General features: G+C 72.2%; 53 protein-coding genes, 1 pseudogene and 1 riboswitch (1 of these 55 only partly in view). Of the genes and pseudogenes, 32 read left to right on the plus strand and 22 right to left on the minus strand.

The window, feature by feature from the left end; all coding sequences use genetic code 11:
• Both F1721_RS21925 and F1721_RS21930 read left to right on the plus strand, forming a co-directional pair.
• Nucleotides 1-1,282: the end of an ATP-binding protein gene (locus F1721_RS21925; protein ID WP_246155237.1), read on the plus strand. 1,946 nt of this gene lie to the left of the window's left edge; 1,282 of the gene's 3,228 nt are visible here — the last part of the coding sequence; the start codon falls outside the window, past its left edge; its stop codon occupies nucleotides 1,280-1,282.
• Between the two features lie 146 nt (nucleotides 1,283-1,428).
• Nucleotides 1,429-2,235 (plus strand): SAM-dependent methyltransferase, encoded by an 807-nt coding sequence (locus tag F1721_RS21930; protein WP_246155238.1) that lies wholly within the window; start codon nucleotides 1,429-1,431, stop codon nucleotides 2,233-2,235.
• A gap of 28 nt (nucleotides 2,236-2,263) precedes the next feature.
• On the opposite strand, the gene F1721_RS21935 is transcribed toward F1721_RS21930, so the two are convergent.
• The gene (locus F1721_RS21935; protein WP_150068633.1) at nucleotides 2,264-2,872 is read right to left on the minus strand and encodes a malonic semialdehyde reductase; all 609 of its coding nucleotides are present in this window, start codon (nucleotides 2,870-2,872) and stop codon (nucleotides 2,264-2,266) included.
• Between the two features lie 76 nt (nucleotides 2,873-2,948).
• A complete protein-coding gene (locus F1721_RS21940) occupies nucleotides 2,949-3,257 on the minus strand; it encodes a hypothetical protein (RefSeq protein WP_150068634.1) in 309 nt (102 codons plus the stop codon).
• Nucleotides 3,258-3,516: 259 nt separating this feature from the next.
• Here F1721_RS21940 and menD point away from each other — a divergent pair, with 259 nt between their 5' ends.
• From menD to F1721_RS21965, 5 genes are all read left to right on the plus strand, one after another.
• The gene (menD, locus tag F1721_RS21945) at nucleotides 3,517-5,202 is read left to right on the plus strand and encodes a 2-succinyl-5-enolpyruvyl-6-hydroxy-3-cyclohexene-1-carboxylic-acid synthase (protein ID WP_150068635.1); all 1,686 of its coding nucleotides are present in this window, start codon (nucleotides 3,517-3,519) and stop codon (nucleotides 5,200-5,202) included.
• 27 nt (nucleotides 5,203-5,229) lie between these two features.
• Nucleotides 5,230-6,378 (plus strand): acyl-CoA dehydrogenase family protein, encoded by a 1,149-nt coding sequence (locus F1721_RS21950; RefSeq protein ID WP_150068636.1) that lies wholly within the window; start codon nucleotides 5,230-5,232, stop codon nucleotides 6,376-6,378.
• 13 nt (nucleotides 6,379-6,391) lie between these two features.
• Nucleotides 6,392-7,555, plus strand: a complete 1,164-nt coding sequence (locus F1721_RS21955) for an isochorismate synthase (protein WP_150068637.1) — start codon at nucleotides 6,392-6,394, stop codon at nucleotides 7,553-7,555.
• Nucleotides 7,556-7,557: 2 nt separating this feature from the next.
• Nucleotides 7,558-8,568, plus strand: coding sequence for a methyltransferase (locus tag F1721_RS21960; protein ID WP_170301567.1), 1,011 nt, complete (start codon nucleotides 7,558-7,560; stop codon nucleotides 8,566-8,568).
• 62 nt (nucleotides 8,569-8,630) lie between these two features.
• Nucleotides 8,631-9,041 carry a DoxX family protein gene (locus F1721_RS21965; RefSeq protein ID WP_150068639.1) on the plus strand — a complete coding sequence of 137 codons (411 nt, stop codon included), beginning with the start codon at nucleotides 8,631-8,633 and terminating at the stop codon, nucleotides 9,039-9,041.
• 6 nt (nucleotides 9,042-9,047) lie between these two features.
• On the opposite strand, the gene folE is transcribed toward F1721_RS21965, so the two are convergent.
• Nucleotides 9,048-9,647 (minus strand): GTP cyclohydrolase I FolE, encoded by a 600-nt coding sequence (gene folE, locus F1721_RS21970; protein ID WP_150068640.1) that lies wholly within the window; start codon nucleotides 9,645-9,647, stop codon nucleotides 9,048-9,050.
• Between the two features lie 181 nt (nucleotides 9,648-9,828).
• Between folE and F1721_RS21975 the strand changes: the two genes are divergently transcribed.
• The 4 genes from F1721_RS21975 (at nucleotide 9,829) to pqqE (ending at nucleotide 12,271) form a co-directional block, all read left to right on the plus strand.
• Nucleotides 9,829-10,521 carry a helix-turn-helix transcriptional regulator gene (locus F1721_RS21975; RefSeq protein WP_150068641.1) on the plus strand — a complete coding sequence of 231 codons (693 nt, stop codon included), beginning with the start codon at nucleotides 9,829-9,831 and terminating at the stop codon, nucleotides 10,519-10,521.
• A 200-nt stretch (nucleotides 10,522-10,721) separates the two neighbouring features.
• A complete protein-coding gene (gene pqqA / locus F1721_RS21980) occupies nucleotides 10,722-10,859 on the plus strand; it encodes a pyrroloquinoline quinone precursor peptide PqqA (RefSeq protein WP_150068642.1) in 138 nt (45 codons plus the stop codon).
• 55 nt (nucleotides 10,860-10,914) lie between these two features.
• Nucleotides 10,915-11,196: a pyrroloquinoline quinone biosynthesis peptide chaperone PqqD gene (gene pqqD / locus F1721_RS21985; protein WP_150068643.1), complete on the plus strand. Its 282-nt coding sequence runs from the start codon at nucleotides 10,915-10,917 to the stop codon at nucleotides 11,194-11,196.
• A complete protein-coding gene (pqqE, locus tag F1721_RS21990; RefSeq protein WP_150068644.1) occupies nucleotides 11,189-12,271 on the plus strand; it encodes a pyrroloquinoline quinone biosynthesis protein PqqE in 1,083 nt (360 codons plus the stop codon). The genes pqqD and pqqE overlap by 8 nt, the downstream gene beginning before the upstream one ends.
• On the opposite strand, the gene F1721_RS21995 is transcribed toward pqqE, so the two are convergent.
• A complete protein-coding gene (locus tag F1721_RS21995) occupies nucleotides 12,268-13,581 on the minus strand; it encodes a sodium:proton exchanger (protein ID WP_246155239.1) in 1,314 nt (437 codons plus the stop codon). The genes pqqE and F1721_RS21995 overlap by 4 nt on opposite strands.
• A gap of 558 nt (nucleotides 13,582-14,139) precedes the next feature.
• Between F1721_RS21995 and F1721_RS22000 the strand changes: the two genes are divergently transcribed.
• The 4 genes from F1721_RS22000 (at nucleotide 14,140) to F1721_RS34520 (ending at nucleotide 17,317) form a co-directional block, all read left to right on the plus strand.
• Nucleotides 14,140-14,310 (plus strand): MBL fold metallo-hydrolase, encoded by a 171-nt coding sequence (locus F1721_RS22000; protein WP_211840563.1) that lies wholly within the window; start codon nucleotides 14,140-14,142, stop codon nucleotides 14,308-14,310.
• A gap of 171 nt (nucleotides 14,311-14,481) precedes the next feature.
• Nucleotides 14,482-14,594, plus strand: a riboswitch (TPP riboswitch).
• On the plus strand, nucleotides 14,587-15,183 hold the full coding sequence (locus F1721_RS22005; RefSeq protein WP_211840564.1) for an ECF transporter S component: 597 nt from the start codon (nucleotides 14,587-14,589) through the stop codon (nucleotides 15,181-15,183). It overlaps the preceding riboswitch by 8 nt.
• Complete coding sequence (locus tag F1721_RS22010; RefSeq protein WP_211840565.1) at nucleotides 15,180-16,619, plus strand: ABC transporter ATP-binding protein; 1,440 nt, start codon at nucleotides 15,180-15,182, stop codon at nucleotides 16,617-16,619. The genes F1721_RS22005 and F1721_RS22010 overlap by 4 nt, the downstream gene beginning before the upstream one ends.
• Nucleotides 16,616-17,317 (plus strand): energy-coupling factor transporter transmembrane component T, encoded by a 702-nt coding sequence (locus F1721_RS34520; protein WP_170301568.1) that lies wholly within the window; start codon nucleotides 16,616-16,618, stop codon nucleotides 17,315-17,317. Before F1721_RS22010 ends, F1721_RS34520 begins: the two co-directional genes overlap by 4 nt.
• Nucleotide 17,318: 1 nt before the next feature.
• On the opposite strand, the gene F1721_RS22020 is transcribed toward F1721_RS34520, so the two are convergent.
• A complete protein-coding gene (locus F1721_RS22020; RefSeq protein WP_150068647.1) occupies nucleotides 17,319-18,110 on the minus strand; it encodes an alpha/beta fold hydrolase in 792 nt (263 codons plus the stop codon).
• 160 nt (nucleotides 18,111-18,270) lie between these two features.
• Here F1721_RS22020 and F1721_RS22025 point away from each other — a divergent pair, with 160 nt between their 5' ends.
• Entirely contained in the window at nucleotides 18,271-18,891 is a 621-nt protein-coding gene (locus tag F1721_RS22025) for a transglycosylase SLT domain-containing protein (protein WP_150068648.1), read from the plus strand.
• 53 nt (nucleotides 18,892-18,944) lie between these two features.
• Here the strand turns inward: F1721_RS22025 and F1721_RS22030 are convergent, their stop codons facing one another.
• A complete protein-coding gene (locus F1721_RS22030) occupies nucleotides 18,945-21,077 on the minus strand; it encodes an ATP-binding cassette domain-containing protein (protein ID WP_342782940.1) in 2,133 nt (710 codons plus the stop codon).
• Nucleotides 21,078-21,233: 156 nt separating this feature from the next.
• On the opposite strand from F1721_RS22030, the gene F1721_RS22035 reads away from it, so the two are divergent.
• On the plus strand, nucleotides 21,234-22,205 hold the full coding sequence (locus tag F1721_RS22035) for a helix-turn-helix transcriptional regulator (protein WP_211840566.1): 972 nt from the start codon (nucleotides 21,234-21,236) through the stop codon (nucleotides 22,203-22,205).
• On the opposite strand, the gene F1721_RS22040 is transcribed toward F1721_RS22035, so the two are convergent.
• From F1721_RS22040 to F1721_RS22070, 7 genes are all read right to left on the minus strand, one after another.
• On the minus strand, nucleotides 22,206-23,090 hold the full coding sequence (locus F1721_RS22040; protein ID WP_150068649.1) for an alpha/beta fold hydrolase: 885 nt from the start codon (nucleotides 23,088-23,090) through the stop codon (nucleotides 22,206-22,208).
• A gap of 23 nt (nucleotides 23,091-23,113) precedes the next feature.
• Nucleotides 23,114-24,175: a tartrate dehydrogenase gene (locus F1721_RS22045; RefSeq protein ID WP_150068650.1), complete on the minus strand. Its 1,062-nt coding sequence runs from the start codon at nucleotides 24,173-24,175 to the stop codon at nucleotides 23,114-23,116.
• Nucleotides 24,176-24,245: 70 nt separating this feature from the next.
• The gene (locus F1721_RS22050; RefSeq protein WP_150068651.1) at nucleotides 24,246-25,112 is read right to left on the minus strand and encodes a LysR family transcriptional regulator; all 867 of its coding nucleotides are present in this window, start codon (nucleotides 25,110-25,112) and stop codon (nucleotides 24,246-24,248) included.
• Between the two features lie 44 nt (nucleotides 25,113-25,156).
• Nucleotides 25,157-26,500: a class-II fumarase/aspartase family protein gene (locus F1721_RS22055; protein ID WP_211840567.1), complete on the minus strand. Its 1,344-nt coding sequence runs from the start codon at nucleotides 26,498-26,500 to the stop codon at nucleotides 25,157-25,159.
• Entirely contained in the window at nucleotides 26,497-27,867 is a 1,371-nt protein-coding gene (locus F1721_RS22060) for a cation:dicarboxylate symporter family transporter (RefSeq protein ID WP_150068652.1), read from the minus strand. The genes F1721_RS22055 and F1721_RS22060 overlap by 4 nt, the downstream gene beginning before the upstream one ends.
• 92 nt (nucleotides 27,868-27,959) lie before the next feature.
• The gene (locus tag F1721_RS22065) at nucleotides 27,960-28,712 is read right to left on the minus strand and encodes a GntR family transcriptional regulator (protein ID WP_150068653.1); all 753 of its coding nucleotides are present in this window, start codon (nucleotides 28,710-28,712) and stop codon (nucleotides 27,960-27,962) included.
• A gap of 48 nt (nucleotides 28,713-28,760) precedes the next feature.
• Nucleotides 28,761-29,564, minus strand: a complete 804-nt coding sequence (locus tag F1721_RS22070) for a sulfite exporter TauE/SafE family protein (protein WP_150068654.1) — start codon at nucleotides 29,562-29,564, stop codon at nucleotides 28,761-28,763.
• Nucleotides 29,565-29,656: 92 nt separating this feature from the next.
• Between F1721_RS22070 and F1721_RS22075 the strand changes: the two genes are divergently transcribed.
• The gene (locus F1721_RS22075) at nucleotides 29,657-30,421 is read left to right on the plus strand and encodes an AraC family transcriptional regulator (RefSeq protein WP_150068655.1); all 765 of its coding nucleotides are present in this window, start codon (nucleotides 29,657-29,659) and stop codon (nucleotides 30,419-30,421) included.
• Nucleotides 30,422-30,493: 72 nt separating this feature from the next.
• On the opposite strand, the gene F1721_RS22080 is transcribed toward F1721_RS22075, so the two are convergent.
• On the minus strand, nucleotides 30,494-30,826 hold the full coding sequence (locus tag F1721_RS22080; RefSeq protein WP_150068656.1) for a putative quinol monooxygenase: 333 nt from the start codon (nucleotides 30,824-30,826) through the stop codon (nucleotides 30,494-30,496).
• A 377-nt stretch (nucleotides 30,827-31,203) separates the two neighbouring features.
• On the opposite strand from F1721_RS22080, the gene F1721_RS22085 reads away from it, so the two are divergent.
• The 6 genes and pseudogenes from F1721_RS22085 (at nucleotide 31,204) to F1721_RS22110 (ending at nucleotide 37,812) form a co-directional block, all read left to right on the plus strand.
• Nucleotides 31,204-31,746, plus strand: coding sequence for a GNAT family N-acetyltransferase (locus F1721_RS22085; protein ID WP_150068657.1), 543 nt, complete (start codon nucleotides 31,204-31,206; stop codon nucleotides 31,744-31,746).
• 519 nt (nucleotides 31,747-32,265) lie between these two features.
• Nucleotides 32,266-33,658: pseudogene (locus F1721_RS35665) on the plus strand (family 2B encapsulin nanocompartment shell protein).
• On the plus strand, nucleotides 33,658-34,722 hold the full coding sequence (locus F1721_RS22095; RefSeq protein ID WP_150068658.1) for a family 2 encapsulin nanocompartment cargo protein terpene cyclase: 1,065 nt from the start codon (nucleotides 33,658-33,660) through the stop codon (nucleotides 34,720-34,722). The pseudogene F1721_RS35665 and the gene F1721_RS22095 overlap by 1 nt, the downstream one beginning before the upstream one ends.
• A gap of 13 nt (nucleotides 34,723-34,735) precedes the next feature.
• Complete coding sequence (locus F1721_RS22100; protein ID WP_150068659.1) at nucleotides 34,736-35,593, plus strand: geranyl diphosphate 2-C-methyltransferase; 858 nt, start codon at nucleotides 34,736-34,738, stop codon at nucleotides 35,591-35,593.
• Nucleotides 35,594-35,818: 225 nt separating this feature from the next.
• Nucleotides 35,819-36,877, plus strand: coding sequence for a polyprenyl synthetase family protein (locus F1721_RS22105; protein WP_150068660.1), 1,059 nt, complete (start codon nucleotides 35,819-35,821; stop codon nucleotides 36,875-36,877).
• Nucleotides 36,874-37,812 carry a 4-hydroxy-3-methylbut-2-enyl diphosphate reductase gene (locus F1721_RS22110; protein WP_150068661.1) on the plus strand — a complete coding sequence of 313 codons (939 nt, stop codon included), beginning with the start codon at nucleotides 36,874-36,876 and terminating at the stop codon, nucleotides 37,810-37,812. The genes F1721_RS22105 and F1721_RS22110 overlap by 4 nt, the downstream gene beginning before the upstream one ends.
• A gap of 52 nt (nucleotides 37,813-37,864) precedes the next feature.
• Here the strand turns inward: F1721_RS22110 and F1721_RS22115 are convergent, their stop codons facing one another.
• Nucleotides 37,865-38,530: a nitroreductase gene (locus tag F1721_RS22115; protein WP_150068812.1), complete on the minus strand. Its 666-nt coding sequence runs from the start codon at nucleotides 38,528-38,530 to the stop codon at nucleotides 37,865-37,867.
• Between the two features lie 105 nt (nucleotides 38,531-38,635).
• On the opposite strand from F1721_RS22115, the gene F1721_RS22120 reads away from it, so the two are divergent.
• The 8 genes from F1721_RS22120 to F1721_RS22155 all read left to right on the plus strand — a co-directional run bounded on the left by F1721_RS22120 (nucleotide 38,636) and on the right by F1721_RS22155 (nucleotide 47,871).
• Nucleotides 38,636-39,220 (plus strand): TetR/AcrR family transcriptional regulator, encoded by a 585-nt coding sequence (locus tag F1721_RS22120; RefSeq protein WP_150068662.1) that lies wholly within the window; start codon nucleotides 38,636-38,638, stop codon nucleotides 39,218-39,220.
• 184 nt (nucleotides 39,221-39,404) lie between these two features.
• Nucleotides 39,405-40,676, plus strand: coding sequence for an HNH endonuclease signature motif containing protein (locus tag F1721_RS22125; RefSeq protein ID WP_246155240.1), 1,272 nt, complete (start codon nucleotides 39,405-39,407; stop codon nucleotides 40,674-40,676).
• Between the two features lie 290 nt (nucleotides 40,677-40,966).
• A complete protein-coding gene (gene eccB / locus F1721_RS22130; protein WP_150068663.1) occupies nucleotides 40,967-42,337 on the plus strand; it encodes a type VII secretion protein EccB in 1,371 nt (456 codons plus the stop codon).
• Nucleotides 42,337-44,598 (plus strand): sensor histidine kinase, encoded by a 2,262-nt coding sequence (locus F1721_RS22135; protein ID WP_150068664.1) that lies wholly within the window; start codon nucleotides 42,337-42,339, stop codon nucleotides 44,596-44,598. Before eccB ends, F1721_RS22135 begins: the two co-directional genes overlap by 1 nt.
• Nucleotides 44,595-45,236, plus strand: a complete 642-nt coding sequence (locus tag F1721_RS22140; protein ID WP_425474413.1) for a DNA-binding response regulator — start codon at nucleotides 44,595-44,597, stop codon at nucleotides 45,234-45,236. Before F1721_RS22135 ends, F1721_RS22140 begins: the two co-directional genes overlap by 4 nt.
• 136 nt (nucleotides 45,237-45,372) lie before the next feature.
• Entirely contained in the window at nucleotides 45,373-46,035 is a 663-nt protein-coding gene (locus tag F1721_RS22145; RefSeq protein ID WP_150068665.1) for a response regulator, read from the plus strand.
• Between the two features lie 19 nt (nucleotides 46,036-46,054).
• Entirely contained in the window at nucleotides 46,055-46,711 is a 657-nt protein-coding gene (locus tag F1721_RS22150; RefSeq protein WP_246155255.1) for a sensor histidine kinase, read from the plus strand.
• Nucleotides 46,693-47,871 (plus strand): S8 family serine peptidase, encoded by a 1,179-nt coding sequence (locus F1721_RS22155; protein WP_246155241.1) that lies wholly within the window; start codon nucleotides 46,693-46,695, stop codon nucleotides 47,869-47,871. Before F1721_RS22150 ends, F1721_RS22155 begins: the two co-directional genes overlap by 19 nt.
• 52 nt (nucleotides 47,872-47,923) lie before the next feature.
• Here the strand turns inward: F1721_RS22155 and F1721_RS22160 are convergent, their stop codons facing one another.
• The 7 genes from F1721_RS22160 to eccCa form a co-directional block, all read right to left on the minus strand.
• Entirely contained in the window at nucleotides 47,924-49,171 is a 1,248-nt protein-coding gene (locus F1721_RS22160; protein WP_150068667.1) for an alpha/beta fold hydrolase, read from the minus strand.
• 27 nt (nucleotides 49,172-49,198) lie between these two features.
• Complete coding sequence (locus F1721_RS22165) at nucleotides 49,199-49,963, minus strand: transglycosylase SLT domain-containing protein (protein WP_150068668.1); 765 nt, start codon at nucleotides 49,961-49,963, stop codon at nucleotides 49,199-49,201.
• Between the two features lie 13 nt (nucleotides 49,964-49,976).
• On the minus strand, nucleotides 49,977-51,185 hold the full coding sequence (locus F1721_RS22170) for a WXG100 family type VII secretion target (protein ID WP_150068669.1): 1,209 nt from the start codon (nucleotides 51,183-51,185) through the stop codon (nucleotides 49,977-49,979).
• 5 nt (nucleotides 51,186-51,190) lie between these two features.
• Nucleotides 51,191-51,550, minus strand: coding sequence for a hypothetical protein (locus tag F1721_RS22175; RefSeq protein WP_150068670.1), 360 nt, complete (start codon nucleotides 51,548-51,550; stop codon nucleotides 51,191-51,193).
• Nucleotides 51,551-52,055: 505 nt separating this feature from the next.
• The gene (locus tag F1721_RS22180; protein WP_150068671.1) at nucleotides 52,056-52,376 is read right to left on the minus strand and encodes a hypothetical protein; all 321 of its coding nucleotides are present in this window, start codon (nucleotides 52,374-52,376) and stop codon (nucleotides 52,056-52,058) included.
• Nucleotides 52,377-52,392: 16 nt separating this feature from the next.
• A complete protein-coding gene (locus tag F1721_RS22185; RefSeq protein ID WP_150068672.1) occupies nucleotides 52,393-52,752 on the minus strand; it encodes a WXG100 family type VII secretion target in 360 nt (119 codons plus the stop codon).
• Between the two features lie 27 nt (nucleotides 52,753-52,779).
• Entirely contained in the window at nucleotides 52,780-56,784 is a 4,005-nt protein-coding gene (eccCa, locus tag F1721_RS22190; protein ID WP_150068673.1) for a type VII secretion protein EccCa, read from the minus strand.
• Between the last annotated feature and the right edge of the window lie 29 nt (nucleotides 56,785-56,813).

Below are 56,813 nucleotides of genomic sequence, written 5' to 3' on the forward strand. Positions count from 1 at the left end.
GGAACGCCGCTTCGCGCCGCACGAAGCCGCCCGGCTGTGGGAGGCGGCGCTCGCCGCCCACGACCGGTCCGGGGCGGACGAGCCGCGGACCAGGCTCGACCTGGTCATGGGCCGGGTGCGAGCGCTGGCCATCACCGGCGACCTGACCGCGGCGCGGACGCACCGGGCCGAGGCGATCACCGCGGCGGAGTCGCTGGGCGATGCCGCGTCGACGGCGCGGGTGATCGGGGCGTTCGACGTGCCGGGGATCTGGACGACGAACGACGACCCGGCGATGTCGGCGCAGGTGGTGGCGGTGACCGAGCGAACCCTCGCCGCCGTCCCCGAGCACCGCACCGCGGAGCGGGCGCGCCTGCTCGCCACGCTGGCGATGGAGCTGCGCGGCACCGGCTCGGGCCGCGGGCGCGAGGCCGCCGCCGAAGCGGTGTCCCTGGCCCGCGCGCTGCCCGATCCCGAACTCCTCGCCTTCGCCCTCAACGGCCAGTTCATGCACACCTGCGACCGGCCCGGCCGCGCCCCGGACCGCGCGCGGATCGGCCGCGAGCTGGTCGACCTGGCCACCAGGAGCGAGCTCGTGACCTTCGCGGTGCTCGGCCACCTGGTCCTGGTCCAGGCGCACTCGGCGCTGGCCGAGTTCGACGTGGCCGACGAGCACGCCGCTGCCGCCGACGAACTCGGCGAACGCCACGAACTCCCCCTCGTCGCCGTGTTCACCAGGTGGTACGAAGCGGTCCGCGAAGCCGCCACCGGCTGCACCGCCGAGGCCGAAGCCGCCTACCGAACCGCTGCCGCACGCCTGACCGGCACCGGGATGCACGGCGTCGAACGCGGCACGCTTCCGCTCGCCCTGCTGTGCCTGCGAATCCAGGACGACCAACCGACCACAGTGGACCTGGCCGACGACTGGGGGCCGTTCCTGCCCTGGGTGCGTCCGCTCGCCCTGCTCGACGCGGGGGACCGCGGTGCTGCTGCGGCCGCAGCGCAGGAGATCCCGCCATCGCCACCGGACCTCCTCCACGAGACCCGCCTCTGCCTCACCGCCGCCGCGGCCGTCCGCCTGGCCGACCGGCCTCTGCTGGAACGGACCTACGCAGCGCTGAAACCGGCCGAATCCGAACTGGCGGGCGCAGGCAGCGGCCTGCTCACCGCAGGCCCCGTCGCACAGCACCTCGAAGCGCTGGCCACCACGTTGGGGAAAACCGGAGCAGCACGACGGCATCGGGATCGCGCAGCGCAGATCAGGCAGAAAGCCCGGAGCACGGCATCCCGCGGCAAGGCATGACGGTGGTCGCGCCCGTTCGTTCGGCCACCACCCGAAGCGGCGCCAAGCGCACCGGTCCACTCTCGACCGGTCGTCGCCGGGTTCTGGCGTTCCGGCGGCGAGTCGGGTGGAATGTCGGGCAGACCGGTCCGCGGAGGGAGACTTCGGTGAGCGAGAACATGGTGCCCCCGGAAGGTGTGAACGTCACGAAGCCGAACTCGGCGCGCATGTACGACTTCCTGCTGGGTGGTTCGCACAACTTCGAAGTGGACCGCAGGGCGGCCGAGGACATGCAGCAGATCTTCCCGGACGCGGCGTTCTACGCGCGCTCCAACCGGGCGTTCCTGGGGCGCGTCGTGCGCTACTTGATCGATGCCGGGATCGAGCAGTTCCTCGACCTGGGCTCCGGCATCCCGACCGTCGGCAACGTCCACGAGATCGCCCTCGAACGCAGGCCGGGAGCTCGGGTCGCCTACGTCGACCACGAGCCGGTCGCGGTGCGCCACGCGCGGCACGTGATCGGCGACGACGAGGACCGGGTCACGATCACCGAGGCGGACATCCGGCGGCCCGACGAGGTCCTGGACGCCCCCGGGGTGCGCGACCTGCTGGACTTCTCCCGCCCCGTCGCCGTGCTCGCGGTCGGGGTGCTGCCGTTCGTCCCCGGCGACGAGGCGGCCGCGGTCATGGCGCAGTACCGCGACCGCACGGCCCCGGGCAGCTACGCCGCCGTCAGCCACCTCTCCCGCATCGGCATGACCGAGGAGCAGATGGCGGCCGGGCTGGAGATCATGCGGCGCACCCCGACCCCGGAGCAGCCGCGCACCCCGGAGGAGGTGCGCGACCTGCTGCCCGGCTACACCATCGTCGAGCCCGGGGTCGTCCCGGTCCCGCAGTGGCGCCCGGACCGGGAACCGACCGAGGACGAGATCAGCCGCAGCAACTGCTACGGCGCCGTCGGCCACCGCGCCTGACCGGCACCGCAGCACAGGGGCTGGCCGCTCAGAGCACGGATACGACCTCGTCGTAGTCGAGGCGGGGCAGGCGTTCGCGCCACGGGTCCGGGCCCGGTTTGCCCGCGTTGATCAGCAGGACGGTGTGCCGGGTGCCGTCGGGGAAGAACTCCGCGTCCACTCCGGCCGAGTCGTAGCCGAGCATCGGACCGGCCGCGAGCCCCGCCGCCCGGATCGCCAGGATCAGGTACCCGGCCTGCAGGATCGCGTTGTAGTCGGCGGACCGGGCGCGCACCTCGGGGTCCGCGAACATCTCCCGCAGCTGCGGCGCGTGCGGCAGCAGCCGGGGCAGGTGCGCGTCGAAGCGGTGGTCGGCCGACACCAGCAGCGTGATCGGCGCCGACGCGGTCTTGGCGCGGTTGCCCTCCGCCAGCAGCGGCAGCAACCTCGCCCTGGCCCCGGCTCCGCGCAGCGCGGTGATCCGCAGCGGCTGGGTGTTCGCCGACGTCGGCGCCCAGCGCATCAGGTCGTGGATGGCGCGCAGCTGGTCGTCGGTCACCGGCTCGTCGCTGAAGCTGTTGGCGGTGCGGGCCTCCCGGAACAGCAGGTCCTGCGCCTCCCGCGAGAGCACCAGGTCCGCGGTCTCGGTGGTGGTCATCGGTTCTCCCGTCCCGAGTGGGGTGTCCGCTGCGGTGACCCGGGGGTTTCCGGGCCACCGCGGCGGTTTCGACGGCTCAGGGCAGCAGCCCGAGCACCGGGTCGATCGCGTCGTCCAGCATCGCCTTGTGGATGCGGATGTTCTCCTGCGGGCTGGTCAGCAGGCTCTCCACCTCCCAGGTCGGGCGCGACAGGTGGTACTCCTCCAGGTGGTGCACCAGCACCCCCGCGGAGGTCTGCACCGCGCCGAGCACGCCACCGGTGGCCGGTTCGGGCGCCGACTCGTGGGCCGACGCGGTGCCGACCCCGATGCCGCACATCGCACCGGTCACGGCCAGGGTCGCGGCGGCGCGCAGGCAGCGCCGCTTGGTCTTCTCGTTGCGCACGAGGTGGTTTCCTTTCAGGTGTGGGCGAATCCGGTTCCGGCGGGACGCCCCGCCCGGACCTCCGCGCCGGCCGCCGTGCTCGGGCACCGCCGATCTCGCCGACGCGGCGTGGAGTAGATCAGCCCGGCGGGCACCGGCCGGTGAACCCGGTGTTCCGCGCGGGAAAAGTGCCCCTCCGCGCGTAACGAACGATCGCGTGAGCACACCGTAACCGCTGGTTCACACTCGGGATCCGACCGGCGACGTAGGTTCACCGGCTATGAATCCGTCGACGGCCCTGGCCACCTCCATCGTGGACGAACTGGTCCGCTGCGGTGTGCGGGATGCCGTGCTGTGCCCGGGATCGCGGAACGCACCGCTGGCCTTCGCCCTGCACGCGGCGGACACCGCGCGGCTCCTGCGGCTGCACGTGCGGATCGACGAGCGCAGTGCGGCGTTCCTGGCGCTGGGCATCGCGATGCGCGCGCAACGCCCGGTGCCCGTGGTGTGCACGTCGGGGACCGCGGCGGCGAACCTGCACCCGGCGGTGCTGGAGGCCGACCGCTCCGGGACTCCGCTGCTGGCGATCACCGCCGACCGGCCGGTCGAGCTGCGCGACACCGGTGCGGGCCAGACCGTCGACCAGCACCGCCTGTTCGGCACCGCGGTGCGCCACTTCGCCGAGATCTCCGCCGGGGCGGCAGCGCCGCGCTGCCGGTCCACTGTGGATCGGGTGGTCGCCGCCGCGCTGGGCTCGCTGTCCGGCAGCCCGGGCCCGGTGCAGCTGAACGTGCCGCTGCGCGACCCGCTGGTGCCCGACCACCCGGGCGGTGACCCGGGCAGACCGGCCGGCGCGCCCTGGTGCGCGGTGCCGACGGGTGGCGAGTTCACCGCGCCGCTGCCGCTCGACCCGGCCGCACCGACGCTAGTCGTGGCGGGCCAGGGCGGGACCGGACCGGTGCCGCCGCAGCTGCCCGTCCTCGCCGAACCCGGTTCGCCGCTGTGGTCCCGGTCGCTGCGCTCCGGACCGCTGCTGCTCCCGGCCGCGCTGGACGGACGTGCACCTCGTCTGCTGCCGGAGCAGGTCGTGGTGCTCGGCAGGCCGACCCTGCACCGGTCCGTGCAGCGGTTGCTCGCCGACGACCGCGTCGCGGTCTTCGCGGTGCCACCGGTGTCCTCCGGCCGCATCCGTCCGCTGTGGACGGATGTGCCGGGGTCGGTCCGCGCGGTGGGCGGTGTGCCCGCGAACTGGTCCCCGGAACCCGGTTTCGGCGCTGCGTGGCAGAAGGCGGACCGGATGGCCTGCAGGGCGCTCGACTCCGCGCTCGGCTCCGGCGCGCGGATGAGCGGACCGGTGTTGGCCCGGGCGCTGCTGGCAGCGGTTCCCTCCGGTTCGCAGGTGTTCGCCGGTCCGTCCAACGCGATCCGGGACCTCGCGCTGGGGGCCGAGCCGCGCGCCGACGTCGAGGTGCTGGCGAACCGCGGCGTGGCGGGCATCGACGGGGTCGTCTCGACCGCGATCGGCGCCGCGCTGGTCCACCCCGGCCCCAGCTACGCGCTGCTCGGCGACCTCACGTTCCTGCACGACTCCAACGGGCTGTTCGCCGGTCCGGACGAGCCGCGGCCGGACCTGGCGCTGGTCGTGGCCAACGACGACGGCGGGAGCATCTTCGCGCTGCTGGAGCAGGGCGCCCCCGCCCACGCGGCGGCGTTCGAGCGGATCTTCGGCACCCCGCAGCACGCCGATCTGCGGCACGTGTGCGCCGCGGCCGGGGTCGCGCACACCCGCGTCGGCGACCTGGACGACCTCGTGGGCGCGCTGTGCTCGGGAGGTGGTCTGCGGGTCGTCGAGGTGCTGGTGGACCGGGCCGATCGCCGTGCACTGCACGAGAAGTTGCAGAACGCCGTCGAGTCAGCGGCCCGGCGCGCGGTCGGGCGCGTGCGCGATGTGGTCGCACCGAGCTGAGCGCAGGCCGGACGAGAGGAACAGGACTTGATCGCGAACCCGGATCTCGCGCGACGCAGCGCCGCGCTCCGCCAAGTCCTCGAACAGCACCGCGCCACCGGCGATCGGCGACGCCGACTCACCGACGAGACGGTCGGGGCGCTCACCGACGCCGGGTTGCTGCGCGCCCTGGTGCCGCGCCGGTTCGGCGGTGGCGAGAGCGATCTGCCGAGCATCATGGCGGCGACCAGCGAGATCGCCAAGGCCGATCCCTCGGCCGGTTGGGTGGTGATGATCCTCGGCTCCGGCGCCTGGCTCACCGGCCTGTTCCAGCCAGCCGCGCAGGAGGAGCTTTACGCCGACGGGCCGGACGCCCGGGTGTGCACGGTGCTGACCCCGCACGCGACATCGCGCCGGGTGCCCGGCGGTTGGGTGCTCGACGGGGGCTGGGCCCCCGCTTCGGGGTGCCTGCACTCGTCGTGGGCGCTGCTGGGGTTCCCGCTGGAGGACGGCGCTCCCGGGCTCGCCCTGGTGCCGATGGGCGAGCTGAGCGCGTCGGACACCTGGTTCACGCTCGGGATGCGGGCGACCGGGAGCAACCGGCTGGTCGGGAAGGACGTCTTCGTGCCGGACCACCGGGTGCTCGCGCTCGGTCCCGCCGTCGACGGTATCCGCAGCACGGACGAGCCCCGCTACCGGTCGGCGCTGATGCCCACGCTGGCGACGTACATGATCGCACCGTTCCTGGGGATCGCCGCAGCGGTCTTGGAGCACGTCGTGGCGCAGGCCGACGCGAAGGGGATCGCCTTCACGCGCTACGGGAAGCGCAGCGATTCCACCGCGTTCCAGCTCGCCGTCGCGCGGGCCGCGACGAACGTCGACCTGGTGGGGATGATCGCCGACCGCTCGGCCGCCACCGTCGACGGGCACGCCGCGGCGGGCACCCACCCCGACCACGTGACCCGAGCCCGCATCCGCCAGCACACCGGGCACGCCGTCCAGCTGTGCCTGGAGGCGGTGGACGACCTCATCACCGCCTCCGGCGCATCGGCGCTGGCCGACGACCACCCGCTGCAGGGCTATCTGCGCGACATCCACACCGCCGCTCGGCACGCGGTAGCCGCCCCGGCGACCTGCGCGGAGCTCTTCGGCCGCGCACTGCTCGGGGTGGCGCCGAACATCACCGAGCTGATCTGAACGGGGATCGACAATGACGACGCTGCTCCCGGACCTGGCGGTCCGCGTCGAGGAGTTCGACCGCACCGACGAGCTCTGGGCGCTGCCACCGTCCCCGCGCGGTGTGGTGTGCTGGCTGCGGGGCGGTGCCGGTCTGATCGGCTGGGGCGAGGCCGCCCGGATCGAGGTCGCCGGACCGGACAGGTTCGACCGCGCGGCCGCGGCGTGGCGGGCCTTCGTCGAGCGGCTGGACGGCGACGCCGCGCACGCCGTCGCCTTCGCCAGCTTCTCCTTCGACGAGCGAGGGCGGTCGGTGCTGGTCGTCCCGCGCGTGCTGGTGCGCTGCACCGGTGGCCGGGCCAGGACCACCACCATCGGCGCGGCACCGGCCGAGGTCTTCGTCCCGGTCGCGCGGCCTGCCGCCGTCCGCTGGCACGACGGGCGCCTGCCCGCACCGCGGTGGCGGGCGGCGGTGGCCGAGGCGGTGCGGCGGATGCGCTCCGGAGAGCTGGACAAGGTCGTGCTCGCGCGCGATCTGGTGGCCGAAGCGGACGAACCCCTCGACCCGCGCTTCCTCATCGAGGAGCTGACCTCCCGCCACCCGCAGTGCTGGACCTTCGCGGTCGACGACCTGGTCGGCGCGACGCCGGAGATGCTGCTGCGCCGGGAGGGCGACCGGATGACCTCCCGGGTCCTGGCCGGGAGCAGCTGGACCGGGCACGACCTGCTGACCTCCCGGCAGCACCTCGACGAGCACCACTACGCGGTCGCCTCGCTGGTCTCGGCCACCGCCCCGCACTGCACCGAGGTGCGCACCTCCGGGCCGTCCGAGCTGCACCTGCGCAACATCAGCCACCTCGCGACCGACGTCGTCGCGCGCACCACCACCGGCCTGTTCGAACTCGCCCGGGCGGTGCACCCGACCGCGGCGGTCGGCGGCACGCCGCGGGACGCGGCGCTCCGGCTGATCGCCGAGCTGGAAGGGCTGGACCGCGGCGGGTACGCGGGCCCGGTCGGCTGGGTCGACGCCGCTGGGGACGGCGAGCTCGGCATCGCCCTGCGCTGCGCGCGGTTGACCGGTCGGCGGGCGCGGTTGTTCGCCGGGTGCGGGTTGATCGCCGACTCCGATCCGGACGCGGAGGTGCGGGAGAGCGAGGCGAAGTTCGCCGCGGTCCGCGACGCCATCGAGGGGAGATGACGATGCGAACGCCGCCCGCCGTGCTGGACGCGATGCACTCCGCGTTCCTCGCCCGCGCGATCTACCTGCTCGTCGACCTCGGTGTGCCCGACCGGCTGGGCGGGGGTCCGAGGTCGGCGGCAGACCTCGCCGCCGAGCTGCGCGTCCGGCCGGTTCCGCTGCACCAGGTCCTGCGCGCGGTCGCGACCACCGGGCTGCTGCGCACCGAGGCCGACCAGCGGTTCGCGCTCACCGACACCGGGCGGGCCCTGCAGCGGGGCCACCCGTCCGGGACCAGGGAGATGGTGCTGACCATGCAGGGCGAGCTGTTCTGGAACGCGCTGGAGGTGCTCCCCCAGCGCATCGCCGACGAGCGGACCGGGCCCGAGATCGCCTACGGCCGACCGTTCTTCGCGCTGATGGCGCAGCGCCCGCGGGACGCGGCGCGGTTCAACCGGATGATGATCGCCACCCACGGGGACGAACCGGCCGCGGTCGCCGAGGCCTACGACTTCGCCCGGGTCGAACGGCTCGTCGACGTCGGCGGCGGGATCGGCACCGTGCTGCTGGAGGTCCTCGCCCGGCACCCGCACCTGCGCGGTGCGCTCCTCGACCTGCCGGAGGTCACCGGTCACGCGCGGCGCCACCTCGCCGACGCCGGGTTCGCCGACCGGTGCGAGGTGATCGCCGGTGACTTCTTCGAGTCCGTCCCCACCGGCGCGGACGCCTACCTGCTGTCCCGGGTCCTGCACGACTGGGACGACGACACCTGCGTGCGCATCCTGCGCACCTGCGCCCGGGCCATGACCGCCCGCAGCAGGTTGCTCGTCGTCGAGAAGGTGCTGCCCGCGGGCGACGAACCGCACCTCGGCAAACGGCTCGACCTGATCATGCTCGCGCTCACCCGCGGGCGCGAGCGCACCGCCGCGGAGTACGAAGACCTGCTCTCCCGGGCGGGATTGCGCGTCGTGCGCTGCATCGGGACCCGGTCCGCGTCGAGCGTCGTCGAAGCCGTTCTCGACGGATCGGGTTGAACCCGCCCCCGCGCGGATAGCCGGTGGGAGGACCAGCACCACCGGCGCGGGAGGGGGTTCGCGTGGCGCAGGACGTGTGGGACCGCGTGGGCGAGGTCGTGCTCGCCGTCACGCGGGTCGTCGTGTCGTTCCTCTTCGTGCTGCACGGCGTGGCGATCCTGTTCGGCGCGTTCAACGCCGGTCACACGCCCGTGGGGCACTGGCCGACGTGGTGGGCGGGCCTGATCCACCTGGTGGGCGGCCTGCTGGTGCTGATCGGGTTGGGCACCAGACCGGCGGCGTTGATCTGCTCCGGGGCGATGGCGTTCGCCTACTTCACCGTGCACCAGCCGCGCGGGCTGTTCCCGCTGCAGAACTACGGCGAGGCGGCCGCGCTGTACAGCTGGTTCTTCCTGCTGTTCGCGGCGATGGGCGCGGGCCCGTACTCGGTGGACGCCCTGCTGCACCGCGCGCGGCGGGCCCGCGCGCGGTGAGCCGGTTCAGGCGTTGACGCCGGTGAGGGCGAAGAACTCCTGCCGGGAACGGGCGTCCTGGCGCAGCGTGCCCAGCAGGGTCGACGTCACGGTGTTCGACCCGGTGGCCTGCACCCCGCGCAGCGTCATGCAGGTGTGCTCGGCTTCGATGACCACGCCGACGCCCTTGGGCTGCAGGTGCTCGCACAACCAGTCGGCGACCTGCTTGGTCAGCCGCTCCTGCACCTGCGGGCGGCAGGCGAAGTGCTCGACCACGCGCGCCAGCTTCGACAGCCCGAGGATCCGCTCCCCCGGCAGGTAGCCGACGTGCGCGGTGCCGACGAAGGGCAGCAGGTGGTGCTCGCACACCGACCGGACCGGGATGGCCCGGGCCAGCACCAGCTCGTCGTAGCCCTCCTCGTTCGGGAAGGTCGTCAGGTCGAACGGGCGCGGGGTGAACAGCTCGGCGTAGGCGCGGGCCATCCGCCCCGGCGTGCCCCGCAGGCTCTCGGAGTCGGTCGCGATGCCCAGCGCCCGCAGCAGGTCCCCCGCGGCCCGCTCCGCGGCGCCGAGGTCGATCTCTCCAGCGGGCTCGTGCGCGACGTGCAGGGCGGGTGCGGATGTCATCAACGTCTTCCTCCGGATCGACGCGGCCGGTGCTGGCGACCGCGGCGGGTGGCCCAGGTCCACCCGTATTTCGCCAATCAACGCTAGTCTTATTCGGGGACTGCGGTCAACGTGCCCGGTAGCCGGACCGCCGATCTGATTCCACCCATTGGGATGTGCCCGGGAGCGCTAGGGTTGGAGCATGGATGAGGCCGGTTCGGCGATGACCGCGGTGGCCGCGTTGGACGACGACCTGCGACGCGGCATGTACGACTACATCCGCCGCGCCCGGCGGCCGGTGGGTCGCGACGAGGCGGCCTCGGCGGTCGGCATCTCCCGCAAGCTCGCCGCCTTCCACCTCGACAAGCTGGTGGCCGCGGGCCTGCTGTGCGCGCGGTACGAGCCGCTGGGCGGGATCCGCAAGGTCGGCCGCCCCTCGAAGGTCTACGAGCCGACGCCCGCCGACATCCGGATCAGCATCCCGCCCCGTCGGCACGACCTGCTCGCCGACATCCTCGTGGACGCCGTGCTCACCGAGGGCGACCAGGAGAACGCCACCCAGGCGGCGGTGCGCGTGGCGCGCGAGCGCGGGCACCACCTCGGCACCGCCGAACGGGAGCGCACCCGTCCCGGTCGGCTCGGCGCGGAACGCGCGCTGACCCGCGCCGAGGAGGTGCTCGCCGGGTACGGCTTCGAACCGGACCGGGAAGCACCCGGCTGCGTCCGGCTGCGCAACTGCCCGTTCCACCCGCTCACCGCCCGGTCCCCGGAACTGGTGTGCGGCCTGAACCACGCCTTCCTGCAGGGCTTCCTCGCCGGGCTCCAGGCCCGCAGCACCGAGGCCGTGCTCGAACCGCGCCCCGGCGAGTGCTGCGTGGCGCTGCGGAGCACCTGACCCCGCCGCCGACCGGGACGAAAGCCCTGAATCCGCCTCCGACCTGCGCGTTCCGGCCTCCGACGGGTTACCGGCGCACGGCTGCGGAGCTATGCTGCACCTGCGATGGGCCCGACACGCCGGGGAGGCGTCGGGCAGCTCACGTCCCAGCACCTCCCGCGCAGTCGCGCCGTCGCGGATCGACGGAAGAGGTGTCAGCCGTGGAATTCGAGACCGCCAGCTCCGCCCTCCGCTGGGAGCCGCCGGAGTTCGAGGAAACCGAGTGGGAGCACCCCGACTACGAAGAGGTCCTGTGCACCTCCGAGGTGACGATGTACGTCTCGCGGATGGAGGACTAGCGACGACCGGGAGAGCGCGGCGACCAAGCCCCTCGCCGGAGCGGGGTGAGCGCCGATGACCGCGGCGGTGGTATCGACGAGCCGACCGGCCCTGTCGCCGCACGTGCGGCTGGCCTTCGACCGCTCGCGCGGCAAGCACGTGCTGCTGGGGCCGGAGTCGGTGCTGGTCCTGAACCCGCCGGGGGCATCGGTCGTCGACCTGTGCGACGGGCGGCGGACGGTCGCCGAGATCGTGGCGAACCTGCGCGGCCGGTACGACCGGGTGGTCGACGAGGAGGTGACCGGGTTCCTCGACCGGCTGGTCCGCAAGCGGTACGTGGAGGTCGGCGATGACTAGCCCGTACGGGATGCTGGCCGAGCTCACCTACGACTGCCCGCTGCACTGCCCGTACTGCTCCAACCCGCTGCGGATGGGCGACTACGACGACGAGCTGACCACCGCTGAGTGGCAGCGGGTGATCGGCGAGGGGCGGGAGCTGGGCGTCCTGCAGCTGCACCTGTCCGGCGGCGAACCGCTGCGGCGCCGCGACGTGGTGGACATCGTGCGCTTCGGCAGCGGTCTCGGCCTCTACACCAACCTCATCACCAGCGCGGTCGGCCTGTCCCGGCGGCGGGCCGAGCAGCTGCGGGAAGCCGGTCTCGACCACGTGCAGCTCAGCGTCCAGGCGCACGAGGCCACCGCGTCCGACCAGATCGCGGGCACCCCCAGCTTCGACCGCAAGGTGGCGGCGGCCCACCTGGTCAAGGAGCTCGGCTGGCCGCTGACGGTGAACGTGGTGCTGCACCGGCTCAACATCGACCGGATCAGCGAGATCCTCGCGCTGACCGAGGACCTGGGCGCCGATCGCGTCGAACTGGCCAACACCCAGTACTACGCCTGGGCCTTGCGCAACCGCGCCGCGCTGCTGCCCAGCAGGGCGCAGATCGACCGCGCCGAGGAGGTCGTGCGGTCCGCTCGCGAGCGCCTGGCGGGGCAGGTCGAGATCATCTACGTGCTCCCCGACTACTACAGCCGGTACCCCAAGCCGTGCATGGGCGGCTGGGGAGCGCACCAGCTCACCGTGGTGCCCAACGGCGACGTCCTGCCCTGCCCGGCCGCGCACGTGCTGCCGCTGCCCCACCCGAACGTCCGCACCGAGGCGCTGTCCGCGATCTGGTCGGATTCACCGATGTTCCAGGCCTTCCGCGGCACCGGTTGGATGCCCGAGCCGTGCCGGAGCTGCCCCCGCCGCGAGATCGACTTCGGCGGTTGCCGCTGCCAGGCGTTCCTGCTCACCGGCGATCCGGCCCGCACCGACCCGGTCTGCGTCCTGTCCCCGGACCACGGCATCGTGACCGACGCGGTCCGCGCGGCCAACGACCGGGACGGCGCGAAGGTGCCCACCCCGCGCCCGCACCCGCGCGACACCTAGCGCACCGCGGCCGGGGTGTCCTGCTTGCGGAACGGTGCGGCGAGCGTGGGCAGTACGTGGCGTCGGTTGCGGATGAGCGCAGCGATCGCGATGACCGCGTAGACGCCGCACAAGACGTATCGGGCTTCCTGGCCCGGAAGTGCGAACTGGGCGGCGAAGAGCCCGAGCAACGTCCACGCCGCCCAGCGCGGGAAGCTCAGCGCCAGCAGGGCGGCGACTCCGAGCAGCGTTTGCGTTGCGGTGAGCAGGAATTCCTCCACCTGGCGCGCGTCGAGGTGCAGCGCGGTGCCGCCCCCGCCGAGCAGGTGGGCCAGCGGCAGGCTGCCCACCAGCAGGGTCCACTGGTTGACCTTCGCCGAGATCAGCGTGCCGATCGCGTCCGCGCCCCGGCCCCGCACCGCGAACAGGATCGCCACGATGAACTCCGGGGCTTCCGAGGCCAGCGGGGCCAGCCACTGCACCAGCAGGAACTGGTCGATGCCGAGCTGGGTGCCGGTGGTGATCAGGGAGTGCGCGAACGGTTCGGCGCAGGCGACGATCACCGCGGCGGCGAACGCGAACAGCCCCACCACCAGCGGTCGGCGCACCCGCCCGGGCAGCGCGCCGATGGCCGCGGCGGCGCCCACCAGGTCCGGCTCCCCGGGTTCGGCGCGCGACACCTTCCACAGGTAGAAGGCGAAGAACCCGAGCAGCGCGCACCCGAACAGCAGCGAGATCCGCCCGGTGGCGGGCACCGCGAACGCCGCGACCGAGGCGATCGCGAGGAACCCGAGCTCCACCCGGTTGCCGGACTCCAGGGTCAGCTCCCGCACCGTCCGCCCGGTGCGCTTCTTCGCCAGCGCGAGCGCGACGATTACCACCAGCGACCAGCCCAAGCCGAGCAGCAGCCGGTTGGAACCGGTCATGTTGGCCGCCGCGTAGGCGACGTACGCGGGATCGCGACCGGCCGCGTAGGCGAAGAAGAGGTCGACCGCGTACTCCGGCAGCACCGCGATCACCGCCAGGACGGCGATCGCCAGCCCGCCCGAGATGTCGACCTGAGCCGCCTCGGCCGCCCACGCCAGCACGAACGACGAGGCAACGACGGCCATCCCGAACAGCACCAGCCCCGCGGCCGGTGACGGCGACATCCCGGTCAGCCGGAGGATCAGCGCGGGAACCGTCAAGGCGCCGCACAGCGCGAGCGGGCGCAACAACCTGGTGGACATGGAGCCCCTCCCGGACACGGCCTCGGCCGCGACGTCCAGGGGTCTCGGCCAGGCGATCAGCTGCTGGCCGAAGGTCTCGTCCACCCGCGCGGCGGGTGCCACTGCCGGAGAACGGGTCTCAGCTTGTCGACAGTGGACTGCCCGGACTACTCCCCTTCGGAACGCGGACGACTCTCGCACCGCTGCCGGATTTTCCGCAACAGTCGGCGGAATTGCGCACCACCGCCGGAGAACGATGAACGCCGGGGAAGAACTGCTTTCGCCGCAACGAATTCCGCGCGTCCGCATCCCGTGAAACTCATCCGGCCCAGCCAGTACGCCGACCCGATGAGCATCGGAACACGCGCTGCGACGGGAGATCTCCGCGCTGTCGCGAGATCTGGAATCCCCAGCCGACGTGACCCATCGCACATCTCAGCGGGCCCTCGGGGTCGTGAGCGCGGATCCGGGCTGGAACCCCCTTCCGCACTCACGAGGCCCTCGAACGGGTATCCCGTGCGCACGCAGCGGAGTTCGACCGATCGGGCTTCCGGCGGGTGGCCGGGTTCGGCGCCCGGTACCTTCCGAGCCGGCGGAACCGCTGCTGACCGGTTTCCGCGGCCGCCCAACCGATGCGCCGGCGCACGGGACCGGCGCCGACCCGCTGGTGGGGATGATCCCATGGAACTCGTCGTTCTCGGCTGCTCGGGAAGCGCACCGTCACCGGATGCACCGTCGTCCGGCTACGTCCTGCGCTCCGGGGACAGCCAGCTCGTGATCGACCTCGGCAACGGCACGATGGGCCCGCTGCAGCGCTGGGCCGACCCTACGCCGTCGACGCGCTGCTCCTGACGCACCTTCACCCGATCTGACGCCGCAGCTGTGCGCCCGTCCACCCGCGGGGTGGGCGGGCGCACGCGCGTGCGACTACGCTTCGCACCCGCTCCACTGCGGACGGTTCGGCCGCCACGAGTGCTGTCACCCGCCGGTGTCAGGGGTGGTGGGCCGGGAGGTAGGGTGTGGGGCCGATGACAGGGGAGCGCCGTCGTGAAGGGCGCTGAGAGTGCGGGGTGAGCCGCAGACCCTCCGAACCTGCTCCGGTTAGCACCGGCGAAGGGAGTTCCAGTGGTGCGCGATGCCGCTTTCCGCTACCGGACCATCGATTTCGTCACCGTCGCGATGCTGGGCGTCGCGGTCGGCGTGGCGTTCTGGGGTTGGGCGCAGCTCTACCAGGTGTTGAGCACCTTCTCCGCGTTCGCGTTCCCGCCGAGCGCGGGGCTGTTCGGCGGCGCTTGGCTGCTCGGCGGCGTGATCGGCGGGCTTGTCGTCCGCAAGCCCGGGGCCGCGCTGGTGACCGAGGTGGTCGCCGCGTCCGTGGAGGCGCTGCTCGGCAACAGCTGGGGCTTGTCGACGGTGATCTCCGGGTGCATCCAGGGGTTCGGCGTCGAGCTGGTCCTGGCCGTGTTCCTGTGGAAGCGGTTCGGCCCGCTGGTCGCCGCGCTGTCCGCGGCGGTCGCCGCCGCGTTCGAGTCGTTCTACGAGTGGCAGGTCTACTACACCGACTGGGCGCTGCCCTACCAGCTGGCCCACCTCGGGTTCTTCGTGGTGTCCGGTGTCGTCATCGCCGGGTTCGGCGGTTGGGCGCTGGTCCGCGGGCTGGCCGCGACCGGGGCGCTGGACGCGTTCGGGCCGGGCCGGGAGCACCACGAGCGGGCGGCGGTGTGACGACCTCGACGGACCTCCGCGCGGAGCTCCGGGGTTTCGGCTGGCGGCCGCTGGGGCGGCGCACGCCCACCGTCCAGGGGTTGGACCTGCGGGTCAGGCCCGGTGAGCGGATCCTGCTGGCCGGGCCGAGCGGGGCGGGCAAGTCGACGGTCGTGCACGCGCTGGCCGGGGTGCTCGGCGGGGCGCTGCCGGGCGAGATGAGCGGCGAGGTGCGGGTCGACGGCCAGATCGGCCTGGTGCTGCAGAACCCCGGCGCTGCCGTGGTGGCGGACCGGATCGGGCGCGATGTCGCCTTCGGCCCGGAGAACGCCGGGGTCCCGCGGGAGGAGATCTGGCGGCGGGTGGCGCGAGCCCTCGACCTGGTCGGCCTCCCCCACCCCGTCGACCACCCGACGTCGGCGCTGTCCGGCGGCGAGCTGCAGCGGCTCGCGCTCGCCGGGGTCCTGGCGCTGCGGCCGTCGGTGCTGCTGCTGGACGAGCCGACCTCGATGCTCGATCCGGACAACGCCGACCGGGTGCGCGCGGCGGTGGCCGACGTCGTGGCGAGCACCGGCGCTTCGCTGGTCGTGGTCGACCACCGGATCGGGCCGTGGCTGGATCTGGTGCACCGCGTCGTCGTCCTCGACTCCTCCGGGCAGGTCGTGCACGACGTCGACCCCGAGACCTGCCGGGCCCGGCTCACCGGGGAGCTCGGTCGCACCGGGGTGTGGATGCCCGACCTGCCCGCGCCCGAGCCGATCGAGGTGCCGGAAGCGCTGGTGGCCCCGGACGCCCCCGGCCCGCGGCTCGAAGCCCGGGGCCTGGGCGTGGACCTGGTGGCCCGCCGGATGCGGGCGTCGGCTGCGGTGGTCGCGCTCGAAGACGTCTCGACCGCGGTGTCGCCGGGGCAGGTCTCGGCGTTCACCGGCGCTTCCGGGGCGGGCAAGTCGACGCTCCTCGCCGCGCTGGCGGGCCTGGTCCGCCCCGACCGCGGCAGCATCGACGGCACACCCGTGCCGCTGCACCGGATGAAGTCCGCCGACCTCGCGCGAACGGTCGGGTGGGTGCCGCAGAACCCGGAGCACGGCTTCCTCACCACCAGCGTGCGGGAGGAGATCACCCGCACCGGGGCGCGGCTGGGTTCCCCGGTCGCGGTCGACGAGATCCTGGAGGTGCTCGGGCTGAGCTCGCTGGCCGACGCCAACCCCTACCGGCTCTCCGGCGGGGAGCAGCGCCGGGTCGCGCTCGCCGCCGCGCTCGCACACCGGCCCGGTGCCCTGATGCTCGACGAACCGACCGTCGGGCAGGACCGCCGCACCTGGGCCGCGATCGCCGGGTGGCTGCGGGCCGCCGCCCGATCCGGTGCCACCGCGGCCGCCTCCACCCACGATCCGGTGCTGATCGACCTCGCCGACCGCGAAACGCGGCTCCACCGGGGGCGGGTGCTGGCGCGGTGAACGGTGTGCTGGCCAGGGTGAACCCCCTGGTGCTGGTGGCGGTGGGTCTGCTGGCGCTCGTCGCGTCGCTCGGGGTGCGCTCGCTCCTCACCGCGGTGATCACCTCGTGCGCCTACGTGCTCGCGATGGTGCTGATGCTCCCCGCGCGTTCCGGCCATCCGCTGCGGTTCATCACGGTCGTGCTGGGTGGCCTCTCGGTCGCCTACTCGACGTGGCTGCTCGGCGGTGGGCAGCTCGACGTCGCCGCCACCGCCGGACTGCGGATCGTCGTGCTGGCGCTGCCCGGGGTGGCCGTCGCGCCGCTGATCGAGCCGATGGCGCTGGCCGATCAGCTGGGGCAGCGCCTCCGCCTGCCGCACCGGTTCGTCGTGTCGTTCGCCGCGGCGCTCCAGCGGTTCGAGCAGCTCGGCCAGACCTGGCAGTACCTCTCGCGGGCGCGCCGCGCGCGCGGGTTCGGCCCCGGCCGGGGACCGATCTCCCGCGCCCGCCACGCCGCCTCGGTCACCTTCGGGCTGCTGGTCACCACCATGCGCGAGGCCACCAGCGCCTCGATCGCGATGGACGCCCGCGGCTTCGCCCGCGCCCGGCAGCGCACCTGGGCGGAACCGGTGCCCTGGACCAGGACCGACACCGCCGTGCTGGTGGTCGGCGTGCTGCTCGCCGCCGTGCCCTACGCGGCCGAGGTGCTGACCGCCTGACTCACCGGGCGAAGAAGTCGGCGACGCGGCCCGTCCAGCTCGTGACGTCCTCGGCCGTCCGCGACACGTGCAGGGCCGAGTTCGGCAGCAGCTCGTGCAACCGCTCCGCAGTAGCCACCGGGTGGAGCGGATCGGTGTCCCAGGCGAGGATCAGCGCCGGGTGCTCCAGCGCGGAGATCGCTTCGGGGGCGGGCAGCTCGGACGAGCCGACGCCCCTCAGCGCGGCCGGGATCAGCTCGTCCGCCACGTCGGGGGCCAGGTCGAACTTCGGGTGATCGGCGAAGATCGGCACGGGATCGGCGCGGGCCCACTGCTGCCGCCATCCGGCCGCGCCGAGCCGGTCGAAGTCGTCGGCGGTGTCGAAGTACCACTGCTTGGCCTGCACCGGACCGCTCTCCCAGGAGACGGGCGGGATCAGCAGCGCGAGCCGCCGGAACCGCCGCGGCGCCGCGACCGCCGCGTGCAGGACGGCGGCGCATCCCCAGGAAGAACCGGCGAAGTCGGCGGGCTGGTCGATCCCGGCCGCGTCGAGCAGTGCGAGCAGATCACCCGCGGCGGTTTCGAAGCGGTAGTCGTCGGCTGCGGGCCGCCCCGTGGACCGGCCGTGCCCGCGCTGGTCGTAGGTGAGCAGCTGGCGACCTAGGCCCAGCGCGTCGAAGTCGAAGAGCTCGAAGCGCCGCACGGCATCCCTGCTGAGCAGCACCCCGTGCGCGTAGCCGACCGGCGCACCGGTCCCGGTGAGCTGGTAGGCGATGCGGGCGCCACCGCGGTCCAAGTAGCGGTCCGGGGACATCGGCTTCCTCCTCCACGAGCCGCGAAATCGACGGTTTTCGTACCCTACCCCACTAGGGTATTCACCCAGTGGACGCCGATGCTGTTCCCCCGCGTCCGCGCGTCGGCCGGTGGGCGTTCGCCGCGGTCTGGTCGAATGTGGGCATGCGAATGGAGGTGCGATGACGAGGAGAGTCGGGTGGCGCTGGTTCGCCGCGTGCGCGCTCGTGGCCGCGACGGCGGGGTGCGCCGCGGTGCGCGATGCCGCTCCTGCCGCACCGGTCGCGACGACCTCCGCCGCACCGAACTCGGCCGACCAGGACCCGGCCCGGTTCGCCGCGCAGGTGGTGGCCCGCGCGCGGGAAGCCGGTGTGGATCCGCAGCTGGTGATGGCGATCCTCTACAACGAGTCCTACAAGCCGCACGACCCGGCCGCGGAGCGCGCCTGGCTGCAGCTCGACCCGGACGCCGCGCTGGGTGTGGCGAACATGCACCGGGTCGCCTTCGACGAGGTCAAGGCCGACCGCGACTTCGCGGGCCGCGACTGGCTGGAGCTCCCCGACGACCCGGACCTGGCCATCCGAGCCGCGGCCTGGTACCTGCACGACCTCGCCGCGATGCTCCCGGACCAGCGGTCGGGCGCGCACAGCACCGCGGAGCTGCTGGCGCTGGGCTACAACGCCGGACCGGGGAACATGCGCGCGTTCGCGAAGGGCAGTCCCCCAGGCCCGCAGGCCCAGTCCTATCTGGACAGGCTGCGGGAGAACTGGCAGAGGGCGGGCGAGGCCGTCGCTGGCCGCTGACCCGCGGACAGCCCGACACACCGAGGCGTGGGGTTGGCCGCGCTCAGCGGTCACTAGCCGCGCAGCGCACGCGCGGTTTCCGACTCCTCGCAGGCCAGCAGCTGCTGCGGCGTTCCCGAGCAGATGACGCGACCGCCGCGGCGGCCCGGCCCCGGGCCGAGGTCGATCACCCAGTCCGCGCGGCGGATCACCTCCAGGTTGTGCTCGATCACCAGCACCGTGTTGCCGCGCTCGACCAGCCGGTCCAGGACCTGGAGCAGGACTTCGACGTCGGTCAGGTGCAGGCCGGTGGTCGGTTCGTCGAGCACGTAGCAGGTGGGGTCGGCGGCGGTGGACAGCTCCTTGGCGATCTTCAGGCGCTGGCACTCGCCACCGGAGAGGTCGGTCAGCGGCTGGCCCAGGCGCAGGTAGCCCAGCCCGACGTCCACCAGGTGGCTCAGGGCGCGGCCGATCGCCGGCTCGGGCAGGCGGTGCACGGCGTCGGCGATGGTCAGGTCGTCGACGTCGGCGATGGACAGCCCGTCCACGGTGTGCGCGAGGACCTCCGCGGTGAAGCGGCGACCGGCGCAGGCCTCGCAGACCGTCTCCTGCCCGTCCATGAACGCCAGGTCGGTGTAGATCACCCCGGCGCCCCGGCACACCGGGCACGCGCCTTCGGAGTTGGCGCTGAACAGCTTCGGGCTCACCCCGTTGCGCCGGGCGAACAGCTTCCGGATCGCCGGGGCGATGCCGCAGTAGGTCAGCGGCGACGAGCGGCGGTTGGTGCTCACCGGGCGCTGGTCGACGACGGTGGCCGGGTGCTGGGCGACGAACTCCGCGGCCAGGCTGGACTTCCCGGACCCGGCGACGCCGGTCAGCACCGTCAGCACCCCGGTCGGCACGTCCACGGTCAGGTCGCGCAGGTTGTTGCGGTCAGCGTTGTCGATGCGCAGCTTGCCCGTCGGCGCTCGCGGGGTCCGGGACGGGATCCGGGACCGCAGCCCGCGCCCGGTCGGGGTGTCCGCGGCCGCCAGCTCGTCGAAGGTGCCCTGGAACACGATGCGCCCGCCCGCTCCGCCCGCGCCGGGCCCGAGCTCGACGATGCGGTCCGCGGCGCGCATCACGTCCGGGTCGTGCTCCACGACCAGCAGCGTGTTCCCCTTGTCCCGCAACGACTCCAGCAGTCCGATCATGGGCTGCACGTCGTGCTGGTGCAGGCCGACGGTGGGTTCGTCGAACACGTACAGCATCTCGACCAGGCTGCTGCCCAGGTGCCGGACCGTCTTGATGCGCTGCGACTCGCCGCCGGAGAGCGTGGTCGTCGGCCGCGCCAGCGACAGGTAGCCGAGCCCGATCCGGGTCAGCGCGCCGAGCTTGTCCGACAGCGCCGCCACCACCGGCGCGACGCGCGGATCCCGCACCTCGGCGACGACTTCGGCCAGCTCACCGATCTCCATCCGGCTCATCTCGCCGATGGTGCGGCCGAGCACGCGGGCGGTGCGGGCGGCTTCGCGCAGCCGCTCGCCGCCGCATTCCGGGCAGCGCGCCGAGCGGGTGAACTGGCGCACCACCGCCTGCTTGCGCTCGGACATGGTGTCGGCGGTGTGCAGGTAGATGCGTTCGAAGCGGTCGACCACACCTTCGTAGTCCTTCGGCACCCGCAGCGAGAGCCGTTGCGCCGCGGCGCGGTGGAGCAGCGCCTCCCGGTCGGCTTCCGACCAGTCGCGCAGCGGTTTCGCCGGGTCGAAGACGCCGATCTCGGCGTACTGGCGGTACCAGTACTGGCCGTTGCCGAAGCCGGGCAGCACGACCCCGCCCTGCTCCAGCGACTTGTCCAGGTCCAGGATCCGCTCGACGGCGGTGGTCAGCGTCTCCCCCAGCCCCGCGCAGGTCGGGCACATCCCGGCCGGGTCGTTGAAGGAGAAGTGGTTGCTCTCGCCGACGTGCGGTTCGCTCACCCGCGAGAACAGCAACCGCAGGTAGGTGAACGCATCGGTGGCGGTGCCGACCGTCGAGCGCGCGTTGCCGCCCAGACGCTTCTGGTCGATCAGCACCACCGGCGACAGCCCTTCCAGCTCATCGGCCTCGGGGCGGCTCCACCGCGGCAGGCGGTTGCGCACGAACGGCGGGTAGTTCTCGTTCACCTGGTACCCGGCTTCGGCCGCGATCGTGTCGAACACCAGCGAGGACTTGCCGGAACCGGACACCCCGGCGAACACCACCAGCTCGCCGCGCGGCAGGTCGGGTCGACGGCCTTCAGGTTGTGCGTGCGGGCGCCCCGGATGCGGATCGTTGAGCTCATGGCGCGACCGTACGAGCAGATGTGGCCGGTTCCTGGCCGCAATTCGGGGATGATGGAGGGCATGAGCGATGTCACCCGGCGCCTGCTCGAACTGCTCGCCCACCTGCAGACCGGCCGCCGCTTCAGCGGTCCGGAACTGGCGGCGCGGCTGGAGACCAGTCCCCGCACGGTGCGGCGCGACGTGGAGCGGCTGCGAGACTACGGCTACCCGGTGACGACGCAGCCGGGACCGGGCGGCTTCTACCAGCTGTCGGCCGGTCAGGCCCTGCCGCCGATGGTGTTCGACGACGAGGAGGCGGTCGCGACCGTGGTCGGTCTCGGCGTGCTGGCCGCCAGCGCGCCGCCGGACACCGACGTCGGGGGCATCGGCTCGGCGGCCGACCGCGCGTTCGGCAAGATCGACCAGTTCCTGCCGAAGCGGCTGCGGGCCCGCGCCACCGCCGTGCGCGCCACGCTCGAAGCCGCCGCGCAGACCGCGCCACCGGTCAACGCCGAAGCGCTCGCCACGCTGGCCGCCGCCGCAGCCCGGCACGAGCACGCCACCTTCAGCTACACCACCCGCGACGGCACCACATCCGCGCGCCGCGTCGAGCCCTACCGGCAGGTGCACCTCCACCTGCGCTGGTACCTGCTGGCCTGGGACCGCGACCGGGCGGACTGGCGCACCTTCCGGCTCGACCGGATCAGCGGCATCGCCGTCCCCGGAACCCGATTCGACCCTCGCCCGCTGCCCGCCGAGTCCGCCGCCGAGTACCTGCGCGAGAAGCTCGCCGAACCGCGGCACCGGGCCGTCGTCCTGGTCGACGCACCGGCGCACCGCGTCGCCGACACCCTGAAGTTCACCGACTGCGCCATCGAGCCGCTGGCCGCCGACCGCTGCCAGGTCACCACCCGGATCGACTCCTTCGAGTGGCTGGTGCTCAACCTGGCCCTCCTGAACGCGGACTTCGTCATCGAAGAACCCGAGGAGTTCCGCGACCGGTGCCGCGAACTGGCCACCCGGCTCGGCCGCGCCACGCGGGACCCGGGGTGATCACTCGGCGAAGAAGGCACGCAGCGCGGCGGCGGTCCGCTCGGGTTGTTCCTCGGGCACGTAGTGGTCGCACGGAAGGGCTTGACCGCGCAGGTCTTCCGCGTAGTCGTGCCAGGTCGCGAGGACGTCGTAGTTGCGACCGACGAAGCTGTGCTCGCCCCACAGCGCCAGCACCGGGCAGGTGATGGAGCGGCCCGCGTCGGCCTCGTCGTGCTCGAGGTCGATCGACGCCGCCGCGCGGTAGTCCGAGCAGGACGCGGCGATCGCGGCCGGATCGGAGAAGCAGCGCACGTACTCCGCCACCGCGTCCGGGTCGAACGGCGTCCCGCCGCGGTGGCGCGCCGACATCCGCGCCCTGATCCAGAACTCCGGGTCGCCGCCGATCAGCCGCTCCGGGATCCCGTTGCCCGCGGCCAGGAAGAACCAGTGGTAGTACCCCAGGCCGAACTCCTTGTCCGCGTGCTCGAACGCGTGCCGGGTCGGCACGATGTCCAGCACCGCGAGCGCGGAGACCGCCTCGGGCGCGTCCAGCGCCAGCCGGTGGCCGACCCGGCCGCCGCGGTCGTGCCCGGCCACGCCGAAGCGCTCGAAGCCCAGCGACCGCATGACCAGCAGCTGGTCCCGCGCCATCGCGCGCTTGGAGTACTCGGCGTCGTCCGGGCCCGGCGCGGGTTTGTCGCTGTCGCCGTAGCCGCGGAGATCGGCGAGCACGACGGTGTGCTCACCGGCGAGCAGCGGCGCGACGTGGTGCCAGATCAGGTGGGTCTGCGGATAGCCGTGCAGGAGCAGCAGCGGTGGCCCGTCACCGCCGACCGCGCAGTTGATGCGCACGCCGTCGGCGTCGACGGTCCGCCGCGCGAACGAGCTGGGCAGCGGGACGCCCATCTGGTCTCCTCCCGGTCGTGGTGTCAGCTTCCGAGGAATTCCAGCACGGTGCTGGTGAAATCCTCGGTGGTGGCGGTGCCGCCGAGGTCCGGGGTGCGGACCCGGGTGCGCGCGAGCACCGCGGCGATGGCCTGCTCGACCTCGGCCGCTGCCTCCGGGTGGCCGAGGTGGTCGAGCATCAGCGCGGCGGTCCAGATCGCGCCCAGCGGGTTGGCGACCCCCTGACCGGCGATGTCCGGCGCGGAACCGTGCACCGGCTCGAACATCGACGGGAACTCCCGCTCCGGGTTGAGGTTCGCGGCCGGGGCGATCCCGATGCCGCCCGCGACGGCCGCGGTCAGATCGCTGAGGATGTCGCCGAACAGGTTGGACCCGACGATCACGTCGAACCGGGCCGGGTCGAGCACCACCTTGGCGCACAGCGCGTCGATGTGCTCGGACACCGGGGAGACGTCCGGGAAGGACTCGGCCCGCTCGGCGACCAGCTCGTCCCAGAACGGCAGGGTGTGCACGATCCCGTTGGACTTCGTCGCCGAGGTGAGCCCGCCCCGCCGCTGGCGGGCGAGGGAGAACGCGAAGTCGACCACGCGGGTCACCCCGGCGCGGGTGAACACCGCCTCCTGCACGGCCATCTCCTCCGGGAAGCCCCGGTTGAACCGGCCGCCGATCTCGCTGTACTCGCCTTCGACGTTCTCGCGCACCACGACCAGGTCGACCTCGCCCGCGACGGCCCGCCGCACCGGGCTCTCCAGACCCTCGAAGACCTTGATCGGGCGGAGGTTGACGTACTGCCGGAAGCTCCGGCGGATCGGGATCAGCAGACCCCACAGCGAGACGTGGTCGGGCACCGAGGGGTGGCCGACGGCGCCGAGGAAGATCGCGTTGTGGTGGCGGATCCGGTCCAGCCCGTCCTCCGGCATCATCGCCCCGAGCTCGCGGTATCGGGCGCAGGACCAGTCGAACTCGTCGTGCTCGAAGGTGATGCCGTGGCGCTTGCCGACCACGTCGAGGACCCGGGTGGCGGCCGGGGTCACCTCCTGGCCGATGCCGTCGCCGGGGATGAGCGCAATCCGGTGAGCAACCATGGTCCCGATCGCACCACCGGCTGCCCCGCCGCGTCCAAGACGCAATCCGAGCCCGCCTCATAGGACGGGCTTATAAGCAGCGCAGGAAAGCCGCGGCCGCCGGGGTGAGCGCATCGGTCCGGCTGACCACCGCGACGTGCAGGTGGGCTTCCGGGAGCAGGTCGAGCACCAGCGCCCCGGCGCGCCGGGCCAGCGGAGCCCACGACTCGGCGAGCACGGCCACCCCCACCCCGGCCAGCACCAGCGGCAGGATCGTCTCCCGGTGCTCGGTCTCCACGACCTGCCGCAGGTCGACGCCGGAGGCCCGGATCTCGTCCACGACCCGCCGCATCCCGGTGCCCGGCTGCCCGGCGATCACCCGCTGCCCGGCCAGGTCCTCCCACCGCACCTCGCGCATCCCCGCGAGCGGCCCGTCCGCACCGGCCACCAGAACGAACCGCTGCCGACCTGCCGGGGTCACCGCGAGCCCGGCCTCGGCCAGCGGTTCGGTGCTGGCCAGCAACCCCAGCTCCGCCGCACCGCTGCGGACCATCTCCACCACACCGCTCGCGGTGTGCGCCGCCTTGACGGTCACCGAGAGACCGGGGTGCTGCTCGACGAACGTCCGGATGAACCCGCTCAACGGTTCGACCGCCTGCGAGGGCATCGCGGCGATCTCCACCCGCCCGACGGCCAGCCCGGTGACCGACTCGACGCTGGCCCGCGCGGTCTCCAACCCGCGCACCACCTGCCGAGCGGGTTCGATCAGGGCGCGACCGGCGTCGGTCAGCACCAGCCGCCGCCCGATGCGGCGGAACAGATCCTGCCCCAGGTCGCGCTCCAGGGACCGGATGGCCTGCGACAGCGAGGGCTGCGCGACGTGCAGCGCCACCGCGGCCCGGCTCACCCCGCCGTGATCGACCACCGCCAAGAAGTACCCGAGCTGCCGCGCATCCACGACGGGGATCCTCGCACCGGGCCGCGGCTGTGCGCTCCCCCGGATCAGGTGCCGACGACGTCGGTGGTCATGGCGCGGGCGCTGCCGAGGTAGTTCGCCGGGTCGCAGAGCTCGTCGATGCGGCTGGCACCGAGCTGCGCGACGAGTTCGGGGTTGCGGCGCAGCTCGTCGGCCAGGTCCGCACCGGACTCGATGGCGTTGCGGCAGGCGTCGTAGACGACTTCGTGCGCGCGCTGTCGGCCGAGCACCGGTGCGACGGCCATCATGACCGCCTCCGCGACGATGAGACCGCCGGTGAGCGCGGTGTTGGACCGCATCCGATCGACGTCGACCTCCAGACCGGTGAGCATGAACTCCGCCTGGTGCAGGGAGGCCGCCACGAGCTGGAAGGCCTCCGGGACGGTGGCCCACTCGAGGTGCCAGGGGCCGGTGGCGCGCTCGAAGTCCTGCATCAGCGCGTCGAGCATCGTGGCGGACCGGTCCCGCAGGAGCTTCGCGGCGGCGACCATCAGCTCGCTGGAGATCGGATTGCGCTTCTGCGGCATGGTCGAGCTCGCGCCGCGGCCCGGCACGAAGGGCTCGGCGAGTTCGCCGAACTCCGACGAGCACATCATCATCACGTCCCAGCCGATCTTGCCCAGCGATCCGCCGATCGCGGCCAGCAGCGCGACGATCTCGTTGAGCCCGTCGCGGGCGACGTGCCAGGTGATCTCGGGGTCGCGCAGTCCGAGCTCGGCGGCGAGCGCGGCGCGCACGGCCAGCCCGTCGGGGCCGGTCCCGAGCGAGGCGAGCGTTCCGGCAGCGCCGCCGAACTGGACCATGAGGTCGCGCTCGCGGGCCTGGGAGAGCCGCTCGCTGTGCCGGTCCAGCGCCGAAACCCACACGGCGGCGCGGAATCCGAAGGTCACCGGCAGCGCGTGCTGGAGGTGGGTGCGGCCCGCCGTCACGGTGTCGACGTGCTCGGCGGCGAGGCGGCGCAGCACAGCGCGCACCCGGTCGAGGGCCGCGGCGACGAGGTCGAGCCCGTCGCGGCACTGCAGCATCGTCGCGGTGTCCATGATGTCCTGCGTGGTGGCACCCCAGTGCAGGTATCCGCCCGCCTCGCCGCACTGCTCGGCGAGCTGGGTGACCAGCGGCAGCACCGGGTAGCCGACGTTCTCGGTGTCCGCCCGGAGCCGCTCGTGGTCCAGCGCGCCGGGGCGGACCGAGTCGCTGATCGCCTGCGCGGCCTCGTGCGGGACGATGCCGACCTTGGCCTGGGCGCGAGCGAGCGCGGTCTCGGTGTCGATCATGCGCTGGACGAAGGCCTCGTCGCTGAACACCTCGCGCATCTGCGCGGTCGAGAACATCTCGCGGTAGAGGAACGAGTCGAAGACCGTGCTGTTCACCGTGCACTCCTGGAGTTCGCGGGGGTGGTGGGGACGTTGGCGGCGGGGTCCGCCTTCGGAGCGTCGTCGTCCTGGTCGAGCAGGGACGGGTCGGCGAGCACCGCGCGCAGGCGGGCGCGGTCTAGGTCGCCATTCCAGCGGGAGATGACCGCGGTGGCCACGACGTTGCCGAAGGTGTTGCACGTGGCGGTGGCCATCGACATCACGCGGTAGACGCCGAAGAGGATCGCGACGCCCTCGACGGGGAGGTAGCCGGTGGCGGTCACCGTCGAGGCGAACACCACGAACGTGCCGCCGGAGACCGTGGCCGCGCCCTTGGAGGTCAGGAGCATGATCACCAGCAGGCCGAGCTGCTGCTCGAAGCCCATCGGGATGCCGTAGGCGTTGGCCAGGAACAGCGTGCACAGCGCCAGGTAGATCGAGGTGCCGTCGAGGTTGAACGCGTAACCGGTGGGCATCACCAGCCCGACCGTCTGGCGGGACAACCCCATCCGCGGCAGCTTCTCGAGCAGGCCGGGCAGCCCGGCCTCGGACGAGGCGGTGCCGAGCACCAGGGTCAGCTCGGTGCGGACCGCGCGCAGCAGCCGGAAGACGTTGATCCCGGCGGCGAGGCAGATCCCGCCGAGGACGACCACGATGAACAGGACCACCACGATCCAGTACTGCGCCACCAGCTCGGCCAGGGCCAGCAGCATCGCCGGGCCGTTGGTGCCCACCGAGTAGGCGATCGCGCCGAAGGTCCCGATCGGCGCCAGGCGCATGATCACGTTGATCAGGGCGAAGAATCCCTCGGACGCGGTCTCCAGCCCGGCGGTGAAGCGGGCCTGGACCGCGGGGGCGAGGGTGAGCAGCCCGATGCCCAGCAGCACCGCGATCACCACGACCTGCAGCAGGTGGCCCGAGCTGAACGCGCCGACGAAGTTGTCCGGCACGACCGTGGCGAGGAAGCCCTCGTCGTCGCTCCCGCCCGTCGGCGCTCCCCCGGTCGGGTGCGCACCGCTGAGGGCGCCGGTGCCGATCCCGACGCCGGAGACGTTGCCGGCGAGCAGGCCGAGCAGGAGCGCGACGGTGGAGACGACCTCGAAGTAGATCAGCGCGATCAGCCCGGTGCGGCTGGCCTTCTTGAGGTCCCCGGCCGCGGCGATGCCCATCACGACGGTGAGGAAGACCAGGGGTGCGACCCCGATCTTGATCAGGTCGAGGAAGGTGTCGCCGACGACCCCGAGCTGCGCGGAGAACGCCGGGAACAGCGCGCCGACCGCGATCCCGAGGACGATCGAGATCAGGACCTGGTTGCCGATGCTGGTGTACCAGCGCGCTCTGCGCCTCGGGCGGCCGCTCGCGAGGAGCTCTTCCGCAGATCTCATCCCACACCCCTTTGTGTCTAGACACATTTATGTCTAGACACAAAGGTGGCCGGTGTTGGACCGGATGTCAATGGGCGTCTTGCACCCCGGGACTACGCGGAGCCGGAGCGGACCAGCGTCGTGCGGTAGCTGAACGTGTCGCCGGGGTGCACGCCGATCGTGGTCTCGAACAGGTCTCCGGTCGCGTCGTAGTAGTGCCGGACGAACTCCAGCGCAGGGCTGCCCGGCGGGAGGCCGAGCACTTCGGCCGGTTCGGCCGGGAGCGCGATCGCGCGGACCCGCTGCACCACGCGGTGCGTCGACCGGCCGGTCCGCTCCCGGACGAGATCGCTGATCAGACGCGTGCTCTCGTCCAGATCTCCGGCGATCGCAGCGGCGTCGCCGGGCGAGAGGTAGACCTGCGACCAGGACACCGCCGAACCGTCCGGCGCCCGCCGGACGGTGGTCAGCCGAGCGCGCACCTCGCCGGACGGCAGGCCCGTGGCTTCGGCGAGCTCGGGCCCGATGGTGACCTCCTCGGACGCGGTGACCTCGCGGACCGCGTCCCGCCCGTACTGGACGAGTTCCTCGAGACTGCCCAACGACGTGTCGAACCGCTGCGTCGGCGTGAGCCGCTCGACGCGGGTGCCGTCCCCCTTGCGCCGGGAGACCAGCCCCCGGGCCTCCAGCTCCCGCAGCGCGTTGCGCAAGGTCTCGCGGGAGACCTGGAACGATGCCGCCAGCTCTGGCTCCGGAGGGATCCGCTCCCCGATCTCCCACCGCCGGGCCGCGATATCCGCCGCCAGGTCGCGAGCGATCTGCAGGTAGCGCGGCTCCTTGCCCCCGTTGACAGCACGAACCTCCATGTCCGCCATCGTCGCACGCCCCCGCCGCAGGTGATCAGCACCGCCCGGCTAGACCAGGGCGGTCACGACCATCGCGACGAGGACGAGCACCAGGAGGGCCAGGTAGGCGATCGCGTGCACGCGGTCGGGGATCTTGCCGACCACCCGCTTGGTCACCGCGATGGTCGGCAGCGAACCGCAGAGCAGGGCCGCCCCGACGAGGACGTTGACGTGCCCGAGCTGCCCCGGGTAGGGCGTGGTCGGCGTCGCCAGGGCGTACACCGCGGTCCCGGCGACCGCGACGGGGATGCTGAGCGGGTTGGCCATCGCGGCGGCGTCAGCCATCGGCAGGCCGCGGCGCCGGAGCAGCGGCACGGTCAGGACGCTCCCGCCGACGCCGAGGAAGCTGGCGACCGCGCCGATGCCGACCCCGCCCGCCGTCGAGGCGACCTTGCCCAGCGGCTCGCCCGCCCCCTCCCGGGCGTTGTCGAGGAACCCGCGCCGGAGCGCGCTGTCGACGATCGTGATCGCGAGGTAGGCGATGAACAGCAGGTGCAGGGCGGAGTCCGGGGCCCAGGTGGCGGCGACCGCACCGAGCACCGCACCGAGCGCGATGAACTCGATCAGCGGGTGGAGGTGCGCCTTGCGGAGGCGGCCGGACCGGGCCTGTGCGAAGGTGGCCGTGGTGGCGTTGACGATCATCACCGCGGTCGAGGTGGCCACCGCGGTGTGCATCGCGTCGGCACCCGTGGTGGCGGCGACCACCCCGAACACGACCGGCACGATGATGAAACCGCCGCCGAATCCGAACAGGACGGTGGTCACGCCGGTCAGGCAGCCGAACCCGAGCAGCACGAGGAAGGAGACGAGCACCGGGCCACGGTAGGACCGGCCAGCGCTGGCGCACAATCGATGTCACGCCACGACCGTTCGAGTTCGCGCCACCGGTCGACTAGGGTGGCCGGGTGCGCAACGTGCCCGTGGACGAGGTGGACGGGATCGACCGCGCGGTGCTGGCGATCGGCACCGATTACCCGCCCGGCCACCTGCTGCCCCGCCACCGGCACCGGCGCGCGCAGCTGCTGTACGGCGCGGTCGGGATCATGCAGGTCGAGACCGCGGACGGGAGCTGGACGGTGCCGCCGCGCCGAGCGGTGCTGATCCCGCCCGAGACCGACCACCAGGTGCTGATGGACGCCGTGAGCACCCGCAGCCTCTACCTGGAGTCCTCGGCCGTGCCGTGGTTCCCGGCGCGCTGCCGGGTCGTGGACGTCTCCCCGCTGCTGCGCGAGCTCCTGCTCGCCGCGGTGGACATCCCGCCGGAGTACGACCGGCACGGCCGCGACGGCGCGCTGGTCGAGCTGATCCTGCACGAGATCCGCAACCTCGCACCGCTGCCGTTCGACCTGCCGCTGCCCGCCCGGACAGACCTGCGCGAGCTCTGCGAGGCGTTCCAAACGGCGCCGAACGTCCGCGAAGCGCCATCCGGGTGGGCCGCCCAGCTCGGCGTCAGCGCCCGCACGTTCAACAGGATGTTCCTGGCCGGAACCGGCCTCAGCTTCCAGCAGTGGCGGCAACGGGCCTGCGTCCTGCACGCGATCCGCCTGCTCTCCGCCGGACGAACCGTCACCCGGGTAGCGGCCGAACTCGCCTACGACACCCCGGCGGCGTTCTCCACCATGTTCCGCAAGCAGACCGGAACGGCACCGAGCTCGTTCCAGCCCCGCTGAACGTCCCCTGTGGACGCCTGCGCGGGCGGGCCTCCGCCGCGGCGATGGACCGCCGCGGAGGCCCGCACGGGCTCAGCTGGCCTCCGGCACCGCCATCTCGCCCAGCGCCGACCAGTCGTCCTGGTCGAGCGTCGTGTTGATGACCCGCGGGGTCTCCACGAGGTGCGGCGGCAGCTCCTGCTGCGCGGCCTTGAAGTGCGCCGAGTTGACGTGCGCGGCGCCGGCGTCCCCGTCCCGGAAGGCCTCCACCAGGACGTACTCGGTCGGGTCCTCGACGCTGCGGGACCAGTCGAACCACAGGCACCCGGCCTCGCCCCGGGTGGCCTCGGTGAACGCGCGGGTGATCTCGGGCCACCGGTCCGCGTGCTCGGGCTTGACGCGGAACTTCGCGGTGATGAAGATCATCTGCTTCCTCCTCCTGCTACTTCCTGTCGGGCCCGTTCTACCCCGCCCCGGGAACCCCCGCGCGCGGGCGGGGTGCGACTTGCGATTCCGATCACGGGACGAGGATCGCCGCGGGCGCCGTCTAGTCCACAGGAGACGGTCGGAGGCGGGGCCGCTCCCGGCGCGGCCAGACCCGTTCCAGGCAGGTCGTGATCACGTAGCGGACCTGCCGAAGTGGTTCGGCCGGGTACCGACGATCGCTCGGCTGGCTTCCGCACGCCGGACCGCACGCGTCACCAGCCACCGCGCATTCCTCCCCAGTTCTGCGGTCAGCACCCCGGGGCCCGGGTGAAACCAGGTGGCGCCGGGCTCGTGCGTGGACGAGGATCGGGCTTGTCATGAGTGATTTCGATGTTCAGCTGGTTCCGATGGGGTTGGCGCACCTGGCCGGGGTGCTCGAGCTCGGGCACCAGGTCTTCGACGTGTCCGCGATGCCCTACACCTCGTGGTCGTTGTCCAGCGTGGCCGTGCACATGGACGCCCAGCCGGATGCGTGCTGGGTCGCCGAGGCCGACGGGCGGGTGGTCGGGTTCGTGCTCGGGTCGCTGTCCTACGACGAGCGGGCCGACTGGGGTTACGTGGAGTGGCTCGCGGTCGCTCCCGACCACCAGGGCAAGGGGTTGGCCAGGACGCTGCTGGAGGAGTCCTGCGCGGCGCTGTTCGCCGCTGGCGCCACGCGGATCATCACCGACGTCGAGCAGAACAACACCGCTTCCGCCCAGCTCATGCAGCGCAGCGGCTTCACCGACAGCGTGACCGTCACCTTGTTCGTCCGCCACGCGCCCGCCGACGGGGCTCGGCAGTCGCGGTCGCGCGCACGCGCCACCGATCCCGCCAAGGCCCGGCTGCACGCCGTCGCGCGCAAGACCGAGCGCAGCTGAGCGATTCGGGGCGGCGGCAGCGTCGCTCTTTCCGGCGATCACCGCACACCGATGCCGTGAGCGGCGATGGCGGTCCTCGCGACCACCGCCGCTCACGACGCGCCCGCACCGCCCAGGACGGAATTCCCGCCGGTTCCGCAGTTCCGCGCGACAGAGATTTCGGAATTCCCGATTCAATCGCAGCGGACCGGAAATTCCGCGGGAATTGTCGAATCGACCGCCGCGACCGTTCGGCGATACGGGTGATGTTCACCTTCGCGGTGGTCACCCTTTCATCTGTATCTACTCGTAGAACCGGCCCATAGACTCGGGCATCGATCCAGATCGCAGCCAGCTCGCCGAACAGGCGGGACCATCACGACCGCGCAGCGCACCGGCACCGCCGCCGATCAGCTCCGCCACCGGCCGACGACGAATTCGATTCTCGCGAAAGGGGAAGCAATTCGCCGTGCGCCGATCGGGCTGCGCGGCCGAAATCCCGAAAGCCGAGAGCAAGTCCACCAACGGGAGGTTCGTGACGTGTCGTCACCCGCTGCCGAACAGTTCTCGTCCCTGCAGACCCGCGCGGCGCGGCTGCTCGCGACCACGACCAAGACCCCGCCGCAGATGCAGTCCATCAGCTCCCGGAACCTGCTCCGGCAGCTCCCGTGGCTGACCGTCTCCAGCGGCACCTACCGGGTGAACCGGCGCCTGCAGATCAAGGTCGGGCGCGGGCGGGTGTCGTTCGTCCAGGAGGGAACCGACGTCCGCATCATCCCGGAGACCCTCACCGAGCTCGCCGCCCTGCGCGGCTACACCGACGTGGACGTCCTCACCCGCCTCGCGGGCATGTTCACGGTCCGCCAGGTCACGCCGGGCGAGGTGCTCGCCGCGGAGGGCAGCCCGATCCGGGAGGTCTTCGTCGTCGCGCACGGCCGGGTCGAGCGGCTGGCCACCGGCGAGTACGGCACCGTCGACCACCTCGGCGTGATCACCGACGGGGACCAGCTCGGCGACGAGGCGGTCGGTCGAGGACCCGACCTGGTCGGCGACGCTGCGGTGCGCCACGTCCGGGACGATCATGGTGCTCAACTGGGACGCCCTGCGCGAGCTGCTCGACACCGAGGACGGGCTGCGCGCGCACCTGGACGACTTCGCGCGGCGCCGCTCGCTGCCGCAGAACCGCCGCGGTGAAGCCGAGATCGCGCTGTCCGCCGGGCACCTGGGCGAAGCGCGGCTGCCCGGGTCGTTCGTCGACTACGAGCTGGGCCCCCGCGAGTACGAGCTGTCGCTGACGCAGACGGTGCTGCAGGTCCACACCCGCGTCGCCGACCTCTACAACGACCCGATGAACCAGGTCGAGGAGCAGCTCCGGCTCACCGTCGAGGAGATCCGCGAGACCCAGGAGCACGAACTGCTGCACAACCCGGACTTCGGCCTGCTGCACAACACCTCCTACGACCAGCGGATCTCCACCCGCACCGGCCCGCCGACGCCCGACGACATGGACGACCTGCTGTCCATGCGCCGCTCCACGGACGCGTTCTTCGCACACCCGAAGGCGATCACCGCGTTCCTGCGGGAGTGCAACCGGCGGGGGCTGGCGGTGGACGCGACCACCCAGGACAACGGGTCGAAAGCCCTGTCCTGGCGCGGCGTCCCGGTGTACCCGCTGGGCAAGATCGGCCTCAGCGACCACAACACCACCTCGATCATCGCCATGCGGCGCGGCGAGGAGCGGCAGGGCGTGGTGGGCCTGCAGCCCACCGAACTGCCCGACCAGGTGCAGCCCGGGCTGAACGTGCGGTTCATGGGCATCACCGACCAGGCCATCCTGCGCTACCTGGTGACCGCCTACTACAGCGTCGCACCGCTGGTCCCGGACGCGGTCGGGCTGCTGGAGCACGTCGAGATCGGCCGGGCTGATTCCTGATGATCGAGCTCATCGCGCACGAAACACCGGTCCCCGCACAACAACCGCACACCAGCGGTGTGCAGGGGACCAGCGCCTGCACCCCGCCGGGAACCCAGCAGCGGACCACCGTCCTGCACTGCCCGCCCGCACCGCCCGAGCGCGCCGAGGTCGCGGCGGAGATCAACAGCCGGATCATCGCGTGGATGGCCGGGCTCGGGCTGGACAGCGAGGACAACGTCGAGGGCGTCTACAAGCACGATCCCGGGCGCGGCATCACGCTGTGCCACCCGGGCAGCCAGGACGTCGACCGGATGACCGCGGCGGGCAAGATGATCGTGGCCGAGACCGCGGTGGACGACTACTTCTGCGAGACCAACAGCCGCCGCGACACCGACGACCAGAACATCGGGCCGAACCTGTCGCTGGCCCAGTCGGCGATCGACGCGCCGTGCCTGACCCCCGACTACCAGGCGGTGTGGGAGGCCAAGCGCACCGGCCACCCGGTGCTGCGCGCGCAGCACGAGGCCTTCAACGACCTCAAGCGGATCAGCAGCCCGGCGCAGGCGCAGCGCATCCGGCACGACATCGCCCAGCTCTACCTGGGGTACAACGCCGAGAACGGGTGGCGGCTGCTCAACCGGCTGCCACCGGCCTGGCAGTACCTCGCCAACCGGCAGATGAACTCGTTCCGCCCGTGCCTGAACCTCACCGACGTGCTCGACGGCTACGAGATCCCCGCCGAGCTGCACACCCACCCGCTGGTGCAGGACTGCACCGCGCGGGCCTCGCTGATCGCCACCCTGCACAACGACCTCGCCTCCTGCGAGCGGGAGATCCGCGAGCACGGCCTGCCGTTCAACCTGCCGGCCGTGATCGCCGCCGAGGAGCACCTGCCGCTCGACGAGGCGTTCATCAAGGCCTGCGAGGTGCACAACGAACTGATCAGGACCTTCGAGGACGACACCGAGCGCGCCACCGCCGCGCTCCCCGACCCGGCGGTCGCCCGCTTCCTGACCGGACTGTGGGCCTGGATCGCCGGAAGCCGCCACTGGCACTTCACCACCGCCCGCCACCGAGGTTGAGAGGACCCGCCCGATGACCGAGACGATCCAGCAGAACGGCTCCACCGGCAGCATCTACCAGGGCAGCGTTGCGGAGTACTGGAACGAGGAGGCCAACCCGGTCAACATCGAGCTGGGCGAGGTCGACGGCTACTTCCACCACCACTACGGCATCGGCGAGCCGGACTGGTCGGTCACCGACGGCGACCCGGCCACCGCCCGCGAACGCATCACCGCCGAGCTGCACCGGCTGGAGACCCAGCAGGCCGAACTGCTGCTCAGCCACCTCGGGGAGGTCCGGCCGCAGGACCGGATCATGGACGCCGGGTGCGGCCGCGGCGGCAGCTCGTTCATGGCCCACGAGCGGTTCGGCTGCGCCGTGGACGGCATCTCGATCTCCCGCAAGCAGGTGGACTTCGCCAACGAGCAGGCGCAGCAGCGCGGCGTGTCGGACAAGGTGGTGTTCCACCAGCTCAACATGCTCGACACCGGGTTCGACACCGGCAGCATGCGGGCGATCTGGAACAACGAGTCCACCATGTACACCGACCTGAACGACCTGTTCGCCGAGCACTCGCGGCTGCTCTCGCGCGGCGGGCGGTACGTGACGATCACCGGCTGCTACAACGACGTCTACGGCCTGCCCTCGCGCGCGGTGTCCACCATCAACGCGCACTACATCTGCGACATCCACCCGCGCTCCGGCTACTTCCGCGCGATGGCGATGAACCGCCTGGTGCCCACCGCCGTGGTGGACCTGACCGAGGCGACCCTGCCCTACTGGCGGCTGCGCGCCCGGTCGCCGCTGGTCACCGGGATCGAGGACGCCTTCATCGAGGCCTACACCAGCGGCGCGTTCCAGTACCTGCTCATCGCCGCCGACCGGGTTTAGTCCCTGAACTCGTGTTGCGTGGCGGTGCCGGTAGCGGAACCTCAGAGCTTCCCTGGACTGCGGGTGCCCAGCCTTATGTATGCCAATACACGGCGGCTGGGCCGTCCTCGCCAGGAAAGCTCTGAGAACCCGCGGCGGTGCGAGTTGCGCAGGTGGGCCAAGCGGCTACGCCGCTTCAGAAGAAACCCCAGAACCAGAATCAACTACGGCCGCTAAGGGGCGGACATGGGCATGGTGGACCTGGACGAGATCCGCGGCGAGGTCGACTCGGCGCTCGCGGGGTTCTTCGACCCCGCGACGCTCGCCGGTGGGATCGAACCGCACTCCGACGACATGATCGAGGTGATCGAGGGGTTCGTGCTGACCGGCGGCAAGCGCATCCGCCCCGTCCTGTGCGTCCTCGGCTGGCTCGCCGCCGATCCGGAACCCCGCTGCCGGGCACCGCTGATCGACCTGGCCGCCGGGCTGGAGATGTTCCACGCCGCCATCCTGATCCACGACGACGTGATGGACCGCTCCGCCACCCGGCGCGGCAGGCCGACCGTGCACCGCGTGATGGCCGATCTGCGCGCCGGGACCGAGCAGGACGGCGAGTGGTACGGGACGTGCGCGGCGATCGTGCTCGGCGACCTCGCGCTGGCCTGGGCCGACAAGCTGACCTGCCGGCGGCTCACCGCCGACCAGCTCGGCCGGGTGCTGCCGCAGATCGCGCAGATGCGGCACGAGGTCACCGTCGGCCAGTACCTGGACCTGCAGTCGGCGGGCGGGCGGTCGGCGGACGCGGACCTGGCGGAGATGATCATCCGCTACAAGACCGCCTACTACACCGTGTACCGGCCGCTGTCGATCGGCGCGGCCGCGGGCAACGCCTCCCGCGAGGTGACCCGGGTGCTGCACCACTACGGCATGCCGGTGGGCAAGGCGTTCCAGCTCCGCGACGACCTGCTGGGCGTCTTCGGCGATCCGCTGGTCACCGGCAAACCCGTGACCGACGACGCCAGGGAGGGCAAGCACACCGCGCTCATCACCCACGCGCTGACCGCCGCCAGCCCGCCGCAGGCGATGAAGCTCGCCCAGCTGTGGGGTAAACCCGACATCACCGAGGCCGAAGTGGACACCGTGCGGGAGATCCTGACCGCCACCGGGACCGTCCGCACCGTCGAACACCTCATCACCGACCACCACCGCGCCGCGCTCGCCGCGCTCGACACCCCGCACCTGCCCACCGAGGTGGCCGACGCGCTGCGCACCATCGCCGATCAAGCAGTGGAGCGTGACCGATGACCAGAAGGGTGCTGCTGGCCTCTCCGCGCGGGTGCTGCGCGGGCGTGGACCGGGCCATCGAGACGGTCGAGAACGCCCTCGCGCGCTGGGGGCCGCCGGTGTACGTGCGACATCAGATCGTGCACAACACGCACGTCATCGCCGCGCTCGAAGCCCGCGGCGCGGTCTTCGTCGACGACGTCGCGGAAGTGCCGGAGGGGGCGCGGGTCATCTTCTCCGCGCACGGCGTGTCGCCCGTCGTGCACGCAGCGGCCGCCACCCGGCAGCTGGAGGTGGTCGACGCGACGTGCCCGCTGGTGACCAAGGTGCACAAGGAGGCGGTGCGGTTCACCGACGACGGGTACACCGTGCTGCTGATCGGGCACGCCGGGCACGAGGAGATCATCGGCATCATGGGCGAGGCGCCGGAGTCGATCCGGCTGGTCGAGACGCCCTCCGACGCCGCGGTCGTCGAGGTGCCCGACCCGGAGCGGGTGGTGTGGTTGTGCCAGACCACGCTCGCCATCGGCGACGCGATGGAGATCGTCGGCGTCCTCCGGGACCGCTTCCCGGACCTCGCGGACCCGCCGTCGGACGACATCTGCTTCGCCACCCAGAACCGGCAGAACGCCATCAAGTCCATCGCGCACCGCTGCGACGTCGTGCTGGTGGTCGGCTCGCCGAACTCGTCCAACTCCAAGCGGCTGGTGGAGGTCGCCGCGGCGGCCGGGGCCGGTGCGGCGCACCTGGTGGACGGCGCGGCCGAGCTCGACCCGGCGTGGCTGGACGGGGCGGGGACGATCGGGGTGACCTCCGGGGCGTCGGTGCCGGAAGTCCTGGTCACCCACCTCCTCGACCGGCTGGCCGAGCTGGGTTTCGACCAGGTCGAGGCTTTGGAGGGGGTCGCCGAACCCCAGCGGTTCAGCCTCCCCAGGCCGCTCCGCACCGCGGGCTGAGCGCTGGTCCCGGTTCGGTGTCGGCGGGTTCCGGCGCCGAACCGGGACGCGGTCAGGCGTGGAAGCGCGTCGTCTCGGCGAGGTCCGCGCGTCCGACGTCGATGTGGTTGACGGGTGCGGTGTCCTGCGCGTAGCCGAAGGAGACCCCGAAGAGGACCTTGCCGTCGCTGATCCCGAGGCAGTCGCGCACCACGTCGCCGTAGAACCCGAGCATCCCCTGCGGGCAGCTGGCCACCCCGTACGCCGTCATCGCCAGCAGCAGCGTTTGCCCGTACATCCCGACGTCCGCGGTCATCCTCGCGTCCGCATTGGACGGCGCGAACAGCAGGGCCACGTGCGGTGCGCCGTAGAAGCGCAGGCTCTCGGCCTGATAGGCGTCTCGCGCCTGGTGGTCGGTGCGGCCGATGCCCAGTGCGCCGTACATCGCGGCGCCGAAGGCCGCCCGGCGTCGCTGGTGCACCTCGCTGTACAGCTCGTCCACGTACGGGAAGTCCACGGAGAGGCGCTGTTCCGCGTGCGCGGCGAGCAGCGCTTCGCTGAGCCTGTCGCGTGCTGTGCCGCTGACCACCTCGACCTTCCAAGGTTGCGTGTTGGAGTTCGACGGAGCCGCGCCCGCCAGGGAGAAGATCGCGCGCAGGGTTTCGTCCGGCACTGGTTCCGGGCGGAACGAGCGGACCGCTCGGCGGCCTCGGATCAGCTCTTCGGCGTATTCGGGCATGGTCGTCACTTCGGCATCCCTCGCACTAAGTACACGATCTCGTTTACATAAAGCACGCTAGCACGACGGTGCCCGTTAAGTACACGGGCCTGTACACTTTGCGGGGTGACCGAGCAGCAGACTCCCCAGCGCCGAAGGGGGCGGGGCGGGCGCGAACGCATCCTCGCCGCGGCTGACGCCCTCTTCGAAGCTCAGGGCATCACCGGGACCAGCATGGAGCAGGTGGCCGCCGCCGCACCGGTGTCGAAACGCACGCTGTACGCGCACTTCCCCGCCAAGGACGACCTGGTGGTCGGCCACCTGCGGAACCTGGTCGAGTCCGGTCGGACGCTGGAAGGCGTGCTCGACCGCAACGACCTCACGCCGGAAGAACGCATCCTCGCACTGTTCACTGCGCCCGAAGCCGATCCGATCCGCGGCTGCCCCTTCATCGACGCGGCAGCCGAGTTCCCCGACCCGACGAGCCCGGTCCACCAGTTCGCGGCCGAGCAGAAGCGCCGCCTGGTCAGGCTCCTCGCCGACTTGACGAGCGAGCTGGGAGTCGCGAACCCGCTGGTACTGGCCGAACAATTGGCCGTCCTCGTGGACGGCGCTGCGAGCCGCTCGATGGCGCTCAACGACGCGAGCTGCATCCAGCACGCGAAGAACGCGGCACAAGCCCTGCTCGCCGCCGCAACGCCGGGCCGCTGAGCAGCCCAGAACGACACGCCGAATCGGCGCCGGTTTTCTTGCACCCGGTCGAGCGGTGAAACAGGCGTTCGAGGCCGGGATAGTGGGTGACGTGGATGCGTTGACGGCGGTTTCGCGGTCGGGTGCGGACAACGGAGGTCCGCAGTCGGCGGTTTCGGCATGCTCCGACGAGGAGCTGGTTGCCGTGATCCGCGAGACCGAAGCGGCGATGCGGGCTGCGATGGCGACCCAGTTGCGGGCCATCGCCGAAGCCGAGGATCGCGGTCTCCCCGCCGCGCAGGGCGCCCGCAGGACTGAGACCTGGTTGCAGTCGATGCTCAACCTCGCCGGAGGTGAGGCGAAAACCCGGACGCTGGTGGCGCGCAACGCCACAGAGCACACCAGCCCGCACGGGACGCCCGTGTCCGCGGAACTTCCGGCCACCGCCGAGGCGATCGCCTCCGGTGCGATCACCGCGCAGCACGCGCGCGTGATCATCGACGGGGTGCAGCGGATGGCGCCGGTCAACACCACCGCCGAGCTGGAGCAGGCCGAGACCTTGCTCGCCGGGTACGCCCGCGACCACTCCCCGCACCAGCTCGCTCGCCTGGCGGAGCGGGTCCGCTACTACTTCGACCAGGACGGCGCGTTCCGCGCCGAGGAAACCCAGCACCGTATCCGCGAGCTGCACTACGGCACCACCGCCGACGGGATGACCGTGATCAACGCCCGGCTCGACCGCGAAACCGGCGCGAAGTTCCGCGCCGTCCTCCAACCGCTCGCCGCCCCGCGCCCCACCGAGGACGGCGAGCGGGACCCGCGCACACCCGGACAGCGCAACGCCGACGCGCTCGACGCACTGCTGGACATCGCGATCGTCTCCGACCGGCTCCCCCGCTCCGGCGGGCAGCGCCCCCAGATCGCCGTCACCATCGACTTCGACTCCCTCACCCGCACGCTCGGCTCCCCCGACGGGAGCGTCCTGCCCGGCACCCTCACCGCGACCGACCAGCCGATCTCGGTCGAGAACGTCCGCCGCCTCGCGTGCGACGCAGAAGTCCTGCCGGTCGTGCTCGGCGGCGACGACCTGCCCCTCAACGTGGGCCGCGCCGAGCGCACCGCGCCGCCCCACCTCCGAGCCGCCCTGCTCCTCCGGGACGGCACTTGCGCCTTCCCGGCGTGCGACCGCCCGCCGGGAACCCCCGACGCCCACCACATCGAGTCGTGGATCGACGGCGGTGGGACCGACCTGGACAACCTGGTGATGCTCTGCGGCCACCACCACAGGCTCATCCACAGCCAGCGCTGGACCATCACCATCGACAACGGTCGGCCGACCTTCACCCCACCATCCACAGTGGATTCATCCCGGCGGCCGAGACCGGGCGCGCGCCCCACCGGGGCAGAGCAGAACAACCTCCTCCGCCGGGCCATCCCCGCCCCGCGCCCGCCGGAGGACACGCAGACGTGCGCATGAGCCGCCGGGACCCGGCGGCTGCCCCCGCACGCCCAGACTCGGACCGGTGGAGGCACGAAATCGCTCGCGCCAAGACGGTAGAAATGACGTCACCGCCGCATCCCTGAAACACCGCACGGTGTCACCCACGATTCATCGTTCTGTTGTGGAATGCGCCTTGCGGACGACTTCTCGGCCAGCGGTGACGCTGTTTATCGCCGGGGACTTGGCGATTGTTACCCAACACGTACGAAAAGGGCGCGCCGCTGAGTACGATCACGTCGATCAGATGCTCGGCAGGGGGTCACGAGGTGTGGACGCAGCGGGATCAGATCCAGGCCTACCGGTTCTTGCGCCGTCGGCTGGTCTCCGCGCTCGTTTCGGCCGACGCCAACCACCCGGTGGCACCGGCCAAGCGCGTCGTGCTCGGCACGGCACTCGGCTTGGCGGTGGCGCTCCTGGTGTCCGCGGTGTTCGGGATCGTGGGCCTGCTCGCCCCGACGCGTGCCGAGGCATGGCGGCAGGGCGGCCAAGTGCTCATCGAGAAGGAGACCGGGACCAGGTTCGTCCTCGGGGAGGACGGGCTGCTGCACCCGGTGCTCAACTACGCCTCCGCCCGGCTCCTCGCCGGAGGTGACGGCACCAAGACCCTCACCGTGCCCGCGAAGTCGCTGTCCGGAGCTCCCCGCGGCGCGGCCGTCGGCATCGCCGGGGCACCCGACTCGCTGCCACAGCCGGAGCGCCTGCTCTCCGGGGCCTGGACCACGTGCACCCGTGTCGCGCCCGACCGGCCCAGCGGCGAGGCGCCGATCGCCACCGTCCTGTTAGGACCGGGGGCCAGCGGAACCGAGATCTCTGAGGGCCGGGCGCTGCTCGCGCGCCTGCCGTCCGGGGAGCGCTTCCTGGTCACCGGAGGGCAGCGGTACCGCCTGGACGGCGAGAGCGCCGTGGTGGCTCTCGGATACGCCGGGGCTCAAGCCCTCCTGGTAGCTCCGGCCTGGCTGAACACCCTCCCGGCCGGGCGGGACCTGAGCCCCGTCGAGGTGCCTGACGCCGGTGCGCTCGGCGTCCAGGTGGGCTCGGAATCCCGGTTGGTCGGGCAGGTTCTCGTCTCCGAGGTCGGCGAGTACTACCTCGTCCAGCGCAACGGCCTGGCCGTGATCACCGAGACCGAGGCGGACCTGGTGCTCGGTGCGCCCGGCAACACCGCCGCCTACCCCGGTGAGCGACCGCACCGGATCGAGGTCGCCACCGCTGACATCGGCAGCGTGCCGCGCGTCCCAGGTGGCGAGGACGGGTATCCGATGAAGCGTCCCGATCCGGTGGCGCCCGACCGGACCGCCGCGGTGTGCACCACCGACGGGCGCATCACAGTCTCCTCGGACCTGCCGCTGCGGCCCGATGAGAAGGTCGTACCGGTGGGCGCACCCACCCCGGAAACCGCCAACGAAATCTATGTGCCCGGCGGTGCCGGGGCGATCGTCGCCGAGGAACTGACACCCGGGGCGGTCTACCTGATCACCGACACCGGGCTGAAGTACCCGATCCCGGGCGAGGAAGCGGTCTCCGCGCTCGGCTACGGGAACCTGCCGCGGCGGGGCGCACCCGCGTCCGTGCTCGCGCTGTTCCCGACCGGCACGGCCCTCGACCCGGCGCGGGCGCGACAGGTGATCGCAGGCTGATGGGGTCGGCCGAACGGGGGCTCGTCCACCTGGGACTGCACTACGCGGTGTGGGTGCGGGCCGTCGTCGTGGCCATGGCGAGCCTGGCCTCGCTCGTCATGGAGACCGAGCGCGATCCGAGGTTCGCCGCCTTGGTCGTCGTCGCGCTCAACGCGTGGAACGTCGCCTACGCGATCCGCATGACCCGGGTCGGCGGTCGCTGGCCCGTGGTGGTGGACGTGCTGGTGGTGTGCGCGGTCTGCGTCACCCAGGCCTGGACCACACCCATCGCCCCCAGCCCGGAGGGCACCACCTGGGTCCGGGTGGCCTCGGCCGTGATCCTGGTCGCCTACCCCTGGCACATCGGGGTGCGGGCGCTGGCCGCGGCGAGCGCGGTGATCACCGCCGCGCACCTGGTCGGCACGGCGCTGGCCATGCCCGACCACTGGCTCACAGCCGCCCCGATTCACCTGTGGATGCTCATGGAAGCCACCCTCTCCGGATGGCTTTACCTGCTCGTGCGGCGCAGCGCCCAGACCGCCGACCAGCACGTCGCGCGCGGCGAACGGCTGCGCCGCCAGGCCGCCGTGGCCGAAGCACGCCGCACCGACGAGCGCGAACACCTGGCGGCGCTGCACGACACCGCCTCGGCCACGCTGCTGATGGTCGGTGCCGGGGTCGTGCACGGCAAGCAGCCCTGGCTCGCCGAGCAGTCCAGCCGCGACCTGGAGGTGATCCGCGGCCGGTCGGTGGTCTCCGGCGGAGACGTGGACCTGGTCGGCATGCTGCGCGACACCGTCGCCCGCACTCCGCTAGCGGTTCGCGTGACGGCTCCCGGCGAACTGGTGGTGCCGACGGTGGAGGCCGCCGCCCTGTGCCACGGCACCCGGGAGGCGCTGACCAATGTCGTGCGGCACGCCGGAACCGATCGGGCCGAGGTGATCGTCTCGCGCGACGGCGACGACGTCGTCGTGGAGGTCGTGGACAGCGGGCGCGGTTTCGACCCCGAGCGCATCTCCCGCCACCGCTACGGCGTGACGCGGTCGCTGGTGGAGCGCATGCAGCGGACCGGTGGCAGCGCCGAGGTGACCAGCAGCCCAGGCGCAGGCACCCGGGTGCGGATGACCTGCCCGCTGGGTGTGCCGGAGGACATCGGCGGCGACGCCGAGAACATCGCGGCGCGGTTCCTGCGCGGCCTGCAGTGGGCGGCGGTGGTGATGAACCTGGTCATCCTGTGCCTGCTGGACCTGCCGAAGCTGCTCACCCACCCCGACGCCTACCGGCCGATGGCCGCCCAGTTCGCCGTCTGGGGCGGCTTCGTGGTGCTGACCCTGGTGGTGCTGGTCGCGCTGCGCCGAGGCGGCTCGATCGGCCGGTGGCGCTGGCCGCTGATCGCGGCCGTCTTCGCCTTGTCGGTGCTCGGTACCACGTCGGTGCGACCGGAGAACTTGCTCGGGTTCGCGCACTGGTCCGAAGGGGACGCCGGTTGGACGCTGGTGCTGTTCCTGCTCGACTGCCGCCTGCTCGTGTTCGCGGTGACGCTCATCGCCCAGTACGCGCTGACCTTCGCGCTGGTCGGGTTGGCCGGAGACGCCGCGATCGCGTTCGCCGACTCGGTGAACGCGACCGTGCTGATCGTGTCCTACCAGCTCTCGGTGGGGGTGATCTCGGTCGTGCTGCGAGCTCTCGCGGTGTCCTCGGCGCGTGTGGCCCGGGAGGAGGAGCAGCTGCGGACTTCCGAGGAGGTGGCGCGGCAGCTGCACCGCGACCGCAAGGACCGCTACGCGGACCTGGAGACCACGACGGTCCCGCTGCTCGCCGGGCTGGCGTCGGGTGCCCTCGACCCCGGTGACGAGTCGGTGCGCAGGCGGTGTTCGGTGGAGGCGGCCAAGATGCGGCGCCTGTTCGCCGAGGACGCCTCGGTGCCCGATCCGCTGCTGCACGAGCTGCGGGCGTGCATCGAACTGGCCGAGCGGCAGGGGCTTTCCGTGCGGTTCGCGGCGACCGGCAGGCGCCCGGAGATTCCCAAGGACGTGCGCCGCAAGCTCACCGAACCCGCCGTCACCGCCCTGGCAACCGCTACCGGCACGGTGCGGTTGACGGTGGCGGGCACGGGCGATGCGGTGACGGTCAGCGTGATCGCCGAGGCGTTCGACCCCGCCCTGTCCACCGACCCGAGCTCGGACGGGGGCGTGGAGACGTCCGCGGTGGTCGACGGCGGACGGGTCTGGATCGAGGCGACGTGGCGCGACACGACTGGTGCAGCGGAGGTGCGCAGGTGATCACGGTAGTGGTGGTGGACGATCATCCCGCGGTGGTGGCCGGGGTCCGCGCTTGGTGCGGGCTGGCCGATCCGCCGATCAAGGTGCTCGACTCGGGCCCGTCGGTGTCGGTGGCGTGGCTCGAGCCGGGTGCGACCGCCGACGTGGTGATCTTCGACCTGCAGCTGGACGTCACGGGTCCCGCCTACGGCGATCTCAAGCGCCTGGTGGACGCCGGGCGCCCGGTGGTGATCTACAGCATGCGGGCGGACCGGGAAACGGTGCTGACCTGCCTGGACATCGGCGCGTTCACCTACCTGACGAAGGCCGAGGGCGAGGACCACCTGGTGGCTGCCGTGCAGGCCGCGGCTGGCAACACCCCGTACCTGCCGCCGTCGTTGTCCGGCGCGTTCGGCACCGACGACCGCCCGCACCGTCCCCGGTTGTCGCCGCGGGAGACCGAGGTGCTGCTGGAGTGGTTCCACTGCGAGTCCAAGGAGATGGTGGCTCGGCGGCTGAACCTGACGGTGCACCGGGTGAACTCCTGCCTGGAGCGGGTGCGGGTGAAGTACGCCAACGTCGGCCGGGAGGCTCCGACCAAAGCCGCTCTGGTGGCCCGCGCGATCCAGGACGGCTTGGTGCGCGCCGACGAGCTCTGACGCGGTCGGCCCGGCACGTTCCTGTGATCGGTAGGTGCCCTGGTCCGGGTGCGAAATGGGGTACGAACGGCCACCACAGCTGGTGGCCGGATCTCGCTAGCGTCGCACCTGGAGTTCCGACTGGGAGGAAGAGCCGGTGGAGACCGAGCGGATTCGAGTCGGGGTGGTGGAGGACCACCCGCTGTACCGAGCGGCGGTGGCCGGGGTGTTCGAGGACGCCCCGGACATCGAGGTGGACGCGGTCGCCGAGTCGGTCGCGCAGTTCGCCGCCCGCAGCCGATGCGCGGGCAGCATCGTCGTCCTGGATCTGGGCATTCCCGGGGTTCGGGGCGCTGCCGCGGTGATGGAGTTGGTGCGCCGGGGGCATCCGGTGCTGGTCGTGTCGGCGCAGACCGAGCGCTCCGAGGTGCTCGGTGCGATGCTGGCCGGGGCCCGCGGGTTCCTCGGCAAGGACGCCGATGCCGACGAGATCCTGCGCGCCGTCCGGGAGATCGCGGCCGGGCGCAGCCACGTCGCGCCGAAGCTGGCGGACGTCGTGCTGGAGGCTGCGCCGCGCAGGACCGGCGCGGGGGCGCGCATCGACCTCTCGCACCGCGAGGCCGAGGTGCTGGCCAGGCTCGCCGCCGGGGAGCGCGACCAGGACATCGCGGTGGGCCTGCGGATCAGCATTCGCACCGTGCGGTCCTACTTGGACCGGATCCGGGACAAGACCGGTCTGCGGCGCCGCCCCGCGCTGACCGCCTACGCGATCGAGCACGGCTTCGCCACCTGCTCGGCGCCCGACCGCCTGTCGGCCTGACATCCGGGAGATCCGCGTGATGATCCTCGCCGCCACCCTCTGCCTGATGGCGTTGCTGGTGCTCAGCGTCCGGTTCGCCCATCACGCCGGTTTTCGGCGTGGGCGCCGCTGCGAGCGCGTCGTGATGAACCGGTACCTGCACGACCGCGTGCTGCCGACGCTGGAGGCGCTGGCGCTGGGCAGCCGGTCGGACGCGAGTGCCGCCCCGGCCCGGCTGGCCGAACTGCGCCGGGCCGCCAAGGAGCAGGCCGCTCTGATCCGCCGGGACATGACCGCGGTCCCCACCGCGAACCGCGCCCGGCTGGCTCCCGAGCTGGCGGCGCTGATCTCTGAGCTGTCGCACAACCGGTTGCGCGCCGAGTTGATCCGCGCGGAGGTGGACGACACGCTCCCGTCGGACCGGCGCACCGCGATGCGCGATGCCACCGGGGAGGCCCTGCGGAACACCCTGAAGCACAGCGGAACCGACCGCGCGGAGGTGCGGGTCGCCGAACGCGACGGCGGTATCGCGGTGACTGTCCGGGACCGGGGCGCGGGGTTCGACGCGGACCGCAGGCCCGGGTTCGGCATCACCGAGTCCATCAAGGCGCGGATGGCGGAGGTCGGCGGGTCTGCCCGGGTGGAGTCCCGCCCGGACTGGGGAACGCAGGTCACGCTGTGGGTTCCGCAGTCGTGAGCGGGCGGGCCGCTGTCGCAGCGGTGGGTGCCGTGGTGATCAGCGGCCTCACCGCCGTTCCGGCGTTCGCCCAGTGCGCCTCCCCCGCCGGTGTCTACGCGGAGTCTGCGGGGTGGGCGCAGCGGCTCACCGACGCGTCGGAGACCTGGCCGCTGTCCGATGGCACCGGTCAGCTGGTGGCGGTCGTCGGCACCGGGATCGACGCGGGTAACGCGCAGTTCGCACCGGGGCAGGTGGTGCCGGGGTCGGACCTCGGCGACTGCGACGGCCGGGGCACCTTCGCCGCCGGAATCGTCGGCGCGCAGCGGGTTCCGGACACCGCTTTCGCCGGGGTGGCGCCCGGAGCCCGGTTGCTCGGGATCAGGTACACCGAGACCACGACCGCTGGCGGCGAGCCCAGCCCGGATGCCTTGGCAGGTGCGATCGAGCGCGCGGTGGACGCAGGTGCGACGGTCGTCTTGGTGGCCGTGCCCGCGGCGAGCACGAGCCCGGCGTTGGAAGCGGCCGTGCGCGATGCCTTGTCCCGCAACGCAGTCGTGGTCTCACCGGCGGTCGGTGACCAGCCGGAGGATCGCTCCTACCCGACCGATCTGCCCGGGGTGCTGGCCGTCGGTGCCCTCGACGAGTCGGGCGCCGCGGTGCAGGGCGAGGCCGGGGATCACCTGTCGCTCGCCGCTCCCGGTGCGGATCTCGTCGGTGTTTCGGCCGGTGCCCGCGGTTTGGGGCACCGGTGGGGAGTGGATGTTCCGGCGTTCTCCGCGGCTTATGTCGCCGGAGCCGCCGCGCTGGTGCGCTCCTACCGACCCGAGCTGGATGCCGAGCAGGTCGCGGATCGCCTGGCCCGGACCGCGAGCCGTCCGCCGAACGGCCACGACCCCCGGCTGGGCTGGGGCGTGCTGAACGTGAACTCGGCGGTGACCACCGAGCTCGTCGACGACCCGTCAGCGCTGGAGCTCCCGGCGCCGATGCCCGACGTTCCGACGGTGCGCCCGGCCGCGGGCCCACCACCGCTGCCCGACCACTCCCCGCTGTCGGGCTGGCTCGCTCTGCTCGGCATCGCGCTCGCGGGCTTGGCGGTTGTTGCGCGGGCGACCATCCGCTTGGGCCGGGCTCGCGGCTGGCGCCCGGGGTCCGACAGCTGGACGTGGAACGACCGCTGAGCGACGGGGAATTATCGCTCAGCGGCCGGTCTTGGGGCTCCTGCAGCAGCGATCAGTGCAGCACTTGCCGGTTCTGGATGGAGCCGTTGACGACGCTGTTGATGTCCCGCCAGGACTCGGTGCCCGGTGCCAGGACGGTGCTGTGCGAGCTCACGTCGGGGATGAACCAGCCGTCGGAGTCGCGGCTGGACGGCAGCGGGGTGACGCCCGGGAAGTCGTCCGGGTCCGGGCCGTGGACCCGGCCCTGCGCCCACTGGATCGGGTCGTGCTCCATCGTGACCGAGTACCGGTGCGCCGGGTACGGGTTGGTGATCTCCGAGACCCCGTCGCCCATCCCGGCCGAGGCCACGTGGACCACGTTGTCCGCCCGCATCCCGGCCGCGTCGGCCAATCCGACGACCGCGCCGCCGTAGCTGTGCCCGATGACGGTGACCTTGGCGTCCTCGCCCAGCTGGGGCCGCAGGTCGTTGTTGACGAAGTCGGCCAGCCTCGGGGCCATCTCCTGCGACGGCCCGGACGTGCTCGCCTCCGGCAGGCCCTGTGGGAAGTCGCCGTTCATCCACAGCACTGCGGCGGTGCGCCCGCTGGGGTCGGCTTCGGCGAAGCTGCCCGCCGTGCTGGTGTAGCGCGCGAAGTCCTCCACACCGGTGTTCATGCCGGGCACCAGCACGGCGACCGCCCGGGTGTCGGAGTTGAGGCTGCCGACCAGGGCCACCAGCCGCCCTTCGCCGTTGAAGCTGAGGATCTGCGTGTTGCTGTTGAGGATCTCGTCGTAGGCGGCGATCTTCTCGCGGAGCTGCTGGATCTGCACCTCGCGGTTGACCGGTCCGACCTCGCCCTGCAGCTTGCGCAGCTCCTCCTGGGCGGCGTCGCGCGCCAGCTCGATCTGGGCCCGGCCTGCCGCGTTGCGCTCGGCGACGGAGCGGCCCGCTCCCCCGTCCAGGACCGGTACGAGCAGGTCCGGGTTCAGCTTCCGGATCTCGGCGGCCTTCTGGGCGTCCCAGCGGCGGACCGCGGCGTTGGCGGACTTGATCCCGTCGATCACCCCGGTCAACCGGCTGGCGGCCGTCCGCAGGTTCTCGTCGTTGGCCTGGATGGTGCCGAGGTGCCCGGTCCGGGCCTGGTGCGATCCGGGCACGTTCGCGAACGCGTTCCCGGGCAGCGTGCGAGCGGTGAGGTGGCGGCGGGCTTCACCGAGCACCGCCACCTGGTCGGGCAGCGACTGCGCCGCTGCGTCGAGGGCCGCGTGGTTCACCGCGAACCGCGAGCCCGCGCTCAGCACGCTCTCGGAACGGTCCATGTCCGTGTCTCCTCACGAGAGATCTGGTCAGGCGTGGGTGATGCCGTTGATCAGGGACCGCTGACCCTGCTGGGCCTGCGTGGCGCGGTCGTCGTGCTGCCGGATCATCCGGGCGGCCCAGTCCAGGTCCTCGCGGAACTTCTGGTCGGCGGCCAGCGCCCGGCGGGTGTTCTCGCAGCTGCTGGAGATGGTGGCCTGGTGCGCCCCGGCGGCTGCGGCGGACGCCTGCACGCGACCGAAGGCGTTCTGCGACGCAGCACCGTGGTTGAGCGCTTGGGAGGCGTTGAGCAGCGGTTTCCGGGTTCCTTCGACGAGTTTGGCCATCGCGTCGAAGAACTTGGCGATCTCGCCCTGGAATCCACCGGGGTTGCTGCTGGCGGTGTTCGACGCCTGCCGCGCGCGGACCGCCCCGCCGGAGCCGGGCTGGACCGCGCTGCGCGCCCGGTCCATGAACCGCCGGTACTGGCCCTCGGTGTAGGTCGACCACTGGCCCCACCCGTGCTCGCGGTAGATCGCGTAGGCGTTGCGCGCGTTGGTCGCCGGGTCGGCGTTGGCCGAGGCGTCGCGGTGCGCCCGGTCGAAGGCGTTGCCGTGGCCGGGGTTCACCGAGCGGATCTGCCACAGGCCGACCGACGGCCCGAAGGCCTCGGTCTGCAGCGACACGTCGCCGATCGCGTCCGGGTTCCCCCGGGACTCGGCGAGCGCGACCGCGACGGCGATCTGCAGGTCCTCGCCGCGGAATCCGGCGTTCGCGGCGTGCTCGGCGATCTGCTGGTCGGTGAGCGTTGGCATGGTCGGATCTCCTTCAGAACGTGGGGCGCTGCTCGGACTGGTCGGCGCCGAGCACTGAAGGGGTCACGATCGAGGACTCGCCCCAGACCTCCTCGGTCTCCACCAACCACGGCGGGATGCGGCGCGCCCCGGACATGTCCTGCGCCCCCGGGGCGAACGGCATCATCGGCATCATGGGCATGTGCCCGACGCCGCTGCCCGCCGCGTTCGCCGCTCCCGCCGCAGCCCCCAGTACCCCTGCGGTTCCCATCGCGTTGGTCGCCGGGGCCGCCCCTCCCAAACCGGCCGCGGCGACCGGTGCGGCGGCACCGGGACCGCCGCCTCCGCCGAGGGACAGCCCTCCGGTGCCGGGCATGCCGACCGGCTTGGTGGGCTTGTCGTCTTCCTCCTCGGCGGGGTCCTTCGGCTTTCCCCAGTCCGGCACCTTCGGCGGCCGGAAGGTGCCGAGCCGCCCCATACCGGCGGCCGACGCCGCTGCCAGACCGGCGGTGAACATGTTGCCGAACAGCGGTGTCGAGGGCTGCTTGGCCACCGGGTCCGGCACCAGCGGCAACTGCTCACCGGGCGGTGCCGCGTCCTCGCCACCGCCGCCGGGTTCCGCGTCCCCTCCGGAGCCGCCCGGCACCGGTGCGCCCGGCACTGCTGTGTGGTCGGTCAGCGGCATGCCCTGGTCGGCCGCCCGGTAGCGCGTGCCGAGCTCGGTCATCACCGCGATCGCCTTGCTGTGGGCCGCGTCGGCGGCCGCGCTCGCCTGTTGGTGCTGCTGCACCGCTTGAGCTGCGGTGGCCTGGCGCTGCCGCAGCTCGGCGACCATCGCTGGTGAGGCTTCGGCTGGTACCTGCAGCGAGGCGGTCGCCCACTGCTTGGTCTCCGGCGGCAGGTCGGCGACCTCGACCGCTGGTGGCATCTCGGCGCGCGCTTTGGCCAGCGCGTCCGCCGAGTCGTGCACCCGGTCGCGGATGGCGAACGCGGAGTCGGCGATGCGGCGCAGCCCTCCGGCCAGGTCCTTGATCATCACCCGGTACTGCTCGGCGGCGCCGCCCTGCCACTGCTCCTGGAACTTCGCCAGCTTGGCCTCCAGGTTCCCGGCCTGCTCGTGCAGCGAAGCGCCCACGCTGTCCCAGGAATCGGCGGCCGGGCGCACCGAGGCGTCGTCGCCGGACTGCAGCATCGCGACGAGCTGCTGGTGGCTGTAGGCGAAGAAGTCGGTCGGTTCCCGCATGCGGCTCACGTCCTCCCGGTCCAGGGCAGGTCGACCGCGTGTACCGCCGAGCCGAGGCCGGACAGCGACGAGGTGACCTGGTCGTCGTGCTGCTGGTAGGCGTCCATCACGGTGCCGGTGATCTTCTCGGCGAAGTCGATCGCCTCCCGCGCCCGCGCCACCAAGCTCCGCATCTCGGCCACGGCGAGGAAGTGGTTCTCCCACAGCGACCCGGCCTCGTTGAAGGCCCCGAGCCGCAGCTCCCGCTCGGTGAGCGATTCGAGGTGCCCGTTCGGCCGGTCCATCCCGGTCAGCTGGGTGGTGAGCTCAGCGGCGAACTCCACCAACGACTGCAGATGAATCGCGAACGATCCATTGCTGGACATGACAACCCTTCCCACGGTCTCCAAGGCAACCCGCGCCCCACCGACGAACCCGACCCCACCGACCCACCAACGCTCGTGAGCGCCTTTAGCTACCAGAGCAACCAAAAACACTCACCGAACAAAGCCTGCAAACTCGAACCCCACCACCGAAGCAGAAGCAGCGCGGCAAGAACGCAAACCGACCAACGTCAACACCAGGCAGCCGCAAGGCAAGCCGAAGTGGTGAGACAAGCCGCTAAAGCAACCATCGTCAGGCAAGCGGCGCCAGCCGCTTCCAGCGGTAAGCAGCAACCGCGACGAACGACCGGCACCGATCAAAGGGCCGTCGCATGCGCCGCCAGGCGCATAACCCACCCCCGCAACCGGCACCGCCGCGGGTTCTCAGAGGCTTTCTCGCGAGGACAGCCCGTTTGCTGTGTATTTGGCATACATAAAAACGGGATCCCGCAGCGAGAAAGCCTCTGAGGTTCCACTACCCGCACCGCCACGCAAACCAGCCAGACGATCAAACGAATTTAGCGGCCAGGGAGTTGTCCAGGGCTGCTCCGTCCATCGCCGAGCGGCTCAGCAGCGAGCCCAGTTTGTTGATGATCTGGGTCATCTCGGCCAGCGCGCTGCGGAGGTTGGCCTCCGCGGTGCGCGCTTCGGCTCCGGACTGGCTGCCCGACTGGTACCAGGTCTCGCGGACCGGGCCCAGGGCGGTGTCCAGTTCGCCGAGCGCGGTGCTGATCGAACCGGAGTACCGGACCAGCGTGCTGCCCGCGTTGTCCACCGCGCCGAAGTTCATCGCGACGGTGTCGCTGGAGGGTCCACCCACGTAGCTCATGCTCGCTCCTTGGCGTTCAGCCGTTGAGTCCGGCGATGATGCCGCCGCCGGAGTGCAGGGCGGCGGTGGTCTGGTTGATCTGCGCGCTCTGCTGCTCGGAGAAGCCCGCGTGCTGGTTCATGACCTCGTTGAACTTGGTCGCGATGACGGTCAGCTCGTTCTGCGCCCGCTGGATCTTGTCGTTGAGCAGCATCTTGTTCTGGTCGAACGCGAGCCGGGCCGAGCCGTTGAAGTTCTGGGTCGCGCCGACCAGTCCTTCCACCTCGGCGTTGAGCTTGGCCATCATCTCGCGGATCCGCGTCGCCGTGTCGTCGAAGTCGCTGGCGGCCTTGCTCATGACCGCCCGGTCGACGACGACACCCTGGGGTGTGCTCATGTCTTCCGCCTCCTTTCCCCTGTGACACTAGGGTTGTTCGCGGTGCTGCCCCACGGCAGAACTGACGTCGTCGGCGGCGGCACTTGTGCCCGCACCGATCGGGGTCCACGCGACCTGGACGAGTTCGTTCGCTGCGCGGCGGCGCACCAGCACGCCGCGGCCGGGTGGTCGCTTGCCGGGCCGGACGTCGCCGAGCAGCGGGCCTTCGTCGCGGCTTCCCGACATGACCAGTCCCGGCGAGCCCAGTTCCCGGATGCGCTGGACGACCGGGTCGAACATGGCTCGCGCCGCGCCGCCGCTGCCGCGCGCCAGCACCAGGTGCAGGCCGATGTCGCGGGCGTGCGGCAGCAGGTCCAGCAGCGGCAGCAGCGGGTGGGTGACCTTGCCGGGTGAGGCGACGAGTTCGTAGTCGTCGACGAGCAGGAACAGTTCGCGGCCCTGCCACCAGTCGCGGCGGCGCAGCTGTTCGGGGGTGATGTCGGGGCCGGGCAGGCGTTCTCGCATCGCCTGGGCGACCTGGGCGATCGCGTCGTCGAGCGCGGGTTCGGATCCGGCGTAGCCGAGCAGGTGTTCCTCGCCGATGGCACCGAGCAGGCCGCGCCGGTAGTCCACCGCGATGATCCGCGCTTCGTCCGGGGTGTACTGGCGGGTGATGCCGTGCGCGATGGTGCGCAGCAGTGCGGTCTTGCCGCTCTCGACGTCGGCGAAGGCGATGAAGTGCGGTTCGGTGGTGAGGTCGAGGTACACCGGCTGCAGGTCGGATTCGGCCAGTCCCAGCGGGATCGCCCGCCCTTCGGGCAGTGCGATCTCCGCGGCGGGGATCTCGCGCGGCAGCAGCCGCACGCGCGGTGCCGGGGCGCCCTGCCAGGCCTGGGCGACGCGGGCGACGAGTTCCGAGGTGCCCGCTGCCAGGGTTTCCGCCCGCTGGTCACCATCCACTCTGGGCAGTGCCCCCAGCATGTGGAGCTTGTCCGCCGTCAGGCCGCGTCCGGGCGCATCGGCGGGGACGTTCTGCGCGGCGCGGCGGTCGATCATCGAGTCGCTGGGGTCGCCCAGGCGCAGTTCGACGCGGGTGCCCATGCTGTCGCGCAGCGGGGTCGGCAGGTTCAGCCACCAGGTGGTGGAGATGATCACGTGGATGCCGAAGCCGAGGCCGCGGGTGGCCAGCCGGACCAGCGGGTCCTCCAGCGAGGAGAACTCCTGGCGCACCGTCGCCCAGTCGTCGACCACGACGAACACGTCGCCGAACTCGCGCCCGCCGCCCTCGGTGAACTCGGAGCGCCGCTGCCGGAAGGTCTGCGCGGAGTCGATGCCGTGCTCGGCGAAGAACGCCTCCCGCTGGTCGAGCAGCGTGGTGGCCTCGGCGACGATGCGTCGGCAGCGCTCCTCGTCGCGGCGCGCGGCGTGGCCGCTGACGTGCGGCAGCCCGGCGACCGCGGCGAGCGCGCCGCCGCCCATGTCCAGCAGGAAGAACTGCACCTCCGCCGGGGTGTGGGTGAGCGCGAGCGAGGCGATCGTGCTGCGCAGGAAGGTGCTCTTGCCGCTCTGCGGCGCGCCGATCAGCAGCGCGTTGCCCGCCGCGCCGGAGAAGTCCAGCCACAGCTCGTCCCGGCGCTGCTCGAACGGATTGTCCACAGTGGCCACCGGGATCGACAGCGCGCCGTTGCCGCTCCAGCCCACCGGGCACAGCCCGCGCTCCGGGTCGAGCCCCAGGGGCGGGAGCAGCTGGTCGAGCGTGGGCGGCTCGTCCAGGGGCGGCAGCCAGATCCGGTGCGCGGCCGGTCCCCGCCCCACCAGCCGGTCGACCACGGCGCTCATGATGGTCTCGCCGGTGCTCTCCTGCGGTTCGGCCTCGGGCAGTTCCGTCGGCCACACCACCGGTGGCGCCGGGTCCGCCGCGTGGCCCAGCGTGAACGAGACGACCTGCCTGCCGGGCGCGGATTCCGGCACCGCACCGGCCGCGGCCCGAGGTGGCAGCTCGCCGGAGACGTACGCGGCCTTGAGCCGCTGCAAGGTGTCGGTGTCGCTCTTGAGGTACGCCGAGCCCGGCACGGCGGGCAGGTGGTAGGCGTCCGGGACGCCCAGCACGGTGCGGCTCTCCGACGCTGAGAACGTGCGCAGGCCGATCCGGTAGGACAGGTGGGCGTCGAGCCCGCGCAGGCGCCCCTCCTCCAGCCGCTGCGAGGCCAGCAGCAGGTGCACCGAGAGGCTGCGCCCGAGGCGGCCGATCATCACGAACAGGTCGATGAACTCCGGCCTGCTGGACAGCAGCTCGCTGAACTCGTCGATGATCACCAGCAGCGCGGGCAGCGGCGCCAGGTCCGCGCCTGCCTCTCGGGCCTGCTCGTAGTCGCGCACCGACGCGTAGTTCCCGGCGGTGCGCAGCAGCTCCTGGCGGCGCACCAGCTCCCCGTGGATCGCATCGGCCATGCGGTCCACCAGCGCGAGGTCGTCGGAGAGGTTGGTGATCACCGCGCAGGTGTGCGGCAGCTCGCTCATCCCGGCGAAGGTCGCCCCGCCCTTGAAGTCGATCAGCGCCAGGTTCAGCGCCTCCGAGGAGTGCGTCACGGCCAGGCCGGTCACCAGCGTGCGGAGCAGTTCGCTCTTGCCGGAGCCGGTCGCGCCGATCACCAGCCCGTGCGGGCCCATCCCGCCTTCGGCGGACTCCTTGAGGTCGAGCTCGACCGGCAGGCCGTCGAGGTCCAGCCCCAGCGGGACGCGCAGCCGCTCGCGGGCGCTGCGGGGCCGCCAGGTCACCGCGGGGTCGGTGTCGCGGGGGTCGCCGAGGCCGAGCAGATCGGCCAGGCCGAACGTCGTCGCCATCGGGGTTTCCGCGGCGGTCGAACCGGGGGTGTGCCACGGGGCCATCGTCCGGGCCAGCACCTCGGCGGCGGTGGTGCTCAGCTGGTCCGGTTCGCCGACGTAGCGGAACCCGACCTCGTCGTCGGTGCCGACCAGCATCCCCATCAACCCGTCGGAGACGTGCAGGAACAGCGCGTTCGGCCGCACCGCGTCGGGCGGCAGCTCGGCCAGTTCGAGCACGGTGACGCCGTGCCGCTCGGCATCCGGCGGGACCGGGCTGCCGTCGGAGATCACCACCAGGTGCGGTCGCTCCGGCTCGGGCTTGGCGTGTCTGCTGAACGCCGGGCGTTCGGCGAAGTCGGCGCCCAGCAGTTCCGCGAGCGCTCCGATGTCCCCGGCGGCCAGCCGGACCGGCCCGGCGGCGTCCGAGTCGGAGGAGTCCTGCGCGTGCGGCAACCACTTCACCCAGTCCCAGTCCGCGCGGTGGCGCGCCGCCACGCACAGCGCGACGCGCAGGTCGTTCGGCGAGTGGAAGGTGACCGCCTGGCCGATCGCGGCGCGCACCAGCTCGATGGCCTCCTCCCGGGCTCCGCTGACCGCGATGCGGGCGTAGCCGCGCAGCGCGATGGCCACCGGCAGGTCGGGCACGGTCGAGTAGGTGCGGATGAAGTGGCGCAGCGAGGTGGAGGCGACCGGGTCCAGGTCCTCCAGCGGTGCGGTCTGCGGCGCGCGCAGCGGGGTGGCCAGCTGCTGGGGGCCGAGGCCGATGCGCACCTGGCCGAAGTGGACGTCCGCCCGGCGCCGCTCCCAGCGCCGCTGGGTGGGCACGATGGTCCACAGGTCCTCGGGGTCGGGTTGGGTGAACAGCAGCGCGGCGCGCTGGGCCTCGGCGGTCTCCCGGACCTGCTTGCGCAGCCCGGCGAGGTAGCGCTGGTAGTCCCGGCGCTCCTCGTTGATCCGGGCCTTGGCAGACTGCCGCCCGCCCGCCACCGACATGGTGATCATGCCGATCATCACCACCGCGAACAGACCGCCGAAGACGTAGGTCATCGGACCGCCGGAGCGTCCGATGTAGACGAACGACATGACGCCCATGCCCAGCATCATCGGCACCATGAACATCATCTGCATCCAGGACTGGCTGCCGCCGCCCTTGGCCACGGCGGGCGGGGCCTGCAGCACGATCTCCCCGCGCTGCTGCTCGGAGCGCAGGGCCGGTTGGGTCCGCATCGGTACTTCCGCCTCCACTCGGGGAACAC

The sequence above is a fragment of the Saccharopolyspora hirsuta genome (assembly GCF_008630535.1).
GTDB classification, from domain to species: Bacteria; Actinomycetota; Actinomycetes; order Mycobacteriales; family Pseudonocardiaceae; genus Saccharopolyspora; species Saccharopolyspora hirsuta.

Coding starts and splice junctions, on each gene's coding strand:
- F1721_RS22085 (WP_150068657.1), top strand. CDS start 31,204: ATGAGTGATTTCGATGTTCAGCTGGTTCCGATGGGGTTGGCGCACCTG.
- F1721_RS22170 (WP_150068669.1), bottom strand. CDS start 51,185: ATGCGGGAACCGACCGACTTCTTCGCCTACAGCCACCAGCAGCTCGTC.
- F1721_RS21955 (WP_150068637.1), top strand. CDS start 6,392: ATGACGACGCTGCTCCCGGACCTGGCGGTCCGCGTCGAGGAGTTCGAC.
- F1721_RS22040 (WP_150068649.1), bottom strand. CDS start 23,090: ATGGGCGTCCCGCTGCCCAGCTCGTTCGCGCGGCGGACCGTCGACGCC.
- F1721_RS22065 (WP_150068653.1), bottom strand. CDS start 28,712: ATGGAGGTTCGTGCTGTCAACGGGGGCAAGGAGCCGCGCTACCTGCAG.
- F1721_RS22100 (WP_150068659.1), top strand. CDS start 34,736: ATGACCGAGACGATCCAGCAGAACGGCTCCACCGGCAGCATCTACCAG.
- F1721_RS22135 (WP_150068664.1), top strand. CDS start 42,337: ATGGGGTCGGCCGAACGGGGGCTCGTCCACCTGGGACTGCACTACGCG.
- eccCa (WP_150068673.1), bottom strand. CDS start 56,784: ATGCGGACCCAACCGGCCCTGCGCTCCGAGCAGCAGCGCGGGGAGATC.
- F1721_RS22095 (WP_150068658.1), top strand. CDS start 33,658: ATGATCGAGCTCATCGCGCACGAAACACCGGTCCCCGCACAACAACCG.
- F1721_RS22160 (WP_150068667.1), bottom strand. CDS start 49,171: ATGGACCGTTCCGAGAGCGTGCTGAGCGCGGGCTCGCGGTTCGCGGTG.
- F1721_RS22105 (WP_150068660.1), top strand. CDS start 35,819: ATGGGCATGGTGGACCTGGACGAGATCCGCGGCGAGGTCGACTCGGCG.
- F1721_RS22035 (WP_211840566.1), top strand. CDS start 21,234: ATGAGCGATGTCACCCGGCGCCTGCTCGAACTGCTCGCCCACCTGCAG.
- F1721_RS21975 (WP_150068641.1), top strand. CDS start 9,829: ATGGATGAGGCCGGTTCGGCGATGACCGCGGTGGCCGCGTTGGACGAC.
- F1721_RS22020 (WP_150068647.1), bottom strand. CDS start 18,110: ATGTCCCCGGACCGCTACTTGGACCGCGGTGGCGCCCGCATCGCCTAC.
- F1721_RS22000 (WP_211840563.1), top strand. CDS start 14,140: ATGGAACTCGTCGTTCTCGGCTGCTCGGGAAGCGCACCGTCACCGGAT.
- F1721_RS22110 (WP_150068661.1), top strand. CDS start 36,874: ATGACCAGAAGGGTGCTGCTGGCCTCTCCGCGCGGGTGCTGCGCGGGC.
- F1721_RS22150 (WP_246155255.1), top strand. CDS start 46,055: ATGATCCTCGCCGCCACCCTCTGCCTGATGGCGTTGCTGGTGCTCAGC.
- folE (WP_150068640.1), bottom strand. CDS start 9,647: ATGACATCCGCACCCGCCCTGCACGTCGCGCACGAGCCCGCTGGAGAG.
- F1721_RS21935 (WP_150068633.1), bottom strand. CDS start 2,872: ATGACCACCACCGAGACCGCGGACCTGGTGCTCTCGCGGGAGGCGCAG.
- pqqD (WP_150068643.1), top strand. CDS start 10,915: ATGACCGCGGCGGTGGTATCGACGAGCCGACCGGCCCTGTCGCCGCAC.
- F1721_RS22180 (WP_150068671.1), bottom strand. CDS start 52,376: ATGAGCTACGTGGGTGGACCCTCCAGCGACACCGTCGCGATGAACTTC.
- F1721_RS22045 (WP_150068650.1), bottom strand. CDS start 24,175: ATGGTTGCTCACCGGATTGCGCTCATCCCCGGCGACGGCATCGGCCAG.
- menD (WP_150068635.1), top strand. CDS start 3,517: ATGAATCCGTCGACGGCCCTGGCCACCTCCATCGTGGACGAACTGGTC.
- F1721_RS22175 (WP_150068670.1), bottom strand. CDS start 51,550: ATGTCCAGCAATGGATCGTTCGCGATTCATCTGCAGTCGTTGGTGGAG.
- F1721_RS21960 (WP_170301567.1), top strand. CDS start 7,558: ATGCGAACGCCGCCCGCCGTGCTGGACGCGATGCACTCCGCGTTCCTC.
- pqqE (WP_150068644.1), top strand. CDS start 11,189: ATGACTAGCCCGTACGGGATGCTGGCCGAGCTCACCTACGACTGCCCG.
- F1721_RS22025 (WP_150068648.1), top strand. CDS start 18,271: ATGACGAGGAGAGTCGGGTGGCGCTGGTTCGCCGCGTGCGCGCTCGTG.
- F1721_RS22115 (WP_150068812.1), bottom strand. CDS start 38,530: ATGCCCGAATACGCCGAAGAGCTGATCCGAGGCCGCCGAGCGGTCCGC.
- F1721_RS22060 (WP_150068652.1), bottom strand. CDS start 27,867: ATGAGATCTGCGGAAGAGCTCCTCGCGAGCGGCCGCCCGAGGCGCAGA.
- F1721_RS22080 (WP_150068656.1), bottom strand. CDS start 30,826: ATGATCTTCATCACCGCGAAGTTCCGCGTCAAGCCCGAGCACGCGGAC.
- F1721_RS22165 (WP_150068668.1), bottom strand. CDS start 49,963: ATGCCAACGCTCACCGACCAGCAGATCGCCGAGCACGCCGCGAACGCC.
- F1721_RS22185 (WP_150068672.1), bottom strand. CDS start 52,752: ATGAGCACACCCCAGGGTGTCGTCGTCGACCGGGCGGTCATGAGCAAG.